Genomic DNA, 56486 nt, shown 5'->3' with positions numbered 1-56486 from the left:
GACCAGCCTGCTGATCTTCTCGGCCGTGTTCGGCATGGGCGGCTCGTTCATTTCGCTGGCCATGTCGAAGTGGATGGCCAAGCGTTCGACCGGCGCCGTGGTCATCGAGCAGCCGAAGAGCGCCGCCGAAGCCTGGCTGCTGGCTACCGTCGAACGGCAGGCCCGTGCTGCCGGCATCGGCATGCCGGAAGTCGCCGTCTACGACGCGCCGGAGATCAACGCCTTCGCCACCGGCATGTCGAAGAACAGCGCGCTGGTGGCGGTGTCGACCGGCCTGCTGCGCTCGATGAGCCAGGACGAGACCGAAGCCGTGCTCGGCCACGAGATCGCCCACGTCGCCAATGGCGACATGGTCACCCTGACCCTGATTCAGGGCGTGCTCAACACCTTCGTGATCTTCCTGTCGAAGGTCATCGGCTACGCGGTCGACTCCGCGCTCAAGCGCAGCGACGACCGCAGCGGCCCGGGCATCGGCTATTACGTGACCTCGATGGTCATGCAGATCGTGCTCGGCTTCGCTGCCTCGATCGTCGTCGCCTGGTTCAGCCGCCGCCGCGAATTCGCCGCCGATGCCGGCGGTGCCCACCTGGCCGGCAAGCGAAAGATGATCGCCGCGCTGGCCAAGCTGAAGGCCCAGCACGAACCGTCCAGCCTGCCGCAGGGCATGCAGGCGATGGGCATCGCAGGCGGCGTCAAGAGCCTGTTCATGACGCACCCTCCGCTTGAAGAGCGCATCGCGCGTCTTCAGGCTTCGGCCTGACGCGGGGGGCGCTGCTCCCGACCGCCTTGCCGTCGATCCCCGATGAACCGCCATCGGGGCCCCTCGCCGGGTGGCGGTCGTGCGCACCCCCCGCTGGAAGACCGCATCGCGCGTCTTCAGGCTTCGGCCTGATTCGAGGGGGGCCGCTCCCGATCTTCGTCGAGCAGCACGTAGAAAAGGCGACCCTCGGGTCGCCTTTTTGTGGCTCAGTGCTTCGCCGCCAGCGGATCGTCGCTGAGCAGCACCACTTCCGGCTCCTGCACGTGGTAGCCGGAGATGTAGTTGACGCCCATCTGCCAGAGCCGCGCCATCACGTTGGCGTCTTCGACGTGGCTGACGATGGTCTTGATCCGGTGCTGCTTGGCGGCTTCGACCAGTTCGCTCAGGCGGGCGATCGTCGCCCGCTCGCCGAAGGACTGCGTGAATGAGGCGTGGAACTTGAGGAAATGCACCGGCAGATGATCGAGCATCTGCGCCGAGCTCGGGCCGATGCCGAAATGCTCGATCGCGAAGCCGGCCCCCAGTTCCACCAGCTCGCGGGCCAGTTGGCGTGCCTTGCGGATGTGGTTCTGCAGCACCCGCTCCTGCGCTTCGAACACGATCTCGTCGCGCGTCAGCCGGCGTCCGCCCAGCAGTTCGCGCAGCCAGCCGAGAAAGGCGTCGGCATCGCGGATGCTGTCCTCGGAAATCTTCACGAACAGCGTCGCGGCGTCCTGCGGTCGGCTGCGGCGGCTGATCAGTTCCAGCGCGCTGCCGATCACCCAGCGGTCGATCGAGCGCATCAGATTGAATTTCTGCGCCGCCGGCAGGAATTCCGAAGCCGTCCACTCGCGGCCGGTGTCGTCGCTCATCCGCACCAGCAGGTCGTAGTGGTGACGGGTTTCGCCTTCCAGGCTGGCGATCGACTGCCAGGCCAGCCGCAGCCGGTCCTCGGCGAGCGCCCGCCGGGTCAGCGCCGCGACGCGCGCTTCCTCCCGCTCGGCCTGCGCCGTGCGGGTCGCCGAGCCGACGATCACCACGCGGTTGCCGTCCTTCGCCGAGGCGCCGCGCGCCTCGTCGACCAGCTGCCGGATCACCCGCTCGGCCGCTTCGCCGGGACCGGGCTGCAGCAGCGCGATGCTCAGGCTCAGCTGCGCTTCGCAGTCACCGAGGTTGAAGATTTCCTCGCGCAGTTCGCGGCGCAGCGTTTCGGCCAGCGTTTCGATCGTCGCCAGTTCCGGGCGCTCGACCAGCAGCGCCCGCTCGTCGACCGAGAAGCCGAACACGCGGTCTTCCGGAGCGAGGCGCGCGGCGATGGCGGCGCTGGCAAGCCCGGCCAGCGTCTCGGCATCGACGACGCCGAGGCGCGTTTCCAGACCGGCGAAATCGTCGAAGCAGATCAGCAGCGCCGCGCGGGTATGGCCGGGGGCGACGGCTTCGCCGAGTGCTGCGCGGAACGCCGCGCGGGCGCCGCCGCGCTGGGCGGCCGGCGGTGGCAGCGTCGCCGGTGCTGCGCGGCCTGGCGGTGCGCCGGCTGCGCGGATCAGCAGTTCGATGACCTGCTCGCCATCCTGCTGGCCGAGGATCATCTGCGCTTCGACGGTCACCACGCCGTGGCGGCCGGCCAGCTGCAGTGGCAGCGGCTCGCTGGATGCCGCGCCCTTGAGCACGGCCCGCAGCCGCGCCTTGATGTCGGCCTGCTGGCTGGCGGCCACCAGATCGATCAGCGGCTGGCCGGTCAGGGCGGCTGGGTCATCGACACCGAGCCGTTCGGCCAGCGCGGCATTGGCGCGTACCACGATGCCTTCCTGGATGCAGGCCACGGCGTCGCCGGTGGAATCGGTGAGCTTCTCGTGGCGGGCTTCGAAATCGGCGAGCCGGCTGCGTGCCTGGCGCAGCTGGCGGCGGCACTCCTGGCTCGCCAGCTCGCGCAGCACCACCTGTTCCAGATGGCGCAGCTGCGCGGGGCTGTCGCAGCCGACGCAGTCGTCGGCGCCGGCCGCGCGGGCCGCCAGCAGCGTGTCGAGCGACAGCGGCGGATCGAGCAGCAGCAGGGGCCGCTCCGGCAGCAGTCGCCGGCAGGTTTCGAACAGCTGCTCGCGGGCGGCAGACGGGCCGTCGCCGCGATCGATGATGACCAGATCCGGCGGGTTGTTGCGCAGCTGATCCTCGAAGGCATCGGCCTGCGCTACCCAGCGCAGCCGCAGCGGGTGGCCGGCATTGCGCAGCGCGGTTTCGATGCTGCGGGCCGGATCTTCGGTCGGGCTGATCAGCAGCAGCGTGCCGCCGGCCGGCGCTGTCACCACGGCAGCGGCGTCTTCGACGCGCGACCGGCGATCTCGCGGACCAGGCGCGGCACCAGGTAACCCGGCAGCCGCGCGGCCAGCGCCTGCATCAATGCGGTTGCCTGGGAATCACTCACGTCGAAATGTGCGGCGCCTGCCACCCGGTCGAGAACGAACAGATAGTAGGGAAGCACGCCGGCCGCGAAGCAGCGTTCGGACAAGCGGGCCTGCGCGTCCGCCGAATCATTGATGCCGCGCAGCAACACCGCCTGGTTGAGCAGCGTCGCGCCCGCGTCGCGCAGCTGCGCGCAGGCCCGGATCACGGCGTCGTCGATCTCGCGCTCGTGGTTGATGTGCAGCACCACCACCTTCTGCAGCCGGGTGGCGGCCAGCCAGCCGAGCAGGCGCGCGTCGACCCGCTCCGGCAGCACCACCGGAATCCGCGTGTGCAGCCGCAGGCGCCGGATCCACGGCCGTGCGTCGAGCGCAGCGACCAGCTCGGCGAGCTTGTCGTCGGTGACCGCCAGCGGATCGCCGCCGGACAGGATCACTTCCTCGATGCTGGGATCGGCGTCCAGCGCATCCAGCGTGGCGCGCCAGTGGCCGCGCGACGCCAGCGCATCGCCGTACGGGAAATGCCGGCGGAAGCAGTAGCGGCAGTTGATCGCGCAGGCGCCGGTGGTGATCGCCAGCGCCCGGCCGGCGTACTTGTGGATCAGGCCGCCGCCCTTGAGCTTGTCGAGATCGCCCACGGCATCTGTGCTGTAGCCGGGCACGACCTCGGCCTCCCGGGTCGACGGCCAGACCTGCAGGAACAGCGGATCGGCGGGATCGCCCGGGCGCATCCGGGCGACGAAACCGCGCGGCACGCGGATCGGGAAATCGCGCAGCCGTTCGGCATCGAGCGCCGGCAGCGCCGGGTCAAGGCCGAGCGCTGTCAGCAGGTCCGCCGGGCGGGTGATCGCCTCGGCCATCAGCCGCTGCCACAGCGGGCGGCTGGCGGGCAGCGCGGAAGTCAGGCCATCGTCCATCGCGGAGGCGTCCAGGGCAGGGGCGGATTCAGCGGGCGGCGGTCTTGCGCGCCGTCTTCAGCGCCGGCCGGCTGATCGCCTTGCCGGCCGTCTTGCCGGCTTTCCGGGCAGCCGCCTTGCGCGCTACTGGCTTGCCCTTCAGCGGTTTCGACGGCGCCTCGCCGGCTGCCGGCGTCTTCGGCTTGTATTTGCAGAACTCGACGATCGAGCAGCGCCAGCACTCCGGCGACCGCGCCTTGCACAGGTAGCGGCCGTGCAGGATCAGCCAGTGATGGGCGTTCAGCAGGTATTCCTTCGGCGTCACCTTCTCGAGCTTGGCGGCGACCTTGTCGGCGGTCTTCTCCGGCGCCAGCCCGGTGCGGTTGGCGACCCGGAAGATGTGGGTGTCCACCGCAATGGTCGGCACGCCGAAGGCAACGTTCAGCACCACGCTGGCGGTCTTCGAGCCGACGCCGGGCAGCGCTTCCAGCGCCTTGCGATCGTTCGGCACGCGGCCGTCGTGCAGCGCGATCAGCTGCTCGCAGAGCTTGATGACGTTCTTGGCCTTGGTCTGGTACAGGCCGATGGTCTTGATGTAGTCGCGCAGCCGCGCTTCGCCGAGCGCCAGGATCGCCTGCGGCGTGTTGGCCACTGGCCAGAGCCTGGCGGTGGCCTTGTTGACGCTGACATCGGTGGCCTGCGCCGACAGCACGACGGCGACCAGCAGCTCGAAATCATTCGAGTACTGCAGATCGCTGCGCGGGTTCGGATTGACGGCGGCGAGGCGGCGATAGAGTTCCGTGCGCTGGGCGAGGTTCATGGCGGCGAGGTGGATTTGCGGGATCGGGCGCGGGCAATCGCGGCGGCGATGTCGTAGCCCTGTGCCTGGACAGCGAGCAGTTCGCCACGCCGCTGGCGGCGCGCCTCGTCACGGCTTTCGCGCTCGCGGGCCAGGCGTGTCTTGCGGGCCTGATGCAGGCTGCGCCAGCGGCTGGCCATCGCGCTGGCCGGCGTCTGCGCGGCGCTGCGCGGCACCATCGTGATGCAGTCGACCGGGCAGGGCGGCAGGCACAGCTCGCAGCCGGAACAGTCGTCGGTCAGCACCGTATGCAGGTATTTCGGCGCGCCGATGATGGCGTCGACCGGGCAGGCGAGCACGCACTTGAAGCAGCCGATGCAGACGTTTTCATCGATCACCGCCACCGTCGGCAGCAGCGCCTGATCGGCGTCCAGCGGCAGCGCCGGATCATCCGGCCAGACCGCCGGATCGGGCGCCGGCACCGGCTGGCCCAGCGCCTCGGCGAGCGCGGCGAGCGTGGTCAGCCCGCCCGGCGGGCAGCGGTTCGGTGCGCTGCGGCCGGCCGCCAGCGCCTCGGCGTAGGGCAGGCAGCCGTCAAAGCCGCAGCGGCGGCACTGGGTCTGCGGCAGCAGCGCGTCGAGCTGCGCGACGCGCGCATCGGCAGGCGGCGGCGCGATCACGGCAGCTGCCGGTACATCCGGCGCGCCAGCTGCGTGGCCAGCAGCGCTGCGCCGAGCTTCACGCCCAGCACGCCAAGCTGCTGCCAGGTCGGCACGGCCAGCGCCAGCACCAGAAAGCCAAGGCCGGAGATGAACGCGCCACCGGTCAGCAGGGCGCAGATCGACAGCATCGACACCAGCCGCGACGGCCGGCCGAACGTGCCGGCGACCAGGAACAGGCCGCTGCCGGCGAGCAAGGCTCCGATCATCGGATTGCCGTGGTCGGCATCCCAGGCGGCAAGGCCGAGGGCGATCAGGGTCGCGCCGGCGACCGCGCAGTACAGCCGCGCCGCGAAGGTCGCGTCGCCGGCCGCCAGCACCTCACTTCACCTTCATGCCGGGCTGCGCGCCGTCGTCCGGTGCCAGCAGAAACGGCCCGCCCTCGTCGTTGCTGGCCGCCAGCACCATGCCCTCGGACAGGCCGAAGCGCATCTTGCGTGGCGCCAGATTGGCGACCATCACGGTCAGCCGGCCCACCAGCTTGTCCGGCGGATACGCGCTCTTGATGCCGGCAAACACCTGCCGCTTGCCGAGCGGCCCGAGATCGAGCTGCAGGCGCAGCAGCTTGTCGGCACCTTCGACGCCTTCGGCCTGTTCGATGCGGGCGATGCGCAGGTCGATCTTGCCGAAGTCTTCGATGCTGGCCTGCCCATCGCCGGCCGCTGTCGGCGCCGCAGCAGCCGGTGCCGGCGCGGCCTTTGCGGGCTTGGCTTTCGGGGCTTCGGTTGGCGCCAGGCTTTCAGTCGAAGCGGCGATCATGGCCTTGATCTGGGCTGGGTCGATGCGGGTGGCCAGCGGTTCGAAGGCGCGCAGCGTGTAGCCGAGCTGTGGCACTGCCGTGTCGCGGCCGGCGGCGTCGCCGAGGAAGCGGGCTGCGCTGGCAGCGAGGTTCGGCAATACCGGCGTCAGCAGCACGGTCAGCAGCCGGAAGATCTCGACGAAGGCGGTGGTTGCCTCGCGCAGCGCGGCGCGCACCTCTTCTGCCGATGCGAACGCGACCTCGCGGCCGGTCTTGGTGCGGAACGGGCCGAGGCTGCCCTGTTCGATCAGCTTGGCCAGCGACCACGGCTCGATGTCCTGGATCCACTGGTTGGCGGCATCGGCCAGCGCCATCGTCTGGCGCAGCGCTTCGGCGTAGTCGCGACGGGCGTAGGCGGCGAACACTGCGGCCGGCTTGGCGCCGAAGTAGCCGCCGAGCGTGTCGGCCATCGCCGGCGACAGCGTCGCCGACAGCTGACCGGCGAAATACTTGTCCAGGAACGGCGCGCAGCGGCTGGCGATGTTCACATACTTGCCGACGATGTCGCTGTTCACCCGTGCCACGAAATCGTCGAGGTTCAGGTCGAGGTCGTCGACGCCGTCGGACAGCTTGGCGGCGAAGTAGTAGCGCAGGTATTCCGGGTTCAGACCGGCGTCGAGATAGGTGCGGGCCTTGATGAAGGTGCCGCGGCTCTTCGACATCTTGGCGCCGTTGACGGTCAGGTAGCCGTTGACCGACAGCCCGGTCGGCTGGCGATGGCCGGCGCCTTTCAACATCGCCGGCCAGAACAGGCCGTGGAAATTGATGATGTCCTTGCCGATGAAGTGCCACATCTCGGCCGTGGAGTCGGCGCCGATGAAGCTGTCGAGCCTGGCTTCATCGTTGCCGAGCAGCGCGCTCAGGCTTGCGAAGTAGCCGATCGGCGCGTCGAGCCAGACGTAGAAGTACTTGCCCGGCGCGCCTGGAATCTCGAAGCCGAAGTAGGGCGCGTCGCGGGAGATGTCCCAGTCGCGCAGGCCGCCGTCCAGCCATTCCTTGAGCTTGGACTTGACGCTGGAATGGACATCCGCCGCCGCCAGCCACTGCTCGACCTCCGCCTGCAGCTTCGACAGCTCGAAGAAGTAGTGCTCGGAATCCTTCAGCACCGGCGTCGCTCCGGACACCACCGACTTCGGGTTCTTCAGGTCGGTGGGCCCGTAGGTGGCGCCGCAGTGCTCGCAGTTGTCGCCGTACTGGTCGGCCGTGCCGCACTTCGGGCACTCGCCCTTGATGTAGCGATCCGGCAGGAACATCTGCTTGACCGGATCGAAGGCCTGCTCGATCGAGCGGCTGGCGATGTAGCCGGCGGCCTTCAGCTTCGAGTAGATCGACTCCGACAACCGCCGGTTCTCGTCCGAATGGGTCGAGTGGTAGTGGTCGAAAGCCACGCCGAAGGCCGCGAAATCGGCCGCGTGCGAGGCCTGCATGCCGGCGATGAAGGCCTCTGGCGATACGCCGGCCTTCTCCGCTGCCAGCATGATCGGCGTGCCGTGGGCATCGTCGGCGCAGACGTAGGTCACGTCATGGCCGCACATGCGCTGGAAGCGCACCCAGATGTCCGCCTGGATGTAGCCGACCATGTGGCCGAGATGCAGCGGGCCATTGGCGTAGGGCAGGGCGTTGGTGACCAGGATGCGGCGGGACATGGCGGTGCGGAAGGCGTCGAAGCGGGCCGGAATTATGGCATGGGGGTTCGGGCCGGCCGCGGCTCGCCCGGACCTGCCGATCAGCCCCGCAGCAGCCGCTCCAGCCCCGATTCCTCCGGCCAGACTGCCAGCTGCGCCAGCACCCGCAGGCGGGCCGGATCGCGTTCGCGTTCGGCGAGCATGGCCACCCGTTCGCGGTAGTCGTTCAGGGTCAGGCTGGCGAGGCCGCTGTCGTAGCGCAGCTTGCCGGCGACGAAATCCTGCCAGCGGGCGCGTTCGTCCTCGTCCAGCGTGTCCGGGTAGTGGCGGGCGCGGTAGCGGAACAGCAGTTCGTCGTAGCGCGGGTCGCTGAAGCTGCCGTGCAGGCGGGCGATCGAATCCGGGCCGGCATTGCGGACCTTGGCCAGCCGCGCCTTGTCGCCGTCCGGCAGGAAGCCACCGTACAGCGACAACTCCGGATCTGCCCAGTCGCGCGGTTCCTGGGTGAAGACTTCGCGGACTTTCTCGCGCAGCGCGTCACCCGCCGCCAGCAGCCGGACGTGGTTGGCGTGGCAGGCGGCGAGATCGATGCCCCAGCGTTCGGCGTCCGGGCCGCGCAGCGTGGCGATCGGCGACAGCATCGGCGACTTGTTCAGATGCACGCCTTTCAGCGGCAGACGCTCGACGCCTTCCGGCAGGTCGTCGCCGGAGGCGAACACGCGGTCGCGGATGTCGTCGGCGTCCAGTTCCAGCAGTTCGTCGATATCCGCCGACAGGTCGAAGCACAGCACGCAGTTGCCATTGGCCGGATGCATCGCGATCGGCGCGATCACCGCCATGCAGCCTCGGGCGGCGGGAATCTTCGACGACACATGGACGACCGGGGCCATCGTCGTCACGTTGAGCAGGGTGGCGGCGAATTTCTTGTCGCGCAGGCGCAGCGCATGATCGAACAGCCTCGGCTGGGCAGTCTTGAGCCGGCGGGCGACGGCGATGGTGGCGTCGACATCGCTGAGCGCGTCGTGGGCCTTTTCATGGGTCAGGCCGTTGGCGGCGCTCAGGCGTTCCAGCTTGAAGGTGGTCGCGCCGTTGTCGCCGGTCGGCCACTCCAGCCCCTGCGGCCGCAGCGCGTGCCACAGGCGTACGACGTCGATCAGGTCCCAGCGTGAATTGCCGCCGCGCCACTCGCGCAGGTAGACCTCGTGGAAGTTGCGGTACAGCAGGTGCCGGGTGAACTCGTCATCGAAGCGGATCGAGTTGTAGCCGGCGACGCAGGTTTCCGGCACCGAGAACATCTCGTCGATCTGGCGGGCGAACTCGTATTCCGGCAGGCCTTCGTCGCGCGCCTGCTGCGGCGTGATGCCGGTGATCAGGCAGGCCTCGGGCGCTGGCAGCACGTCGATGACCGGCTGGCAGTAGATCACTAGCGGCTCGCCGATCGGCTCCAGATGCTCGTCGGTGCGCCGGGCGGCGAACTGGCTCGGGCGGTCGCGCGCCGGGTCGGTGCCGAAGGTTTCGTAGTCGTGCCAGACGAAGCTTGCGGCCATGGTGGGGTGACAGACGGGGACGGGGTGCGACAATACCGCAGGCCTTCCTTCCATCGCCCAGAACCGTGTCCGTCACCCGCGAATCGCTGATTGCCGCCGTCGATACCGTCATCCATCCGCTGATCGGCCGCGGCCTGGCCGAAGCCGGCTGCATTGCCGACCTGGCGACCGGTGCGCCGCCGCAGATCGTCGTCGAGCTGGGCTTCCCGGCCGCCGGCATCGCGCAGGAGCTGGTCGAGGCCGTGAAGGCGGCGGTGCGCCGCGACTGCCGCGTCGAGGCCAGCGTGCGGATCGGCTGCCGGGTGCTGCCGCAGGCCGTGCAGAAAGGCCTGAATCCGCTGCCCGGTGTCGCCAACGTGATCGCCGTGGCCTCCGGCAAGGGCGGTGTTGGCAAGTCCACCGTGGCGGTCAATCTGGCGCTGGCGCTGCAGGCCGAAGGCGCGCGGGTCGGCATCGTCGACGCCGATGTCTACGGGCCGTCGCAGCCGCTGATGCTCGGCTCCAAGGAGCGGCCGACCTCGCCGGATGGCAAGCGCATCAATCCGATCGTCGCCCACGGCCTGCAGGCGATGTCGATCGGCTTTCTGCTCAAGGACGACGCCCAGCCGGCCGTCTGGCGTGGGCCGATGGCGACCCAGGCGCTGATGCAGCTGCTGACCGAAACGGTCTGGGACGATCTCGACTATCTGGTCGTCGACATGCCGCCCGGCACGGGCGACATCCAGCTCTCCTTGAGCCAGCGGGTGCCGGTGGCCGGCAGCGTGATCGTGACCACGCCGCAGGACATTGCCCTGCTCGATGCCCGCAAGGGGCTGGAGATGTTCCGCAAGGTCGGCATTCCGGTGCTCGGCGTGATCGAGAACATGGCGACCCATGTCTGCACGAACTGCGGCCACGAGGAAGCGATCTTCGGCGCCGGCGGCGGCGAACGGCTCGCGGCCGAGGCCGGCACAGAACTGCTCGGCCGGATGCCGCTCGACATCCGCATCCGCCAGCAGGCCGATGGCGGCAATCCGACCGTCGCCGCCGACCCGCGCTCCGAACTGAGCCTGCGCTATCGCGAGATCGCCCGGCTGGCCGCCGCGCGGCTGGCCTACGGCGCGGCCGGTGCGCTGGCCTTCCCGAACATCGCGATCAGCGACGACTGAAGGCCTGCGGGATGCTGAACCGGCGCATCCCGACCGTCTGGCTGCTGCTGGTGCTGGGCCTGTGGGGCGCCTGGCAGGCCTGGCAGCAGCGCAGCGTGCCGACCTCACCCGGATCTGTCGCGCCCGATCCGCCGCTGCAGACCGCGCTCGACGGCGATGCCGATGCCAGCTTCGAGGCCCGCGGCTGGACCTTGAAGCCGCTGGCCGCGTTCACGCTGCAAGCCCGGGTGCTGAGCCGCGAGAACTACCGCTTCGATGCCATCGCCAGCCTGGTGCCCACCGATCTGGCGCTGGGCTGGGGGCGGATGTCGGATTCGGCGGTGCTCGATCAGATCGAGATCAGCCAGCGCGGCCGCTTCTTCTACTGGCGGGTCCGGCAGTTCCCGATCCCGGAACGCGAAATCATTGCGAGCGCGGCCAACATGCACCTGATTCCGGCCGATGACGCGGTGGCCGACACCCTGGCCGCGGTCCGCGTCGGGCAGGTCATCGGCCTGCGCGGACGGCTGGTCGAAGCCCGCGCCCCGAACGGCCTGACCATGCGCAGCTCGCTGCGGCGCGACGACAGCGGTGCCGGCGCCTGCGAACTGATCTGGGTCGAAGCGCTCGAAGTGCTGCAGTAAGTAAGTCGCAGGCGTTGCGGCGATAATCCGCGCTCGCACCCCGCCGCCAACCGAATCACCGCCCGCCGATGAGCATCAAGTCCGACAAGTGGATCCGCCGCATGGCCGAAAGCGCCGGCATGATCGAGCCCTTCGAGCCGGGCCAGGTGCGCATGGCCGGCGGCCAGCGGATCGTCAGCTACGGCACCTCCAGCTACGGCTACGACGTGCGCTGCGCCAACGAGTTCAAGATCTTCACCAACATCAATTCGACGATCGTCGACCCGAAGAACTTCGATGCCGGCTCCTTCGTCGACGTGAAGTCGGACGTCTGCATCATCCCGCCGAATTCCTTCGCGCTGGCCCGCACCGTCGAATATTTCCGGATTCCGCGCTCGACCCTGGTGGTCTGCCTCGGCAAGAGCACGTACGCGCGCTGCGGGATCATCGTCAACGTCACGCCGCTGGAACCCGAATGGGAAGGCCACGTGACCCTGGAGTTCTCGAACACCACGCCGCTGCCGGCGAAGATCTACGCCAACGAAGGCGTGGCGCAGATGCTGTTCTTCGAGAGCGACGAGATCTGCGAGACCTCGTATGGCGATCGGGGCGGGAAGTATCAGGGCCAGACCGGCGTGACCCTGCCGAAGACCTGAAGCACGCCGCTCGATTCCCGGCAGCGCGACCGGCGCTGCCATCCTATTTGCGGTTCGCCAGCCAGGCGCTGCCGACGCGGCGGATCGCCCAGGCGCGGTGCGCGGCCGGCGGCCGCTTGAAGTCCTCGTCCAGCGTCTTCGGCGTGATGTCCTCGACATCCAGCCCGTGCGGCTTCAGGTCGTCGAGCTTGAAGCGCTTGCGGTTGCAGGAGAAGTACAGCACGCCGTTCGGCGCCAGCAGGCGGGAGGCCAGGGTGATGATCTCGACGTGGTCGCGCTGTATGTCGAGCGTGCCGTCCATCTTCTTGGAGTTCGAGAAGGTCGGCGGGTCGCAGAAGATCAGGTCAAACTGCGGCGGCCGGGTCTTGTCGGCCTGCTCCTTGAGCCAGGCGAGGCAATCGGCGCGGTAGAAGCGGTGCGGATTTTCCTTGGCGGATCGTCGCTCGACATCGACCATGCGGATGCCGTTCAGGCGCAGGTTTTCCTGCGCCCAGTCGAGATAGGTGTTCGACAGATCCACCGATACGCTCTCGACCGCGCCGCCAACCGCCGCCTGCGCGGTCGCCGAGCCGGTGTAGCAGAACAGGTTCAGGAAGCGTTTGCCGGCCGCTTCCTTGCGAATCCTGAGACGCATCGGCCGGTGATCGAGGAACAGGCCGGTGTCGAGATAATCGGTGAAGTTCACCTGCAGCTTGCAGCCGTGCTCGTCGACCACGTGCAGCGCCCCACTCTGGCCCTGACGCCCGTACTGCGAGTCGCCTTTCTGCTGGCGGCGCACCTTCAGGTGGATGTTCGAGATCGGCACTTCCAGCACCTGCTGGATCGCGTTCAGGCCTTCGCGCAGGCGGCGCTCGGCGTGCACCGGGTCGATGGTCTTCGGCGGCGCGTATTCCTGCACGTGGACGTGCAGGCCGTTGGCTTCGTAGAGATCGACGGCCAGCGCGTAGTCCGGCAGATCGGCGTCGTACAGGCGGTAATTGGCGACGCCCGTACGCTTGGCCCACTTGCCCAGATGCTTCAGGTTCTTGCGCAGGCGGTTGGCGAAATCGCCGTCGACGATTGCCACCGGCGCTGCGGCTTCCGGATCGCGGGCGGCGATGTCGAAGGTCAGCAGCTTGCAGGGCAGGTCGCCGTTGTAGAACGCGTACAGGCGTTCGGCGCGCAGGCCGAGGCGCGGGCCGAGGTCGGGACGGCCGGTGAACACGCCGGCGCGCCAGCCGGGGAAGTGCTGCTTCAGCAGTGCGCCGAGCAGGCTGTACAGCTTGACCATCTCGGCCTCGCTGCCCATGCGTTCGCCGTACGGCGGGTTGGTGCAGACCAGGCCCGGTATGGTGGTCGGCGGCCGCATGGTCGAGACATCGGCCTCGCTCAGGCGGATCTTCCAGACCAGTCCGGCGCGCTCGACATTGCCGCGCGCGGCCTTGATCGCCGCCGGATCGAGATCGGCGCCGTAGAGCATCGGAATGCGTTCTGCGCCGGCTTCGCGGCGGGCCTTGGCCTCGTCCATCAGCGCTCGCCAATGGTCGACTTCGCAGGTCGTCAGCGCCAGAAAGCCGTGCCGGGTCCGCAGCAGGCCCGGCGCGACATCGCCGGCCATCAGCGCCGCTTCGAGCAGCAGGGTGCCGGAACCGCACATCGGATCAAACAGGCTGCCGCCACGCGCGAACACCGCCGGCCAGCCGCTGCGGATCAGGATCGCGGCGGCCAGGTTTTCCTTCAGCGGCGCGCCGCCGGTGGCCAGGCGGTAGCCGCGCCGGTGCAGGCTTTCGCCGGACAGGTCGAGGCTGATCGTCGCCTGTGCGCCATGCAGGTGCACGTGAATCGAGACGTCCGGATCTTCGGCGTCGACATTGGGGCGGCGGCCGTGCACTTCGCGGAAGCGATCGGCGAGCGCGTCCTTGACCTTCAACGCCGCGAAATGGGTATGGGTGACGGTATTCGAGCGGCCGGCGACGTCGATCGCGAACGTGGAATCGACATCGAACCAGGCCGGCCAGTCGATCCGCAGAGCGCCCTGATAGAGCGCCTCGGCGTCGGCGATCTCGAGGTGATCCAGCGGCAGCAGCACGCGGCTTGCCAGCCGCGACCACAGGCAGGCGCGATAGGCATCGACCCAGCGGCCCTGGGCGGTGACGCCGCCGCCGCGTTCGGCGACGTCGCTCAGCCCCAGCGATCGCAGTTCGTCGACCAGCAGCGGCTCCAGACCGCGCGCGCAGGTGACGAACAGCGGCCCGGGCAGGGGGGCGGACGGCAGCGCTTCGGAGATGGAACGGGAGGCTTCTTCAGTCACGGTGGCGGGGCAGGTCCGGAGAGTAGGGCAGCGGACAGTGCCGCACGTCATCAGAGTGTCGCGACAATGGCACGATAGTCGCTTTCCTCATTGCAGTGACCATTTTACCGGTGAACGTCATCGACCATCTGCCGCCCGCCGCGTTGACCCGTCGTCGTCTGCTGATGGCGGCCGGCGCCCTTGGACTGAGCGGCTGCGCCAGCGACTCCTTGAGCCTGCTGGGCGCCGCGATGCCGAGCTTCCGGTCCACGGCGCGCGGTAACGCGTATCCGATCAGCGACGCCCAGATCAAGGCCATTCCGTACGCCAGCATGGGCGTGCAGATCGGCAGTGCGCCGCCGGTGGTGACGATCCTGGCCAGCGCCGACGGCCGGCGGCTCAGCTGGGCGTCGGCCGATCGTGTCGTGCTGATCACCGAGCGCGGCCGGCTGGTCAAGACCATCGGCCTGCCGCGCGATCTGCTGACCACCCGGTTCACCGAGTTCGATCCACTGGAGCGCGTCCGCCAGGGCGAGAAGGTGCCCGACAGCGGCGTCACGCGGATCGTCGATCTGCGTCCGCGCGATGACTTCGGCGTGCCGGTGAACAGCCAGTTCAGTGCGCAGGGCGAGGAGTCGCTGACCATGCTCGGCGAGACACGCATGCTGCTGCGCGTCCGGGAACGGGTGGTGGTCGCCAAGTGGCGCTGGTCGACCGACAACCTGTACTGGATCGATCCGGCCAGCGGGCAGATCTGGCGTTCGCGCCAGCAGTTCTGCCCCGAGGTGCCCGCCATCACCATGGAGGTGCTGCGGCCCTCGGCTCGCGCCTGACCGGTGCGGCGCGCCCAACGAAAAAGGCCGCTCCAGAGGAGCGGCCTTGGTGCGGCGTGACGGCGCTTACGGAGCGGTAGAGGTCGCCGTCGAGGTCGACGTCCCGTTGCCGCCACCTTCCGCGCCGATGACCAGCACGGCGATGGCGGTACCGGCGCCGAGGCCGACGGCGATGACGGTCGAGATGTCACCGACGGCGAAGCCGGAAGCCTTCTCGATGCTGCCAGCGGCATCAGCCGGTTCAGCGTCTGCAGCGCGGGCGGCGGTCGACGTCGCGGCAAGCGCGGCGAGGGTCAGGGCAATGACGGCATGCTTCACGTTGATGTCTCCTGGAAGGATCGGAATGCAACGGCGCTGCCGGAACCGGCGGGGCGGGCTGCATCAAATGCAGGCGGAGGATATAAGGCCAGCCCGGCAACGTCTAGCGCCAGCCATCCGGACGAACCCGCCGCAGCCGCCGGGCAAGTCGGTATCCTTGGCGCCGCCGCCCGGTGCGCCGGCGTCTTTTATCTCAATGGACTGCGAATCAACGTGAGCAAGCGGATTTTCCGGATCGTTTCGGCCGTCGGTGTCGGCTTGTTGCTGGGCTTGGCGGTCGGCCGACCGGCGCTGGCCCAGTTGCCGTTCGATCCGTCGATGATCGATCAGCTGACCCCCGAACAGCGGCAGAAGGCGCTGGAATCGATCGGCGGCAGCAGCAGCGGCGGGCCGGTGGCCTCGCCCGACGGCCGCTTCCGCGATCAGCAGTTGTCGACGCCGACGACCGGCAGCACGCAGGGGGGCACCCAGACGCGGCCGGGCGATGCGGCCCGCTCGCAGTACCCGGCGGCAGGCGCGGGCGGTACAGGAACCGGCACCGGCACCGGCGCAGGGGCCGGCATCGGTGCCGGGGCATCGACGTTGCAGGGGACCTCGGGACGCAATCGGAAGCCGGGCCTGTCCTCTCTGCCCGAGGACGGCAGCCTGACGGCTGCGCCGGGTGCGCAGACCAAGCCCGGGCCGGAGGCGCTGCCGCTGGAGTTCGGCGACATCGCCGACGCGCCGCTGGAGCCGTTCGGCTACGCGCTGTTCACCGCAGGCGCGACCACCTTTGCACCGGCGACCGACATCCCGGTGCCGGCCGACTACGTCGTCGGGCCCGGCGATTCGGTGCGCGTGCAACTGTTCGGCAACGACAACGGCAATTACAGCCTGCTGGTCGGGCGCGATGGCCAGATCAACTTCCCGAAGCTCGGCCCCGTCGCGGTCGCCGGCCAGCGCTTTGACGATGTCCGGAAACTGCTGACCGACCGGGTCAATCGCGAGCTGATCGGCGTGCAGGCCAGCATCTCGCTCGGCGAACTGCGCTCGGTGCGCGTGTTCCTGACCGGCGACGTTCGCCAGCCGGGCTCGTACACGGTCAGCTCGCTGGCCACCATCACCAACCTGCTGTTCGTCGGCGGCGGCGTCACCGAAGTCGGTTCGCTGCGCCGTATCCAGCTCAAGCGCAATGGCCGGCTGGTGCAGCGGCTCGATCTGTATGCCCTGCTGCTGCATGGCGATTCCAGCGGCGATGCCCGGCTGCTGCCCGGCGACGTGGTGTTCGTGCCGCCGGTCGGTCCGCAGGTGTCGGCGGCCGGCGCCGTCAAGCGGCCGGCGATCTACGAGCTGGACAACGAGGAAAGCGTCGACGAGGTGATCGCGCTGGCCGGTGGCCTGCTGGCCTCGGTGAACACCGGCACCGCGCAGATCGAACGCTACGTCGGCAACAAGCGGACCATCGTGCAGCTCGATCTCGCCCGCGACGCCGATCTGCTCTCGGTCGTGCAGGACGGCGATTTCCTGCGGGTCGGCCCGGTGGCCGGCGGCATCGACGACAAGGTGCGGGTCATCGGCCATGTCCGCTATCCCGGTCCCTACCAGTGGCGTGCCGGCTACGACCTGCGCAGCCTGCTCGGCACTGCCCAGGTCAAGCCCTCCGATGCCCGGGCCGAGGCCTATCTGCCGCTCGGCCTGATCGAGCGCACCGATCCGGCGACCGGCGTGCGCGGCTGGATCAGCTTCAATGTCAGCGCCGTACTGGACCCGGCGACGCCGCCGTTGCCGCTGAACCGCGATGACCGGGTGGTGATCCTGACCCGCGACGACGTGTCCTACCTCGACTCGAAGGAAGTCCGCAGCGTGGTCGGCGGCGACCTGCAGGCGGCGTCCAGCTGTCCGGCCTTGCAGCAGCTGGCCGAACTGGCCAACAGCGAGCGTGCCTCGCGCTTCCTGAAGGCCTACAGCGCCGAAAGCAGCAAGTCGACGGTCAGCGCGCGCACCGATGCCGACGTCGAACGCTGCCCGCCGCTGTTCAAGGCGGCGCCGCGGGCGCTGCAATACCTGCTGGAAGAGTCGACGGCGGTCTACGGCGAAGTGCGCCGCCCGGGCCTGTACCCGATTGCCCACGGCACCCATCTGCAGACCCTGATCGACTCCGCCGGCGGGCTCAGCAACGAGTCGGATCGCAGCAACATCGAGTTCGTGTCCTACGGCGAAGCGCTGCAGACCGGCAAGCCGAGCTACCGGACGCTGAATCTCGGCGAGGCCGGCATGGCCGATTTCGCGGTCAATCCGGGCGACCTGTTCAACTTCAAGCCGCGCTATGTCGGCCAGGAAGTCGGCACCGCGCGGATCATGGGCGAGGTCCGTTTCCCGGGTTCCTACGGCATCCTGCGCGGTGAGCGCCTGAGCCAGCTGGTCAAGCGCGCTGGCGGCGTCACCGCCGACGCCTATCCGTACGGCGCGGTGTTCACCCGCGTGCAGGCGCGCACCGCCGAGCGTGAGTCCTACCAGCGGGCGGCGACCGACCTGCAGGAAGCCATGGTCACGGCGGTCACCAGCGGCGCGCTCGGCAAGGATGCGTCGAACTCTGCGCAGTTCCTCGGCACCGTGATCAATCGCCTGCAGAGCGCCGAGGCGGTCGGCCGGGTGGTCATCGAGGCCGATCCGGCGATTCTCGAGGCCCGGCCGGAGCTGGACCCGGTTGTCGAACCGGGTGACCTGCTGGTGATGCCGAAGCGGCCGATCTCGGTCACCGTCATCGGCCAGGTGCTGAATCCGGGCAGCCAGGCCTTCGTGCCGGGCTCGACGATGAAGGATTACGTCGAGCGTGCCGGTGGCTACGCGCAGGCCGCCGACGACGACCGCGTGTTCGTGATCCTGCCGAACGGCACCGCGCAAAAGCTGAAGGCCAGCTTCTGGAACTACAAGCCGCAGGACATTCCGCCTGGCAGCGTCGTGGTGGTGCCGCGCGATGCCGCGCCGTTCAACCTGGTGGCGTTCTCGGAGCGCATCTTCGGCCTGCTGTCGAACCTCGCGGTCACGGCGGCGGCGCTGTCGACGATCAGTCGCAACTGATCGGCGACGCCGCAGGCCGCCATTGCGCCAGACGCCGCCGATGGGCTGCCGGTTTCCGCTGCTCGCCCGCCTGGCGGCGCTCGGGCTGGCCGCCGTGTCGACCGCCCGCGCCGATGACGGCCTGAACCTGAACGACTTCGGCGGCGTCGGCCTGCTGCAGACGCCGAGCGCGCGCTTCGCCGACGAAGGCACCTTCGGCGGCGGCCTGTCCAGCATCAAGCCGTACAACCAGATCCAGATCTTCGCCACGCCGCTGCCGTGGCTGGAAGCGGTGTTCCGCTATACCGATGTCATCGATCGTCCTTACGGGCCGGAATCGTTCAGCGGCTTCCAGTCGTACAAGGACCGCAGCTTCGGCTTCAAGCTGCGGCTGGTCGAGGAAAGCGCGCTGTGGCCGCAGCTGGCGATCGGCATCCAGGATTTCGGCGGCACCGGCGTGTTCGGCGGCGAATACCTGGTCGCCAGCCGGCGCTGGTACGACTGGGATTTCAGCTTCGGCCTCGGCTGGGGGCGTCTCGGCGAGGGCGGCGACCTGCGCAATCCGCTGACCCAGATCGCCGGGCGTTTCGACCGCGACCGCACCGGCACCGGCACGTCGACTTCCACGCCGGGCGGCAGCGGCGTCGGCCGGCTGTTCACCGGCGGCACCATCGGTCCGTTCGGCGGCGTGCAGTGGCGCACGCCGATCGACGGCCTGCGGCTGCAGCTGGAGTACGACGGCAACGACTACAGCAACGAGCGCGGCACCGGCTCGTCGGTCCGTCAGCGCATTCCCGTCAACATCGGTGCCGACTATGCCGTCAGCGACGGCATTCACCTGGGCCTCGGCTACGAACGTGGCGAGCGGCTGAGCTTCCGGCTGTCACTGCGCACCAACCTGGAAACCGGACGCGGGCCGGTCAAGGTGCTCGACCCGCTGCCGCCGGCCATCCTGACGCGCGCGCCCGAAAGCCTCGGCAGCCCGGCGCCGGAAGCGGTCGCGCCGGCCGAACTGCAGGCCCTGACCGGACGGCTGGCCACCGCGCTGTCGCAGCAGTCGTTCGCGCTGTCGGCGTTCGATCTGCAGCCGGCCGGCCGCGCAGCGACCATCTGGCTGGAACAGCAGCGCTTCCGCAGCGCCACCCGGGTGGCGGGCCGAGCCGTGCGGTCGGCGACCGGTGTGCTGCCGCCCTGGGTCGACCGGATCACCGTCGTCGGTATCGACGGCGGCGTGGAAACCTGGCGCATCACCATCAACCGGCGCGAATTCGAGAAGTTCGGCCAGTTCCGCGGCAGCCCCGAGGAGATCCGCCGCACGGCCGACCTCGACCCGGTGCAACCCGATCCGGGCACGGCGGACGTCCAGGGCCTGATCAAGCTGCCGACCTGGAGCTGGGACACCGGCCCTGGCTTCCGTCAGCAGATCGGCGGACCGGACGGCTTCTACTTCGGCCAGCTGCTCTGGCGGCTGACCGGCGATGTCCGGCCGACCGAACACCTGACGTTCAGCGCGGCGCTGTCGTTCAACCTGCTGAACAACTTCGACGACATCACGCTCGAATCGAACAGCCAGCTGCCGCGTGTGCGCAGCGACATCGTCGACTACCTGCAGCAGGGCCAGCAGGCGGTGTCCCGGCTGGAAACCAATTACATCTGGTCGCCGGCCTCAGGGGTCTATGCGCGGCTGTCGGCCGGCCTGTTCGAGGACATGTACGGCGGTGTGGCCGGCGAGCTGCTGTGGCGGCCGCACTTCCAGCGCTGGGCCGTCGGCCTCGATGCCAATGTCGTGCAGCAGCGCGACTACGCGGTGCGCTTCAACTTTCGCGACTACCGGGTGGCCACCGGGCACTTGAATCTCTATTACGACTTCCCGTGGTATGGCCTGAAGGCCAAGCTCAGCGCCGGGCGCTACCTGGCGCGCGACTGGGGCTCGACGATCGAAGTCGCGCGCGAGTTCAGGAGCGGCGCGACGCTCGGCGTGTTCGCCACCTTCACCGACGTGCCGGCCAAGGTGTTCGGCGAGGGCTCGTTCGACAAGGGCTTCTTCCTCAACCTGCCGTTCGATCTGGTGTTCCCGCGCTCCACCCGGCGCAGCGTGAACTTCCTGTTCCGGCCGCTGACCCGCGACGGCGGCCAGAAGGTGCGTGACGGCATCGACCTGTACAACGCCACCGACGCCGGCAACGGCGGCCGCATCGTCTCTGACTGGGCCGACGTGGTGCGATAGATGGCGGCGTTGTCGCCCGACTACGGCTTTGGCAAGACCTCGGCCTCGAAGCCGCCATCGGCGAGCCGCACGGTGACGCGATCGCCGGCCGCCAGTTCGTCGGCGCTGTGCAGCACGCGGCCATCGGCCGCCATCGCCAGCGCATAGCCGCGTTGCAGCACCGCCGATGGATTGAGGCTGTTGAGCAGTGCTTCGGCTTGCCGCAGCTGCGCGGCGCGCTCGGCCAGCAGGCGGTGGCTGCCGCGCTGCAGGCGATCCGCCAGCAGCCGCAGGCGCTCCTGCCATTGCAGCACCCGCGCCAGCGGGGCCGCCGATTCGAAGCGCCGGCTGTGCAGGCTCAGCGCTTCGCGCTTGGCCTGGAGCCGCATCTGCATCGCATGGCGCAGGCGCTGGTCCAGTTCGTCGAGCCGCTGCGCCCGTTCCTGCAACCGCCGGCCGGGATGCAGACGCTGCAGGCGTCCGGCCTGCTGCAGCAGCTGTTCGCGCGCCAGCTGGATGCGGCGCTGGACCAGGCCGATCAGCTGGATGTCCAACGAGTCAATGCGGCCGTAGCGTTCGGCGATGTCCGGCGTCACCAGTTCGGCGGCGGCGGTCGGCGTGGCGGCCCGGACGTCGGCGGCGAAGTCGGCGATCGTGAAGTCGATCTCGTGGCCGACACCCGACACCACCGGCACCGGACAGGCGCGGATCGCCCGCGCCACCGCTTCATCGTTGAATGCCCACAGGTCTTCCAGCGAGCCGCCGCCCCGCGCCAGCAGGATGACGTCGGCGGGCGCGCGCTCGGGCAGTTCGCGCAGCGCGCGGACGATCGCCGGCGGCGCCTGGCTGCCCTGCACCGGCACTGGGTACAGCGCCACCGCAGCCAGCGGCCAGCGGCGGGCGAGGGCGTTGAGAATGTCCTGCAGCGCGGCGCCGGTGCCGGAGGTGATCACGCCGATCACGCGCGGCACGGCGGGCAGCGGCCGCTTGAGGGCTGCGTCGAACAAGCCTTCCGCCGCCAGCTTCGCTTTCAGCTGCTCGAAGGCGCGCAGCAGCGCACCGGTGCCGGCTGCTTCGAGGTGCTCGACGATCATCTGCAGCTCGCCGCGCGCCGGATAGATGCCGACCTTGGCGCGCACCAGCACCGCGTCGCCGTCCTTCGGCTGCGGTCGCACGTAGTAGTTGGTGTTCTTGAACATCGCGCAGCGCAGCTGGGCGCGATCGTCCTTCAAGGTGAAGTACCAGTGGCCGGATGCCGGCCGCGAGAAATTCGAGATCTCGCCGGACACCCAGACGCTGGGCAGGCTGTCTTCGATCAGGCCGCGCAGGATGTCGGCCAGTTCCGACACGGCGTAGACGGTGCGGGCTGCGCCCGGGACGGGACGATTCATGCCGGCGAGCAGAACAACGATGCGAGCCGTTCGGGGGCTTCGTGAAGCGGCGACGCGCCCGGCGATTGCGGCATGGTGATGACGTCGGTCGAAGGCGTGTGCGTTGCGTATAATATCGCTTTGACGGAGCCGTAAATGCCTCGCCTCTCCGCTGACTCGCGCATCGACCTCGAAGCCCTGACGTTCGATGACGTTCTGCTGCAACCCGCCTACTCCGAAGTGCTGCCGCGTCAGGTCGACCTGCGCACGCCGCTGACCGCCCGCATCACGCTGAACATTCCGCTGCTGTCGGCGGCGATGGACACGGTGACCGAATCCGGCCTGGCGATTGCGCTGGCCCAGGAAGGCGGCATCGGCATCATCCACAAGAACATGACGCCGGCCCGGCAAGCCGCCGAAGTGCGGGCGGTGAAGAAGTACGAAAGCGGCATCATCGCCGACCCGATCACCGTGCCGCCGGCGATGACCATCGCCGACGTGCTGGCGCTGACCCGTGCCAACCATATCTCCGGTGTGCCGGTCGTCGACGGCGACCAGCTGGTCGGCATCGTTACCAGCCGCGACCTGCGCTTCGAGACGCGCATGGATCAGCCGGTGTCGAAGATCATGACGCCGCAGCCGCGTCTGGTGACGGTCAAGGAAGGCGCGCCGCGCACCGAGGTCATCGAGCTGCTGCACGAGCACCGCATCGAGAAGGTGCTGGTGGTCAACGAGGCCTTCCAGCTCAGAGGCATGATCACCGTCAAGGACATCCAGAAGTCCACCGAACATCCGCTGGCCTGCAAGGACGATCGCGGCCGGCTGCGGGTCGGTGCGGCGGTTGGCACCGGCGGTGATACCGATGAAAGAGTCGCGGCCCTGGTCGAAGCTGGCGTCGACGTCATCGTCGTCGATACCGCGCATGGCCACTCCAAGGGCGTGATCGACCGCGTCCGGCAGATCAAGCAGCAGTACGGCGACCGCGTGCAGATCATCGGCGGCAACATCGCCACCGGTGCGGCCGCGCTGGCGCTGGTCGAGGCAGGTGCCGATGCGGTCAAGGTCGGCATCGGCCCGGGTTCGATCTGCACCACGCGCATCGTCGCCGGTGTCGGCGTGCCGCAGATCAGCGCTGTAATGGCCGTCGCTGAAGCGCTGAAGGACAAGGGCATTCCGCTGATTGCCGATGGCGGCGTGCGCTACTCCGGCGACTTCGCCAAGGCGCTGGCTGCCGGCGCTTATGCGGTCATGGTCGGCTCGATGCTGGCCGGGACCGAGGAAGCGCCGGGCGACGTCGAGCTGTACCAGGGCCGCTCGTACAAGAGCTATCGCGGCATGGGCTCGCTCGGCGCGATGTCGCAGGGCTCGAAAGATCGCTACTTCCAGGACACGACTGCTGAAGTCGAAAAGCTGGTGCCGGAAGGTATCGAAGGCCGCGTGCCGTACAAGGGGCCGATGGCAGCGATCGTCCACCAGCTGATCGGCGGCCTGCGCGCCAGCATGGGCTACACCGGCTGCCAGAACACCGAGGAACTGCGCACCCAGACGCGCTTCGTGAAGATCACCTCGGCCGGCATGCGCGAAAGCCATGTCCACGACGTGACCATCACCAAGGAAGCGCCGAATTACCGTACCCAGAGCTGATTCTCCGATGACCGCCGCTGCCGTGAAGCCGTCCCCGACGCAGGCCCCGACACCTGACATCCACGCCGACCGCATCCTGATTCTCGACTTCGGCTCGCAGTACACGCAGCTGATCGCCCGCCGGGTCCGCGAGCTGGGCGTCTACTGCGAACTGCACCCCTGGGACATCTCCGACGACGACATCAAGGCCTTCGCGCCGAAAGGCGTGATCCTGTCCGGCGGCCCGGAATCGGTGACCCAGCTGAAGGCACCGCGCGTTCGCGAAGCGGTCTGGGGCCTGAACGTGCCGGTGCTCGGCATCTGCTATGGCCTGCAGGCGATGGCGCATCAGCTCGGTGGTCGGGTCGAGGCACATGATTCCAAGGAATTCGGCTACGCCGAAATCCGCGCCCGCGGCCACTCCGAACTGCTGCGGGGCATCGAAGACCGGGTCAGCGAGGAAGGTCACGGCTTGCTCGATGTCTGGATGAGCCACGGCGACCGCGTGGTCGAGATGCCGCCCGGCTTCAAGCTGATTGCCTCGACGCGCGACGTGCCGATCGCCGGCGTTGCCGACGAACAACGCCGCTACTACGGTCTGCAGTTCCACCCAGAAGTCACCCACACCACGCAGGGCACGCGCATCTATTCGCGCTTCGTGCACGAGATCTGCGGCTGTGGCCGGGCCTGGACGCCGGACAACATCATCAGCGACGCGATCGACAAGGTCCGCGCCCAGGTCGGCTCCGGCCGCGTGCTGCTGGGCCTGTCCGGCGGTGTTGATTCCTCGGTGGTCGCGGCGATGCTGCACAAGGCGATCGGCAACCAGCTGACCTGCGTGTTCGTCGATCACGGCCTGCTACGCCACCAGGAAGGCGATCAGGTGATGCAGATCTTCTCGAAGAACCTTGGCGTCAAGGTGATCCGCGTCGATGCCGAAGCCCGCTTCCTCGGCGAACTCAAAGGCGTCACCGACCCGGAAGCCAAGCGCAAGATCATCGGCCGGCTGTTCGTCGAGGTGTTCGACGAGGAAGCCCAGGAAATTACCGGGGTCGATTTCCTGGCCCAGGGCACGATCTACCCGGACGTCATCGAGAGCGCTGGTGCCAAGTCCGGCAAGGCGCATCTGATCAAGAGTCATCACAACGTCGGCGGCCTGCCCGAGCACATGAAGCTCAAGCTGGTCGAACCGCTGCGCGAGCTGTTCAAGGACGAAGTCCGGCAGATCGGTGTCGAACTCGGCCTGCCACGCGAGATGGTCTACCGCCATCCGTTCCCGGGCCCGGGTCTGGGCGTGCGCATCCTCGGCGAAGTGACCAAGGAAGCAGCCGACACGCTGCGCCTTGCCGACCACATCTTCATCGAGGAACTGCGCGCGGCCGGCTGGTACGACAAGACCAGCCAGGCGTTTGCGGTGTTCCTGCCGGTGAAGTCGGTCGGCGTCACCGGCGACGGTCGCCGCTACGCGCCGGTGATCGCGATCCGCGCCGTCGAGACCATCGATTTCATGACCGCCCGCTGGGCACGGCTGCCGTACGAGCTGCTGGAAAAGGTCAGCTTGCGGATCGTCAACGAGATTGCCGGCGTGTCGCGCGTGGTCTACGACATCTCCGGCAAGCCGCCGGCGACCATCGAGTGGGAATGATCCGGTCGGGCTCGAAATCTTGAGTTGCGACGAGGCCCGGATGCGCGCATCCGGGCCTCTGTCGTTTCGGCGTCGTGTGAATTGCCGGGCGGTCAGGCGCGCGTGTAGACGATCTTTTTCGTGCCGCCCTCGCAGCGTCCGACCTCCCGGCTGTTGCTCGCGGCATCGGCCGGCACGATCTCCAGCGAGTAGGCCTTGACGCCCTTGGCATCGAGCTTGGCGGCGATTTCGGACTTCAGCGCCTCGCAGGACTTGCCGCCGGCCTGGGTCACGACAGGGATCGACAGCAAGGTCAGCGAAACGGCGAGCAGGCAATATGGATGGCGCATGGCAGCGGTCCCCTCGGGTGACGAAGCGCCGGGTGGCAGGGCAGGCGGCCCGAGACCATCGCCGCAAGCGCTTCAGTGCCGATGCTGCGCAGCCGCCGAATTCAAAAGCAAGTCTCGGAGTGTTCGGCTGGCGGCGGACGCCGACACTATCGACATCGCTCGAGATGATCCTTGGAGAGTCGCCGTGAACCCGTCGAAGCTGCTGCAAGACCGCGCTGCCGCCACCGTCAACGATCCCCGCTGGGCACGGGTGCTGGCCCGCGATCCTTCGGCCGACGGCCTGTTCTTCTATTCGGTGAAGACCACCGGCGTCTATTGCCGGCCTTCCTGCAGCGCGCGGCCGGCGCGGCCGGAGAACGTCGACTTCCATGCCAGCGCAGCGGCGGCAGCGGCAGCCGGCTTCCGGCCCTGCAAGCGCTGCAAGCCGGATCAGCCGCCGCTGGCCGAGCAGCACGCCGGGCTGGTGGCGACGCTGTGCCGGCGCATCGAACAGGCCGATGCCGCGCCGACGCTCGATGCCCTGGCCACCGCCGCCGGCATGAGCCCGTTCCACCTGCACCGGGTCTTCAAGGCGGTCACCGGGCTGACGCCGCGCGCTTATGCCGCCGCTCACCGCGCTCGGCGCGTGCGCAGCGAACTGCATCGTGCCGATTCGGTGACCGATGCCATCTACGAGGCCGGCTACAACTCCAACGGCCGCTTCTATGCCGAGGCCGACCAACTGCTCGGCATGACGCCGTCCGACTTCCGCGCCGGTGGCACCAACACCGAGATCCGCTTCGCGATCGGCCAATGCTCGCTGGGCGCGATCCTGGTCGCGGCCAGCCCGCGCGGCATCTGCGCGATCCTGCTTGGCGATGATCCCGACGCGCTGGCCCGCGATCTTCAGGACCGCTTCCCGAAGGCCAGCCTGATCGGTGCCGATGCCGCTTTCGAAGCGACCGTGGCCCGGGTTGTCGGCCTCGTCGAAGCCCCGAGGCTCGGCCACGATCTGCCGCTGGATGTGCGAGGCACGGCGTTCCAGCAACGGGTCTGGCAGGCGCTGCGCGAGATCCCGGCCGGGCAGACGGCCAGCTACGCCGAGGTGGCCCAGCGGATCGGCGCACCGACCTCGATGCGCGCCGTCGCCCAGGCCTGCGGCGCCAATGCGCTGGCGGTGGCGATTCCCTGCCACCGCGTGGTCAGGAGCGACGGCGCGCTGTCCGGTTACCGCTGGGGCGTGGAACGCAAGCGCAGCCTGCTCGACCGCGAGGCGCAGGCTTGAACGGGCTGGCGCAGGTCGACTGGCCGCGCGTGCTCGCCGATCTCGACAGCCATGGGGCGGCAGTGATTCCCGGCCTGCTCGACGCCGACCGCTGTCGGGCGATGGCGGCGCGCTACCAGGACGCACAGGGCTTCCGCAGCCGGGTGGTGATGCAGCGCCACGGCTACGGCCAGGGCGAGTACCGCTACTTCGACTACCCGCTGCCGGACATCGTCCAGACGCTGCGCACGGCGATCTACCCGCAGCTGGTGCCGCTCGCGCATCGCTGGCACGAACGGATGAATGTCGAGGTCCGCTACCCGGCCACGCACGCCGAATACCAGGCGCGCTGCCAGGCCGCCGGCCAGATCCGGCCGACGCCGCTGCTGCTGCAGTACCGCGCCGGTGACTACAACTGCCTGCATCAGGATCTCTACGGCGACGAAGTGTTTCCGCTGCAGGTCGCGGTGCTGCTGTCGCAGCCGGGTGTCGATTTCACCGGCGGCGAGTTCGTGTTGACCGAGCAGCGGCCGCGCATGCAGTCGCGGGCGGAAGTGGTACCGCTGGCGCAGGGCGATGCCGTGGTGTTCGCCGTCCATCACCGGCCGGTGCAGGGAAGCCGCGGCAGCTATCGGGTCAACCTGCGCCATGGTGTCAGTCGCATCCGCTCCGGCCATCGCCACACGCTCGGCATCATCTTTCACGACGCGGCCTGAGCCCGGTGGCGACCCTGGCGTTGTTCGACGATAGCTCGCCGCCGCAGCCGATCGCCGACGGCGCGGTCTGGCTGCCCGGCTTCGCGCTGGCCCAGGATCGCGCGCTGCTGGCGGCGATCGAGGCGATCACCGCCGTCGCCCCGTTCCGGCACTGGGAAACACCGGGTGGCCTGCGGATGTCGGTGGCGATGAGCAATGCCGGCGACTGCGGCTGGGTTTCCGACCGGCGCGGCTACCGCTACGACACTTGCGATCCGCTCAGCGGCCAGCCGTGGCCGGCGCTGCCGCCGCTGCTGCGCGAGCTGGCCCGCGATGCCGCCGCCGCTGCCGGATTCCCCGCTTTCGCGCCCGATGCCTGCCTGGTCAACCGCTACCTGCCCGGTGCCAAGCTGAGCCTGCATCAGGATCGCGACGAGAGGGATTTCACTGCTCCGATCGTCTCGGTGTCGCTCGGCCTGCCGGCGGTGTTCCAGTTCGGCGGCCTGAAACGGGCCGATCCGGTGCTGCGTCTGCCGCTGACGCACGGCGATGTCGTGGTCTGGGGCGGGGCCAGCCGGCTGCGCTTTCATGGTGTGTTGGCGCTCAAAGCTGGACACCATCCGCTGCTCGGTGCGCAGCGGCTGAACCTGACGTTCCGTCGCGCCCGCTGATCAGGGGCGGCGCAGGTCGAGCACCGCCTGCGCGAGCGCCTCGATCGACAGCGGAGCCGAGCCCTCGGCCTTGTTGTTCAGGGTCACGTAGGCCAGCACGCCATGGGCCGCCGTGCCGGCAATGACCCGCGCCAGCTGCTGGCGGGTTTCCGGATCGGGGTCGACCAGACGGTCGAACGGCGCATATTCCTCGCGCGCGGACTCGTAGCCGAACGCGCCATGTTTCATGTGCAGGTTCCAGCGGCAGACCAGCGGGCTCGGCCACAGTGCGCGCAGGATCGGCAGCTGCTCGGCGATCGGCGGCATCTTCGCGTGCAGGCCCAGGCAGTAGCTCACCCCGTGTTGCTTGAGCATCGCGGTGAAGGCCGGCGTCAGCCATTCGGCGTCGCGCACCTCCACGGCCACCACGGCGTCCGGCGCGACGGCGCGCAGATCGGGCAGGGCAGCCAGCAGCCGGTCGAGCTTCTCGATCTGCTGGCCGATCGTCGCCAGCATCAGCCCCGGCAGCGGGCTGAGCTGGAACACCAGCGCGCCCAGCTTGTGGCTGAGGCCTTCGAGCGCCGGCCGCACGAACTCGCGGAGCGCAGTGTCGGCATCGAGAAACAGCACGTTGTGGTTGAGGCTCCTGCCATCGTCGCCCCGGATGCTGGCGTCGGCGATCAGGCTCGGCGCCTTGACCACGAAGCGGAAGTCATCCGGGACTTGCGCCGCATAGGCCGCGTACTGGCCTGCGCTCAGCGGCCGGTAGAACGCGCGATCGAGGCTGACCGTGCGCAGTAGCGGATGCTTCGCATAGGCGGCCAGGCCTTCCTTCGAAAGCCGGGCCTGCTCGTACTCGCCGTCCCAGACCAGCCCGTTCCAGCCCGGGAAGAACCAGGACGAGGTGCCGAAGCGCAGCGTTGCCGGCAGCGCCGCCGCCAGGGCGAGGTGGTCCGGCTTCGGCGCCGCTGGCAGCACCGCCGAGCTGCGCTTGCGCGGCGGCTTCGACGGCCGATCGGCAGGCGGTTCGGCATCGGGGAACAGGGAATCCTGCATGGCGCGTCGGGGCCGGGTCGGGCCGCTCAGCCCGGCCCCAGACCCAGCGGTTCGCGCTGCACGGTGGCGGCGTAGAAATCGGCCAGCGCGCCGAGATAGCGCAGATGGGCGTCGATCTCGCGCACCCGGGCGTTGGCGGCAGCTTCCTCGCGCAGGTTGACGACGAAGAAGTCGCTGGCGCCTTCGGCGAAACGTTCGCGTTCGGCGCGCGACAGCACGTCGGCCTGCTCGGTTTCCTGGGTCGCCAGTTCGACGAAGCGGTAGGCCGCCGACAGGTCGTTGGCAAGCGTGCGGATTTCCACGCCGATGCGTTCTTCGAGCAGGCGGCGGTCGAGATCCAGCCGCGACAGATTGGCCTGGGCGGCGTCGATCTGGCCGCGCGCCTTGCGGGTCTCGATCGGAATGGTGACGTCGAGCCGCACGATGGTGTCGGTGCCGGTACGGCTCTTCTGGCCGCTCCCGAAATCGCGGGCCGCTTCCAGGTTGAGATCGACGCGCGGCATCAGGTTGTTCCTGCCCAGCGCGAGGTTCAGGCGCTCGCGCTCGATGTCGGCGGCCAGCACGCCGATTTCCGGCCGCGCGGCCAGTGCGGCGCGGATCGCGGCGTCGACGGTGGTCGGGTCGATCAGCGACGGCGGGTTCGGCCAGCGGCGCGGCAGTTCGGCTTCGGCCGGCAGACGCGGCGTGCCATCGGTGTGACGCAGGTACAGCGACAGCTTGTTGGCCGCCGCCACCAGCTTGCGTTCGGCTTCTACGACGAAGCCGCGCCGGCGCAGGATGTACTGGCGGTTCTCGTTCAGATAGATGTTGGCGAGATCGCCTTCCTGCACCCGGGTGTCGAGGCCGTCGTTGCGGGCTTCGGCCAGCTGCAGCAGGTCCCGGTAGACGGCCAGCGCCTCGCCGGCGCCGATCCAGTCGACGTAGGCGGTCATCGCGTCGTGCTGCACGCGCACCCGGGTCAGCAGGGCGTCGAGTTCGGTCTGATCGAGCGCCAGCCGGCTGTCGCGCAGGCCGGCGCGACGGCTGTCGATGTCGCGGTCGCGCAGCAGCGAGAACACCGCGCCGACCTTGAACTCGCCGGCGTCGAGCGTGAAGGCCTCGTCCTCGTAGATCGGGAAATCGCCACCCGACACCCGATAGCCGCCGTAGACGTTGGTGTTGAAGTCGCTCAGCGGCTGGACCAGCTTGGTGCTGGAGTAGCGGCCGTCGTAGTAGCCGCTCAGCCGGCTCTTGTTGGTCTGCTCGGCGTAGAGATCGAAGGCGCCTTCGCTGGACAGCAGCTTGCCGGCCTGGGCGCGGATCTTCTCGCGCGCCGCCAGCACCTGCGGGTAGCGTTCGCGGCTGCTGTCGAGCACCGCGTCGAGCGTCAGCGGCACGGCTGTTGCCACTGGCGCGGCTGCAGGCGGCGATGCCGGCTGGGCGAGGGCGCCGTCGACGAGGCTAGCCAGCAGCAGCGCCGCCAGTGGCCAGCGGCGCGTCATTTGGCGGCTCCGCTGCCGTTGCTGCCGCCGTTGGCGACGGCTGGCGTCGGTTCCGGCGGGAAGTAGTTCAGCTGCCGCCAGATCTCGTAGCCGAGCTTGACCTCGTTCAGCAGCACCCAGCCCTGGGCGCGGCCGCCGAGGCGCAGGAAGCGCTCGTCCGGCCACGGCTCGCCGGGCTTCTCGGCGACCACCACGCGATAGCGGCCGTTGGCGGATACCGCCGGGTCGACGAACTGGACGACGCCGGGAAAGGTGCCGACGGCCACCGACGGCCAGCCGCTGAACTGCACGGCCGGCCAGCCCTCGAAGCTCAGCCGCACGTCACGGCCGGGTGCCACCAGCACGGCATCGAGGCCATTGACGAACAGTTCGGTGGCGCGCTGGGTGGCCACCGGCGCGAAGCTGACCAGCACCTCGCCTTCCTTGACGAAGGTCGAGGTGTCGCCACCGAAGATCTTCAGGATCGTGCCGTCGCGCGGCGCGGTGACCAACTGCGTGGCCTGGCGCGACACGGCGGTCTGCGCCTTCACCAGTTCGGCAATGGCGCTGGCCTCGGCCGCCTTCAGCTCGCGCCAGCGGATGTTCGCCGCCTCGACGTCGCGTTTGGCGGCCAGGCCCTTGTCGAACAGGCGCTTGCGGCGGTCGACGTCGATCAGTGCGATCTCGCTGGCAATGCGCCGGGCCTCCAGCCTTGCCTTGGCGGCGTCGACTTCCGCCTGCAGCCGCTCGGTGTAGTTCGGGTCGTTGTCGATCAGCTCGACCAGCGGGTCGCCCAGCTTCACGCGGCTGCCTTCCTGCACATGCCAGCGCTTGATCCGGCCGCTCAGCGAGGCGGTGACCGACTGCACGCGGTTGGTCGGGTCCAGCGCGATGATCTGGCCGTAGCCGGCCGCGGTCTGGATCCACGGCGCCGCGCTCAGCACCACAGCCAGCAGCACCAGCAGCACCAGGATCAGCCGCGCGAAGCTGCGCGTCGGCTTCGGCGGCACCAGCGTTTCCAGGGTGCGGAACGGGGCGACGTACTCGGCCTCGTACTTCGGCGTCGGCAGGTCGCTCATCGGGCGTCTCCGGCGGCGGTGTGCGGCAAGGCCTTCGGTGGCGGCGTCGGCGGCGGCAGGCTGCGGACATCATCGAACCAGCGCTGCGCGCGGGCGGTGATGTCGAGCGCGGCGTCGAAGCCGGCGATGTCCGCCCGGCGACTGAACTGCAGGAAAGTCAGCTCCGGCTGCTGGCGCACGGCGTCGAGCACTGCCTGCCGCGAGGCCAGCGACAGCCGATCGGCGACCGGCGTGATGATCAGCAGGCGCGGCCGGTCGAGCAGCGCGGAGGCGATGCGCAGCAGCAGCATCTGTTCCGGCGTCAGCGGATCGCCGCAGCGGGCCAGCACCGAATCGAGACCGTCGGGCAGGCGGTCGATGGCCGGCGACAGGCCGAGCACGTCAAGCACTTCGCGCATCGCGCTGCGGCTCACGGCCGGATCGCCCAGGCCGAGGTTTTCGGCGATCGAGCGTTCCAGCGGCTCGGTGGAATCGACCACCAGCACCGCTTCGCGCAGCCGGTGCAGGTGGATGTCGCCCAGTTCGGCGGGCCCGAGCCGGGCGCGACCGGACAGCAGCGGGCGGTGGCGGCGGACCACGGCCAGGAGCGCTTCGCGCAGTGCGTCGTCCTCGCAGTTGACGAACACCTTGCGGCCGGCCGGCACCGTGAAGTCGAAGCGCGCCTCCGCACCGTTGACCGCCAGTGTTGCTGCCTCCAGGCCCAGGCCGGCAGCGCCGGTCGGGACCGGTTCGCCGCGGGTCGCGTTCTCCAGTTCCAGGTCAAGGAACTCGCCGAGCTTGTCGACCGCCGCGCACAGCTCGTAGTAGTTGTCGAGCAGCGCCGGCAGCCGGGTCAGCGAATAGAACACGGCGGCGAAGATCAGCTCGGCCGCCACCAGCTGGCCCAGGGTCAGCTCGTTGATGATCACCAGCCAGCCGCCAACGCCGAGCAGCGATGCGCTGGCCACGGCATACAGCCCGAAGTAGCCGATCGTCTGCGCCAGCTTGTAGCCGAAGTGGCTGCGGTGGGCCTGGGCGTAGCCCGCGATCAGCGCTTCGGCCTCATGGGTGGCGTAGCGGATCGTGCGTGTCGACTGGAACGAGGGGTGCACGCGGGCCAGTTCTTCCAGCCAGCGCGCCACCTTGAACTTGGCCTTGGAGGCGTAGACCTTGCTGTTGATCGCGCGATGGGCCCAGATCTGCCAGATCAGCCAGGCCATCAGGATCAGCACCAGGCTGAACACCATGAACGCCGGGTGGTAGGCCGAGACCACGATGATGCCGACGATCGCCTGCATCAGGATCGCCGAGCCGTTCAGCACGATGGTCGGCACGTTGCGCTGCACGCTGACGATCTCGAAGAAGCGGTTGGCCAGTTCCTCGCGGTTCATCCGCCGGCCCGGCGCGACGGCGCTGTGCACGCTGCGCAGCACGATCTCCTGCGTGTAGCGGGCGAAGAAGCGGCGTTCGAAACGATCCATCAGATGCGCCTGCACCACGTACAGCGCGCCGTACATGCCGAGCAGGCCGAACAGGATCAGCGCCAGCACCACCACCGGCTGCAGCAGCGCGGTGTTGGAGACGGTGGCGATCAGCACCTGCACCGACAGCGGCACGGCGAGGCCGAGGACCGAGGTGGCGATGCTGTAGACCGCAGCCAGCCAGTAGAAGGATTTTTCGGGGCCGAGGATGGCCTTGAACAGGGCGGATCGGCGCGCGCTGGCGGTCGATGAGTCGGTCACGGCGTCAGTGGCTTTAAGGCGATGACGGGAGATTGGGGCCTGCACGGCGCCGGCTCAAGGCCCTGCTGCGGAAACCTGCCAGCAGAAGCCCTGCCGGCGAAGTTTCGCCGAGCCGGTAGCGGCTCCGGCCGGCGCACGCGGCCCATCGGCAACGGAGCCGATGTCATGCTGTGCGGCCGCTGCCTGCGCTCCAGACGATGAACTGCGCCCATTTCGATACCCACCGCTGCCGCTCCTGCACCGAGTTGGGGCAGCCCTACGCGGCGCAGCTGGCGGCCAAGCTGCGCCACTGCCAGGACCTGCTCGGCGGGCCGGATCGGTTGCACTGGCTGGCGCCGGTGGAAAGCCCGCCGGCCGGCTTCCGCAACAAAGCCAAGATGGTGGTCAGCGGCAGCAGCGACGCGCCGGTGCTCGGCATCCGCGATGCGGCCGGGCAGGGTGTGGATCTCGGCGACTGTCCGCTGTATCCGCCCTCGCTGCAGGCCTGCTTCCCGGCGATCCGCGCGTTCATCACCGCTGCTGCGCTGCCGCCCTATGCGCTCGACAGCCGTCGCGGCGAGCTGAAGTTCGTGCTGCTGACCGAAGCGCCGGATGGCCAACTGCTGCTGCGCTTCGTGCTGCGCTCGGAGGCGACCGTCGCCCGCATCCGCAAGCACCTGCCGTCGCTGCTGGCGGCGCTGCCGCAGCTGCAGGTGGTGTCGGTGAACCTGCAGCCGGAGCACAAGGCGGTGCTCGAAGGCGCCCGTGAAATTCTGCTCAGCCCGGCGGACCGGCTCGGCATCGCGGTCAATGACATCCGCCTTCAACTGCGTCCGCAAAGCTTCTTCCAGACCAATACCGCGGTCGCCGCCGCGCTGTACGCGCAGGCGCGGGCCTGGATCGAAGCGCTGCAGCCGGCCCGGGTCTGGGATCTCTACTGCGGTGTCGGCGGCTTTGCGCTGCACGCGGCGGCCGCCGGCCGCGAAGTCACCGGCGTGGAGTTGGAAGCCGAAGCGATCGCCAGCGCCGTGCAGAGCCTGGAGGCGCTGGCGGCCGGCGGCCGCGAGGTCGGCGAGGTCCACTTCATCAGCGCCGATGCCACCGACTGGGCGCTGCGCCAGCCGGCAGCGGCCGACTTGGTGATCGTCAATCCGCCCCGGCGCGGCATCGGCGAGCGACTCAGCCGGTACCTGGAGGCGGCAGTCGACACGCGCTGGCTGATCTATTCGAGCTGCAACGCCGAATCGCTGGCCCGCGACCTGGCGCTGATGCCGTCGTTCCGCGCCCGCCAGGCCCGCCTGCTCGACATGTTTCCGCAGACCCGGCACCACGAAGTGATCGTGCTGCTGGAGCGCGCCTGAGCCGGTCGACGACAATACGGCGATGGACGCACCCTTACTCGCACTGACCGAAGCCGATAGCCGCCAGACCGAGGCCGACGCGCACTGGATGCGCCACGCCCGGCAGCTGGCCGAAAGGGCGGCCGCCGAAGGCGAGGTGCCGGTCGGCGCGGTGCTGCTGGCCGCCGATGGCGCATTGCTCGCCGAGGGCTGGAACCGGCCGATCGCCCTGCACGATCCCACCGCCCACGCCGAGATCATGGCGATGCGGGCGGGCGCCGTGGCGCTTGGCAACTATCGGCTCACCGGCACCACGCTGTACGTGACCCTGGAGCCCTGCGCGATGTGCGCCGGCGCGATCATCCATGCCCGCGTGCGCCGGCTGGTGTTCGGCGCCCGGGACCCGAAGGCGGGCGCGGTCCATTCGGTCTACGACCTGATCGGCCGGCCGCAGCTGAACCACGCGGTGGCCTGGGTCGGCGGCGTGCAGGAAGCCGACTGCGCCGAGCAGCTGCGGGCCTTTTTCCGGGCCCGGCGCAAGCTGGCGGCGAATTGACGACGGATTGTTGACGCTGCCGGGCGATTCGGCGATACCACGCCGACGCCACCGCAGGCCCGCCGATCCGGCCGGCCGCTCTGAGGGGACCCCGCATGTCCAGCCCGCTCGCACCGATCCTTCCCGCCGTTCCGGCTCGCCGCCAGCGCGGCGGCGCCCGCCCGGCTCAGCTGGCGCTGCTCGCCCTCGCCAGTGCGCTGCTGATCGCCGCCGGCGGTGTTGCCGCACTGGGCATCGGCGAACCACGCCAGCTGTCGCCGCTGTTCGAGCCGCTGCGGGTCGATGTGCCGGTCGATGCGGCCGGGGTCGAGCCGGCGGCGGTCAAGGTCGGCGTCAGTTTCGGCGGCGTCGATCCGGCGGTTGCCACCGAGCTGGACCGGCGGCTGCGGCGCGAATGGCGGCTCGATCCGCGCGGCCAGTACGTATTGCGGATCAGCGCCGACACCGCCATCCACGAACCGCTGCTGCAGATGCGTGTGGAAGTCGGTGATGGCCGCATCCAGGCGGTCCGCGAACTGACCCTGCTGTTCGATCCCGCGCCGGCTGCGCCGCTTCCGGAGGCGACGGCGCCGCCCGCTGTTCCCGCGCCAGCGCGGGTGCCACCCGCTGCGTTTCCCGCGGCCGCGCCGCAGCCCGTCGTGCCGATCCGGCCGGGCGCAGCCGCAGCGCCGCCGGCACCGGTAGCGGCGGTGCAGCCGCCGCCGGCAAAAGCCGTGTTGCCCACCGTGGCGGCACCGCCACCGGAAGCCGCCGGACCTGCCGCTGCGTCGGCGCAAGCGCAGCAGGACCGCATCGTCTCGACCCGGCTGCGCGAGCAGGCGCTGTCCAGCGCCGATCGCTGGCAGCGGCTGCCGATCGCCGCCGGCGACACGCTGGCCTCGCTGGCCGAGCGTGCGCGCGGCGGGCAGACGGCGATCCCGCTGTCGCTGGTCGAGATGCTGCTGCGCTGGTTGAATCCGCGCGCCTTCGACGGCGTGGCCGGCCAGCCACTGGCCGGTGCCGAGCTGCGCTTCCCGCGCCCTGAAAGTCTGGCGGCGCAGCTGGCGGCGAGCGACGGTCGCTGGCTGACCGAGGCAGCGGCCAGCTCGGCTGCTGTCGCTGTGCCGGTTGCGGCGCTGGCCGGTTCACCGGCGACGGATGCGTTCCCGATGACCGAACCGGGCGCGCGGCTGCTGCCGGCAGCAGCCGCGCTCGGCGCGGTGGCGATGCCGGCTGCTGCCCCGAATGCTGCGGCTTCAGGTACGCCGGCCGGCGGCGCGGCCGGCCTGTTCGGTTCGTTGTCGATGTGGATCGGCAGCGTGCTGCTGACCAGCGCGCTGGGTGTGCTGCTGTCGCTGAAGCTGCTGGGCCGGCTGCCGGCCAGCACCTCGGCAGAGCCGCTGCCGGGCGTGGTGGTGGCGCGCAGCCTGTCGGCGACAGCCTCGGCGTCCGCTTCGTCCGAGGCGCTGTCGCCAGGGCCGCAGGCGCTGGCCGAAGCGCCTGCCACGTTCACTCGGCTCGACTTTGCCGAGCCGGTGGCGGTCGAGCGGCGCGACCGCGAGGGGCGCGGCCGGACCTGAAAGCCGCTGCCGATCGCGAAGGCCGGCAACCGGACCTTCGCGATCGGCGCCCGCTTCAGCCGTGGTTGAACACCAGCCCGGACGGGCCGGCATCGACCAGCACGGTGTCGCCGGCGGCGAACGAGCCGTTCAGGATCAGGTTCGCCAGCGGGTTCTCGACCCGCGTCTGGATCGCCCGCTTCAGCGGCCGGGCACCGTAGACCGGGTCGTAGCCGGCTTCGGCGAGCTTCTCCAGCGCCGCATCGGTGAACCGGATGCCGATCTGCCGCTCGGCCAGCCGCTTGTTCAGATACGCGGTCTGGATGCCGGCAATCGCGCGGATCTGCGCTGCCGCCAGCGGCTTGAACACCACGGCCTCGTCGATGCGGTTGATGAACTCCGGCCGGAAATGCTGGCCGACGACATTCATCACGCCTTCCTTGATCGCCGCGTAGTCGTCGCGCGTCGCGGCATTGCCCATCAGCTCCTGGATCAGCTGGGAGCCGAGGTTCGAGGTCATCACCACGACGGTGTTGCGGAAGTCCACGGTGCGGCCCTGGCCATCGGTCAGGCGGCCGTCGTCGAGCACCTGCAGCAGCACGTTGAAGACGTCCGGGTGGGCCTTCTCGACTTCATCGAGCAGCACCAGCGAATACGGCCGGCGGCGCACGGCTTCGGTCAGGTAGCCGCCCTCGTCGTAGCCGACATAGCCCGGAGGCGCGCCGATCAGCCGCGCCACGGAGTGCTTCTCCATGAACTCGCTCATGTCGAGGCGGACCATCGCTTCCTCGGTGTCGAACAGGAAGCCGGCCAGCGACTTGCACAGCTCGGTCTTGCCGACGCCGGTGGGGCCGAGGAACAGGAACGAGCCGATCGGACGGTTCGGGTCCGACAGGCCGGCGCGCGAGCGACGGATCGCGTTGGCGACCGAGGTCAGCGCTTCTTCCTGGCCGACCACGCGCTGGCGCAGTGTGTCTTCGAGGCGCAGCAGCTTGTCGCGCTCACCTTCGAGCAGCTTCGAGACCGGGATGCCGGTCCAGCGGCCGACCACCTCGGCAATCTCTTCCTCGGAAACCTTGGTGCGCAGCAGCTCGAACTTCGCCTGCGTGGTCGTGCTGGCGGCGGCCAGCTGCTTCTCCAGCTCCGGAATGCGGCCGTACTGCAGCTCGGCCATGCGGGCGAGATCGCCCGAGCGGCGCGCCGCTTCGAGATCAACCTTGACCCGCTCCAGCTCCTCGCGGACACCGGCGCTGCCGGCCACGCTTGCCTTTTCGGCCTTCCACTTTTCCTCGAGGTCGGAGTACTCGCGCTCCAGTTTGGCGATCTCGGCATCGAGCGTTTCCAGCGAGCGCTTGGCGCCCTCGTCGGTCTCGCTCTTCAGCGCTTCGCGCTGGATCTTCAAGCTGATCAGCCGGCGTTCCAGCCGATCCATCGACTCCGGCTTGGAATCGCTTTCGATGCGCACGCGCGAGGCGGCTTCATCGACGAGGTCGATCGCCTTGTCCGGCAGGTTGCGGTCGGTGATGTAGCGGTGGCTGAGCTTGGCGGCCGCGATCAGCGCGCCGTCGGTGATCTCGACGTTGTGGTGGGTTTCGTAGCGATCCTTCAGGCCCCGGAGGATGCCGACCGTGTCCTCGACGCTCGGCTCGCCGACCAGCACCTTCTGGAAGCGGCGCTCCAGTGCCGCGTCCTTCTCGACGTACTTGCGGTACTCGTCGAGCGTGGTCGCGCCGATGCAGTGCAGCTCGCCGCGCGCGAGCGCGGGCTTCAGCATGTTGCCGGCGTCCATCGAGCCTTCGGCCTTGCCGGCGCCGACCAGGGTATGGATCTCGTCGATGAACAGGATCACCGTGCCGTCGGTCTTGCCGAGGTCGTTGAGCAGCGCCTTCAGGCGTTCCTCGAACTCGCCGCGGAACTTGGCACCGGCAATCAGCGCGCCGAGATCGAGCGACAGCAGGCGGCGGTTCTTCAGGCCCTCCGGCACTTCGCCGTTGACGATGCGCTGGGCTAGGCCTTCGACGATCGCGGTCTTGCCGACGCCGGGCTCGCCGATGATCACCGGGTTGTTCTTGGTGCGACGTGACAGCACCTGGATGACGCGACGGATTTCCTCGTCGCGGCCGATCACCGGATCGAGCTTGCCGCTCATGGCGCGCGCCGTGAGGTCGATCGTGTACTTCTCCAGCGCCTGGCGCTGGTCCTCGGCACCGGCCGAATCCACCTTTGCACCGCCGCGCATCGCGGTGATCGCCCGCTCGATGCCGGCCTTGCTGGCGCCGGTATCGCGCAGCGCCTTGCCAAGCGCGGACTTGTCGTCGACCAGCGCCAGCACGAACAGCTCGGTGGAAATGAACTGATCCTTGCGCTGCTGCGCGAGCTTGTCGGTCAGGTTCAGCAGGCGCGCCAGATCGGCGCCGACGTTGACCTCGCCGGTCGGGTGGCCGACCTTGGCCAGATTGTCGAGCAGTGCGGCGAGCTTCGGTTTCAGCGCGTCGATGTTGACGCCGCTCTGCGCCAGCAGCGGCAAGGTCGAGCCGCCGTCCTGGTCGAGCAGCGCCTGCAGCACGTGCGCCGGATCGATCTGGTTGTGGTCGCGGCCGACCGCCAGGCTCTGCGCATCGGCAAGCGCCTGCTGGAAACGGCTGGTGAATTTTTCCATTCGCATGGAGGAACCTCGGTGAGATCAGGGGCGCCATCGCGCCGGGATGCTGGCAAGCTGCGGACGCGGTACCTCCTTTCAAGCCGCATTGAAACCTTCGGCGACCGTCCCACTATCCACTGATCCGGCGCAGCAGTAACGGCGTGGCCCCGCCGTACAATCCGGTCCCGATCCGAGCTCCGACCCAGCCGATGAACCTGCATCTCGATCCCGCGACGCCGGCCGATGCCGCGTTCCCGAACCGCATCCCGGTGAGCCGCGATGCGATCGCCGCGTATGTCGCCGATTCGATCGCGGTCAAGCAGGCGCTGCTCGCCGACACCGCGCTGCTCGACGCGATCGGCGCGGTGGTCCGGCTATGCATCGAGGTGTTCCGGCGCGGCAACAAGGTGCTGGTCGGCGGCAACGGCGGTTCGGCGGCCGATGCCCAGCATCTGGCGGCGGAACTGGTGGCGCGCTTCGAATACGACCGGCCTGGCCTGCCGGCGATCTCGCTGTCCACCGATACCTCGGGCATGACGGCGATCGGCAACGATTACGGCTACGAGCACCTGTTCGCCCGCCAGATCGAGGCACTGGGCCAGCCCGGCGACCTGTTCATCGGCATCACCACCTCGGGCAACTCGAAGAACGTGCTGAAGGCTTTCGAGTCGGCGGCGCGGCGCGGCATCACCCGCATCGCGCTGTGCGGTGCCGGCGGCCGTGCCCGCGACATCGCCGAACACGCGCTGTGCGTGCCGTCGACGCACACGCCGCGCATCCAGGAATGCCACATCCTGATCATCCACATCCTGTGCGCACTGCTCGAGGAAAACCTGTTCCCCGAGCACAAGGCGCCGAAGCCGGCGCTGCCCTGAAGCCAGGCCGGCTTGCCACGGCGTCCCGCCCAGCTTTTTGGGTATCGTTGCCGGCGTTGCCGACTCGCAGACCACCCAGGACCCCCGACGCATGACCAAGGCCTACACCAACCAGGATTTCCTGCTCGGCGACGAGGCGCGCAGCGTGCGCATCCTCTGCGAATACCTGGAGCCGAAGACGCGCCTGGAAGCGGCAGGCGTCAAGCGGGCGATCATCATGTTCGGCTCCGCGCGCACCCGCCGGCTGCAGCCGGCGCCGGGCAAGACTTCGACGCCGGACTACTACGCGCTGGCGGCCGACCTGGCCGAGCGCTTCGCCCGCTGGACGCTCGACAGCCACGCGCCGGACGAGCGCTATTTCCTGTGCACTGGCGGCGGCCCGGGGATCATGGAAGCCGCGCACGAGGGCGGCGCCCGGGTCGACCGCAACCTGAACATCGGCTTCAACATCTCGCTGCCGTTCGAGCAGCACCTCAACCCGTTCGTGAAGGAGGATCACTCGTTCGAGTTCCACTACTTCTTCATGCGCAAGTTCTGGTTCATGAACGTGGCGGAAGCCTTCGTGGTGTTCCCCGGCGGCTTCGGCACGCTCGATGAGCTGTTCGAGGCGCTGACCCTGACCCAGACCGGCAAGGCCCGGCCGATGCCGGTGGTGCTGTTCGGCCGCGAGTTCTGGGACGGGCTGGTGAACTTCGACCGGCTGGTCGAGCGCGGTCTGATTTCCCGGGCCGATGCCGATGCGCTGCTGATGGTCGATACCGTCGACCAGGCCTTCGAGGCGATCACCCAGGGGCTTGCGGCGCCGAAGCGGCCTCGGCGGACCTAGCGCCGGGCGGGTCGAGACCTGCCTTACGGCTGGCGCAGCGCAGCCACTTCCTCGGCGGTCAGATCGCGCCAGGCGCCCTTGGCCAGCGTGCCCAGCGCCAGTCGGCCGATCGACACCCGCAGCAGCCGCAGGGTGTCGTAACCGAGCGCGTCGAGCAGGCGGCGGATATGGCGGTTGCGGCCTTCGTCGAGCACCACTTCCAGCCAGGCGTTCTTGTCGCCGCTGCGCAGCAGGGTCGCGCGGCGGGCAGCCAGCCGCTCGCCCTGATCGACGATGCCGGCTTCCATCGCCGCCAGCGCGGCGGCATCGGGAATACCGGCCACCTGCACGTGATAGGTCTTTTCGAGCGCGCCGGCAGGCTCGGTGATGCCGGCCGCCCAGACCGTGTCGTTGGATAGCAGCAGCAGGCCTTCGCTGGCCTTGTCGAGCCGGCCGACCGGGCCGAGCCACGGCAGCCCGGCGTCGGCCAGCAGCGCGTAGATGGTGTCGCGGCCGCGCTCGTCGGCTGCCGTCACGACGATGCCGCGCGGCTTGTTGACGGCGATGTAGCGCTTCGCGGCCGCAGCCACCGGCTGGCCGTCGAGCGTGATCCGCTCGCGGCCGGCATCACTCGGCCGTTCGGGGTTGCGCTCGACGCGGCCGTTGACCGCCACCCGGCCGTCGCGGATCGCGCTTTCGGCCTGGCTGCGCGAGCAGACGCCGAGTTTCGACAGCACCCGCGCCAGTCCGTGACGGGGCGGGGCGGTGTCGGCACGCTGGGGCGGTCGTCGCGCGGGCGGTTTCATCGGCCAAGCCTAGCAAGGCGCCGTTGCGAGTTCGGCGGGCCAACAATAAATCGCTGCCGATCAGGGGCTTGGCGGAAAGCACGAGAAAATCTCGCGACCGCTGTCGATTTCGCGCCCTCTGATTCGTCGTCCCTGTACAGCGCCCACTTCCGGCGTTGCCCGACCCCACAGGAGCTTGGACATGCGATTCATGGTGATCATCAAGGCCGATGCCGATTCGGAAGCCGGCGTCATGCCGAGCGAGCAGTTGCTGACCGAGATGGGCCGCTACAACGAGGAACTGGTCAAGGCCGGCGTGATGCTGGCTGGCGAGGGCCTGCACCCCAGTGCCAAGGGCGCGCGCGTGCGCTTCAACGGCTCGGCGCGAACGGTGATCGACGGCCCGTTCGCGGAAACCCGGGAGCTGATCGCCGGCTTCTGGCTCTGGCAGGTGCGCTCGAAGGAGGAAGCGATCGAGTGGCTGAAGCGCTGTCCGACGCCGATGGCCGATGGCTGCGAAGTCGAACTGCGGCAGGTCTTCGAGGCGGCCGATTTCGGCGCCGAACTCACGCCGGAGCTGCAGGCCCAGGAAGACCGGCTGCGCGAGCAGATGGCCCGCCCGTCGCAGGCCGGCACGGCCTGATCCGTCCCCATCACCCTCCAGGAGCCGTTCGACATGCAACTCCATCCCTACCTCGGCTTTCAGGGCCAGTGCCGCGAAGCCTTCACGTTCTACGCCGAGCTGTTCGGCGGCCGGATCGTGGCGATGATGACCCAGGCCGATGCGCCGATCGCCGATCAACTGCCGCCCGAGTCGCGCCACTGGGTCATGCACGCCCATCTGGTATTTGGCGAGCAGTCGCTGATGGGCGGCGATGCGCCGCCGGGCAGTCCGAAGCCGACCGGCTTCAGCCTCAACCTGCAGGTCGACAGCATTGCCGAGGCCGAGCGGCTCTACGCGGCGCTGGCCGAAGGCGGCACGCCGGTGATGCCGATCGCGGAAACCTTCTGGGCGCAGCGCTTCGGTATCGTCCACGATCGCTACGGCACGCCGTGGATGATCAACTGCCTGAAGCCGATGCCCTGATGAACGCCGCCGGCAACCGTCGACGACAAACCTCGTCACCCCCGGAGCTGCAGCAATGACGACGCTGGAAGGATCGCGCCGCTGGCTGGCGCTGTACGTGCTGTGCATCGGCGTGCTGATGATCGTGCTCGACACCACCATCGTCACGGTGGCGCTGCCGTCGATGAAGACCGATCTCGGCTTTTCCAACACCGCGCTGGTCTGGGTGGTCAATGCCTACATGCTGACCTTCGGCGGCTTCCTGCTGCTGGGCGGCAGGCTCGGTGACCTGTACGGCCACCGGCGGCTGTTTCTGGCCGGACTGGTGCTGTTCACTGCCGCCTCGCTGGCCTGCGGACTGGCGGCGACCCAGGCGCTGCTGGTCACGGCCCGGGCCGTGCAGGGGGTCGGCGGGGCGGTGGTCACTGCGGTGGCGCTGTCGCTGATCATGAACCTGTTCACCGAGGAGGCCGACCGCGCCCGGGCGATGGGCGTCTACGGTTTCATCTGCGCGGCGGGCGGCAGCATCGGCGGCTTTCTCGGCGGCGTGCTGACCTCGGCGTTCAGCTGGCACTGGGTGTTCCTGGTCAATCTGCCGATCGGCGTGCTGGTCTATTTCGGCTGCCTGCGGCTGCTGCCGGGCGGCACCGGGCAGACCCAGCCGGGACGGCTCGACTGGGCCGGCGCACTGACCATCACCAGCGCGCTGATGCTGGCCGTCTACGCGGTGGTCGGCGGCAACGAGCAGGGCTGGGCCTCGCTGCAGACGCTCGGCCTGCTGGCGCTGGCGCTGCTGCTGTTCGTCGCCTTCCTGGTCATCGAGGCGCGGGTCGCTTCGCCGCTGATGCCGCTGGGCCTGTTCCGCCATCGCAACATCGCCGTGGCCAATGTCGTCGGCGTGCTGTGGTCGGCGGCGATGTTCGCCTGGTTCGTGATCACCGCGCTGTACCTGCAGCTGGTGCTCGGCTACGACGCGCTCGCGGTCGGGCTGGCCTTCGTGCCGGCCGACCTGATCATGGCGGCGTTCTCGCTGGGCTTGTCGGCGCGCATCGTGGTGCGTTACGGCCTGCGCACGCCGATGTGGCTGGGCCTGCTGATCGCCGCGATCGGGCTGGCGCTGTTCGCCCGCGTGCCGCTGGATGGCCGCTATCTGGTCGACGTGCTGCCCGGCATGCTGCTGCTCGGTCTCGGCGCCGGGCTGGCGTTCAACCCGGTGCTGCTGGCGGCGATGAACGATGTCGATCCGGCCGAAGCGGGGCTGGCCTCCGGCGTCGTCAATACCGCTTTCATGATGGGCGGCGCGCTGGGGCTGGCGGTACTCGCCAGCGTCGCCGATGCCGAAACCCGCACGCTGCGGGCGGGCGGCGCCGTCGACACCGTGGCGTTGGCCGGCGGCCACCAGCTGGCCTTCGTCTGGGGCACCGGCTTCGCGCTGCTGGCGGCGTTCCTAGGCGCACTACTGCTGAAGCCGAAGCCGGCAGCCGACGGCGCGCCTGCGGTGGCGACGCCGTGATCGCGCCATGACTGCCGGCGGGCCGCCGGATGCCGCCATCGGCGCCCGCATCGCGGCGATCTGGCGCATCGAGGCCGCCACGCTGATCGCAGCGCTGCTGCGCCGGGTGCGCGATGTCGGCCTTGCCGAGGAACTGGCGCAGGACGCGCTGCTGGCGGCGCTCGAACGCTGGCCGACCGACGGCGTCCCGGATCGACCCGGCGCCTGGCTGATGACCACCGCGACGCATCGCGCGATCGACCGCCTGCGGCACGAGCGCCTGCATCGCGTGCACGAGGATGCGCTGGTGTACGACGTCGAAACCCGGCTGCGCGAGGCCCAGGCGGCCCCCGACGAGATCGACGACAACCCGGTCGGCGACGATCTGCTGCGGCTGATGTTCATCGCCTGCCATCCGCGCCTGTCCGCCGAGGCGCAGGCGGCGCTGACCCTGCGCCTGCTCGGCGGCCTGAGTACCGACGAGATCGCCCGCGCCTTCCTGGTGCCGGAAGCGACCATTGCCCAGCGCATCGTCCGCGCCAAGCGCACGCTCGGCGAGGCCGGCGTGCCGTTCGAGCTGCCGCAGGGCGCGGCGCTGAGCGCCCGGCTCGGCGCCGTGCTCGGGGTGATCTACCTGATCTTCAACGAGGGCTACGCCGCCACCGCCGGCGATCACTGGACGCGGCCGGCGCTCTGCGACGAAGCGCTGCGGCTGGGCCGCATCCTCGCCGGTCTGGCGCCCAACGAAGCGGAAGTCTGCGGGCTGGTGGCGCTGATGGAGCTGCAGGCCTCGCGGCTGCGGGCGCGGACGGCGGCCGACGGCACGCCGATCCTGCTGCCGGACCAGGACCGCAGCCGCTGGGATCGTCTGCTGATCCAGCGCGGGCTGGCGGCGCTGGCGCGGGCCGAAGCGCTGTCGCCAATGCGCGGCGCCTACACGCTGCAGGCGGGGCTGGCGGCCGTGCATGCCCGGGCGGCCAGCGCCGCCGACACCGACTGGCCGGCGATGGTGGCGACCTACGACGCGCTGCTGGCCCTCACCCCGTCGCCGGTGGTGGCACTGAACCGAGCGGTGGCGATGTCGATGCGCGACGGCCCGGCGGCGGCGCTGCCGCTGGTCGACGCCCTCGGCTCGCAAGCGGGCCTGTCCGGCTACCACTGGCTGCCCAGCGTGCGCGCCGATCTGCTGATGAGGCTCGGCCGGCATGGCGAGGCGGCCGTCGAGTTCGAACGGGCGGCAGCCCTGGCCCGCAATGCCCGCGAGCGCGACCTGCTGCAGGCGCGCGCCGTCGCCTGCCGGGCGGCGGACGGGCCATCGGCCGCTTGACTACCATCGGGCTTCCCTCCGCATCGATCCGTTCCGACATGGCCTTTGCACTGCTGATCCACGAAGACCGCGGCCGCCGCCGCCAGCGCAGCCCTGCCGAGGCGCAGAACGAGTACCAGGCCATGCTCCGCTACGGCGCCAGCCTGGCCGACCGGGGCCTGCTGCGCGCCGCCGAAGCCTTGAAGCCCGATGCCGAGGCGACGACGCTGCGCCTGCGCGACGGCCAGCCGCAGCTGCTGGACGGGCCGTTCGCCGAAACCAAGGAGATGCTCGGCGGCTTCTTCCTGCTGGCGGTCGACCGTCGCGCCGATGCCATCGCGCTGGCCGCCGAATGTCCGGCGGCGGCCTGGGCCAGCATCGAGATCCGCGAGGTCGGCACCTGCATCGACGCCTGAGCCGCGCGCCGGCCACCAGAACGGAAAAGGCCGCCCGAAGGCGGCCTTTTCGTTCAGCGTAGGCGTGGATCAGGTCGACCGGCACAGGCCGAGGAAGCCGAGCAGGCAGCCGCTACCCGAGCCGCCACCGCCGATGCCACCGGTACCGCCGCCGACGATGCCGAGCAGCGAACCGAGCAGCGTCTGCACCTGGCCGAGCGCAGCGGCCAGCGGCGTCAGTCCGGCGGTGCCGGTCAGCGCGGTCGGCAGCGAAGTGACCAGCTGGTTGATGACGCCGGTCAGGCCGTCAAAGCCGGCGCCGCTCAGCGGGTTGGCCGGCAGCGGCGTCGTCGGGCTGGTGCCGAGGCCGGCGGTCAGCGTGGCGACTGCGCCCTGCAGCGTGGCCAGCAGGTCGGTCGGCGCACCGACGCCGGCCAGCGACTGCAGGTTGGTCACCGGCACCACCTGGGTCAGCAGGTTGCCGATCACGCTTTCCGCCAGCGTCTGCAGCGAGGCGGCCAGCGCCTGCGGCGTGCCGCCGGAGGAGGCGAGGCTGGTCAGCGAGGCCAGCTGCGACAGCGCGTCATCGACGGTCACCAGCGAGCCGCCGAGGATCGGCGCGGTCAGCACGTCGGGCGGCAGCGCGGCCAGACCGGTGCTGAAAGCATTGCTCAGCTGTTCGACGATGCCGGCCAGCTGCACGGCGCTGAGCGGCGAGGACACGCCGCCGGCACCCGGTGCCAGCTGCTGCGAAGCCGACAGCAGCACCGGCAGCAGCTGATCGCCGAGCGCGGCCAGCGGTGTGCCCGCCAGCGGGTTGGTGGTCGGGATGCCGGCGGTCGGCGCGGTGCTGCCGCCAAGGCAGCTCTGGGTGCCGTTCAGCGCGGTCAGCAGGCCGGACAGGTTGCCGACCAGCGCGGCCGCCGCCAGCTGCGCCTGCTGCGGCGCGGTGGTCAGCAGCGTCGACGGACTGGCCAGGCCGTTGGCAAAGGCGTCGGCGACGTCGAGCAGATTGCGCGTGGCGATGCCGTTGGCGCACAGCAGCACCGGCTGCAGCGGCGTGCCGGCGGTGGCCGACACCAGCGGCACGAACACGGTCGAAGTGACGGCGGTCTGCACGGTGTCGAGCGGGCCGGCCACGGTCAGCGACTGCGGCGTCGGCGTGGTGCCGCCACCGGAGGGATTGTCATTGCTGTTGCTGCCGCCGCCTCCGCCGCCGCAGGCTGCGGCCAGCATGGCGGTGGAAAGGGCCAGGGCGTAACCGGCTTTCTTGTGGATCATTGCTGCTGTCTCCTCGGTGCACTTGCGTTTGGAAGGCCCTGGCCGACGACGGGCGGTGTCGCAGGGGTGGGCGGATTCTGGGAACGCGCCGAGCGCGATCAGCGCCGTGCGGATGGACGGTGCGAACCATCGCCATCAACGGATTTCAGGCCGTTTGGAGCGCCGATCAACGGTCGGAAATGGCGCATGAACGCAAGGCCGCCGCAGGCCGCGCGCAAGACCGCACCCGGCAGCAGGCTGTCGGGAAGGTTGGCGGGTGGGGCCTGCGGAGCAGGATGCCGGGCGATGATTCGCACCGGGGCGCCGGTCGTTGCGGCGGAAGCGGACCGGCGGAGCACCCGCCGGCAGCGGCCGGCGGGTGAGATTCAGCAGGATGACGGGAAGTCGAGGTGCGGCGCGCGTTCAGCCCTTCTTGTCCGGCGCGTCGCCGTCCTTGCTCTTCTTCTGGTCACCGAGGATGCCGGTGGCGGGGCAGATCTTGAAAGCGGGGCACTTCTTGCAACCAACAGCAAGGGCAATCGGGCAGAGCGTCATCTGGCTTCTCCGGACGAAGTGGCTGGACGGGGAACAACCCCGGCAGCGTAGCGGCCGCCGCCGCTGCCCGCCATGCGGTGCGGCCCGCCTCAGTCGCGGAAATTCTCGAACTGCAGCGGCAGCTCCAGATCGGCCTTCTTCAGGAAGGCGATGGTCAGCTGCAGGTCGTCGCGCTTCTTGCCGTTGATGCGCAGCTTCTCGCCGTTGATCTGGCAGTCGACCTTGAGCTTGGCTTCCTTGATGCGGGCAATGATCTTCTTCGCCTGCGCCTGCTCGATGCCCTGCTTGATGGTGATCTTGCGGCGTGCGCCGGCGAGATTGGTCTCGACATCGCCCAGCTCGATGCAGCGCAGATCGATATGCCGGCCGGCGAGCCGCAGGCGCAGCATTTCCAGCAGCTGGTCGAGCTGGTATTCGGTCGGCGCGAACTGGGTGATGACGTTCTCGTCGTGCTCGAAGCGGGCATCGGTGCCGCGCAGGTCATAGCGGTTGCCGAGATCCCGGCGCGCCTGGTCGACGGCGTTGGTCAGTTCGTGCTTGTCGACTTCGGAGACAACGTCGAAGGAAGGCATGGCGACTCCGGTGAGCGGGTGGGGCAACGGCTGCCGGCGCACAGGTGCCGGCAGCCGGATCGGGATCAGACGTTGAAGCGGAAGTGCATGACATCGCCCTCGGCGACGATGTAGTCCTTGCCTTCCAGGCGCCAGCGGCCGGCTTCCTTGGCGCCGGCCTCGCCCTTGTAGGCAATGTAGTCGTCGTAGGCGATCACTTCGGCGCGGATGAAACCGCGCTCGAAATCGGTATGGATGACGCCAGCCGCCTGCGGGCCGGTGGCGCCGACCTTGACCGTCCAGGCGCGCACTTCCTGCACGCCGGCAGTGAAGTAGGTTTGCAGGCCGAGCAGGTTGTAGGCGCTGCGGATCACCCGGTTCAGGCCCGGTTCCTCCAGCCCCAGCGAGTCGAGGAAGTCCTTCTTGTCGGCCTCGTCGAGCTGAGCGATCTCGGCCTCGATCTGGGCGCAGACCACCACCACCTGCGCGCCTTCCTTGGCCGCCAGCGCCTGCACGCGCGCGACGTACTCGTTGCCGCCCAGGCCCGCTTCATCGACGTTGGCGATGTACAGACCCGGCTTGGCGGTGATCAGCTGCAGTTCCTTGACGATGGCGCGCTCGTCGGCGTCCAGACTCATGCCGCGCACGGCTTCGGCGTTGTTCAGATGCGCCTGCACGCGGCTCAGGCAGGCGCTGCGGGCGATCGCCTCGGCATTGCCGCTCTTGGCCAGCTTGTTCGAGCGCTCCAGCGCCTTGGTCACGCGCTCGAGATCGGCCAGCGCCAGTTCGGTGCCGATCACCTCGATGTCGCGGATCGGGTCGACGTGGTCCATCACGTGGATCACGTCGTCGTTCTTGAAGCAGCGCACCACGTGGGCGATCGCGTCGGTATCGCGGATGTGCGACAGGAAGGCGTTGCCCTTGCCCTTGCCTTCGGCGGCACCTTCGACCAGGCCGGCGATGTCGACGAACTCGACGGTGGCCGGCAGGATCTTCTGCGGCTTGACGATCTTGGCCAGCGCCTCGAGGCGCGGGTCCGGCACGCCGACCACGCCGACGTTCGGGTCAATGGTGCAGAACGGATAGTTCTCGGCGGCGATCTGCGCCTTGGTCAGCGCGTTGAACAGGGTCGACTTGCCGACGTTCGGGAGACCGACGATGCCGCATTGAATGCCCATGGTTTCGAAATCCTTGCGTGCTGCGTTACTGCTGCGTTTTGGGTAGGGGAGTGCTGTGCAACTGCTGCATGGCCTTTTCCAGCGTCTGGTCGAGCCACAGCGGCATCACGTTCATCGCGTCGATCAGGCCGTCGCGGATCCGCTTGTCGTCATCGCCGTTCGGCCGGCCGAGCACGTAGCCGAGCACCTGGTCCTTGGTGCCAGGATGGCCGATGCCGATCCTGAGCCGCAGGTAATCCGGGCCGAGCTGCTGATGCACGCTGCGCAAGCCATTGTGGCCGCCGTGGCCGCCGGCGCGCTTGAGCTTCATGGTGCCGACCGGCAGGTCGAGTTCGTCGTGCGCCACCAGGATGTCGGCCGGCGCCAGCTTGTAGAACGCCGCCAGCGGCTGGATCGCGTCACCGCTCTTGTTCATGTAGGTCTGCGGCTTCAGCAGCAGGACTTCATGGCTGCCGATGCGGATGCGGGCCAGGTCGCCCTTAAACTTGGCCTCGAAGCGGAAGCTGCCGCGATGCGCTTCGGCCAGCTGGTCGACGAACCAGAATCCGGTGTTGTGGCGCGTCCGCTCGTACTCGGGCCCGGGGTTGCCAAGGCCGACGATGGCGCGCAGGCGGCTGTCCGACATCGGTCACGCGCTCCGCTTCGCATCATGAAAAACCCGCCCGTTCGGCTGGCGAACGGACGGGTCGTGTGCTGCCGGGACGCGAGGTCCGCGTCCGGGAGCCTTACTTCTTCTTCGCAGGCGCAGCCTTGGCCGCCGGCGCCGCCTTCGCGGCCGGGGCCGCCTTGGCAGCCGGCTTGGCCTTGGCATCTGCGGCCGGCGCGGCTTCGGCTTCCGCCTCGGCAGCCGACTGGCGCGGCAGGTGGATCGCGGCGACCGACACGTCGTTGCCGTGCTTCAGCTCATAGAAGCTGACGCCTTCCGGCAGCGACAGCTGCGACAGGTGCACGGCTTCGTTGACGTTGAGGTTCGACAGGTCGACCTCGATGTATTCCGGCAGGTCCTTCGGCAGGCACTCGACCTCGACCTGGATCTGCTGGTGCTCAACCACGCCACCGCCGACCTTCACGCCCGGGGCGACGTCGCCGCCCTTGAAGTGCAGCGGGATGTGCATGCGCAGCACCACGTCCGCGAGGATGCGCTGCAGGTCCATGTGCATGACCTCGTTGCGCACCGGGTGGCGGTGCAGGTCCTTCAGCACGGCCTGTTCGGTCTTGCCGTCGATGCTGACGTTCAGGATCGCCGAGTAGAAGGCCTCGAACTTCAGGCTCTTCATCAGCTCGTTATGGCTGACCTGGATCGACTGCGGGTTTTCCTTGCCACCGTAGATGATGGCGGGCACCTTGCCCTCATGGCGCAGGCGGCGGCTCGCACCCTTCCCGTGCACCGTGCGGACTTCGGCACTGATGACGAATGACTGTTTCATGTGTTTCTCCGGGATGTACAGCAAAAAGCCGCGTCCGCGACCAGACGCAGCGAGCCGCGCACTATACAGAGGCCGCTTCGCAGCTGCCAGACCACGCGCGAGCCTCGGACAGGCTGGATTTCGCGGCCCGCAAGGCCCGTTCCCGGCTGGCTGGCACCGGTCATTTCAGGCACCATCCGCGTCGTCCGATGCGCCCGTAGCTCAGTCGGATAGAGCATCGGCCTTCTAAGCAAGCCGGGCCACCTCCGCAACATCCTGAAAACGCTGCAACTATTTGAAAGCGCTCAGGATGCAAAGTGACGCTCAGTGACCCTGAATGGGGTCTCGGTGAGGGGAAGTGACCCTCGCAGTGCGGATATAGTGCGGATAAAAATAGGTCATTGACGCACATGCGTCGCCGACCTACTCTGCTGGCATGAAACAAGCAACATTCAACCAGCTCATGACCAGCGTGAAGCAGGCTGATCGCATCATCAATAGAAGCAGACGGCCGCCCCGCAAACCCGCTGCAGAAGCCCCGGCTGACGTGAAAGGTGTACGGGCGGTAACTAAGTTAAGCCAAGTCAGGTTCGCAGCCGTTCTGCAGGTCGATGTGGGTACGCTTCGGAATTGGGAACAGGGTCGCCGCACGCCAACGGGTCCAGCTCGGGCGCTGCTGAGGGCGATCTACGCCGATCCGGTGAACGTAATGAAGGCCCTGCAAGCTGCTGCGTAATCGCGTCGGCTGCGGGTAAAAAAACAAGCGGAGACGCCATTTCTGGCGAGGGGAGCTGACTGGGTGCGCCAGCAGAAAAAAATTGATAGCTGGGTAGACGATGCGTCCGACCCACTAACCCGGTATCACGCCTGTAAGGCGATGGCGCGCGGGTATGCAGAAGCCAGGAAAACTGACCGTGTGCGAGTGCAGCAGGCGCGTGCCTTCTGCGCACACGCTATCGAGTCATTCTGGAAGACTTTGTGCGAGAGACAAGGCACGAGCATCAAGATAAAGCCCCTATCGCTATCGATGCCCGTCGTCGCACTCGATGCACGGCGCGTCGCAGAGGACGCTGGTCGGTTGGTGGCCTCTTTCCCTGTTGAAGATGCTGGGTACCTCATCGGCTCGATTTATACGGTGATGCTACCGGCGTCACTCCGGTCCTCTTTGGGTGCGTACTACACGCCGCCCCCGCTTGTGTCTCGCCTGCTCGATCTGGCCGCGTCGGCCGGGTTCGACTTTGCTAATGGCTCTGCGATCGATCCAGCGTGTGGTGGTGGTGCCTTCCTAGCTCCGCTTGCGATGCGGATGGTGCGTCATGCCGGCAGCAGCTCTCCAGAATTGACCCTGCGACGACTGAGCAAACGGCTCAAGGGCATCGAACTCGATCCCTTCGCAGCTTGGATGTCTAGCGTCTTGCTTGAGGCGGCAGTCCTTCCGCTCTGCGTAGCATCGAAGCGCAGGATGGCGGATGTAGTCACCGTTGCAGACGCCCTCGGACAGCGCGAAATCGGGCAGTTCGACCTTGTGATTGGCAATCCGCCTTACGGTAGGGTCACTCTGGATCAGCAACGTCGCGCGGACTATGCGCGCTCCCTCTACGGCCACGCGAATCTTTACGGGCTTTTCACGGATCTAGCGCTCCACCTGGCCAAACCTGGCGGAGTGGTTGCTTACCTCACCCCGACCTCGTTCCTCGGCGGCCAGTATTTCAAGGCTCTTCGCGAGCTGCTGACAGATCAAGCCACTCCGGTCGCCTTCGATTTTGTGTCCGACCGGGAGGGCGTCTTCGATGACGTGCTGCAGGAGACCCTGCTTACGACGTTCACAAAGGATCGTCGCAAAGCGCCCTCGTCGATCTCGGTGATCGTTCCCAAGGGACTGAACGCGGCGCGCGTGGAACAGATTGGACACATGTCGGTCGCAGCGGCTGGCCGCCCTTGGCTGCTTCCCCGGAAGCCATCAGATGCCGCGTTCCTGGACGCCGTCTCCAAGATGCCAACGCGTCTCTCCGACCTCGGCTTCGTGGTTTCCACGGGACAGTTGGTCTGGAACCGACATCGTGACCAGCTCCGCACCTCATCCGAGCGCGGTGCCTTGCCATTGATCTGGGCCGAGTCCGTGACGCAATCCGGATTCTCGTTCGCTGCCAACAAGCGTAGCCACGTCCCGTTTCTTGCCGTGCGCGAAGGCCAGCCTCACCTCGTAACTAAACGCGCGAGCGTTCTCGTACAGCGCACCACGTCCAAGGAACAGACCCGAAGGCTCCTTGCAGCGGTTATCCCCCAAGCGTTCCTCGATAAGCATGGCGGGGCCGTGGTCGAGAATCACCTGAACTTGGTGTACGTGCCCGAGTCCTGCAAAGGAATGGTGTCGGCAAGTACCATCGCAGAGCTGCTCAACACGGAGGCTGTTGACCGCGTGTTTCGTTGCATCAGCGGCAGTGTTGCCGTGTCTGCTTACGAGTTACAGGCGCTGCCACTGCCGACGGCCGTCCAGCTCGCGGAGCTGGAGCGCTTCATCTCATTTGGAGCCGGGAAGCCGGCCATTGAAAAGAAGGTCGCATCCTTCTACGGGGTGTTGTCGTGATGGCCTCGCTGCCCCTCGTGCCTTCCGTTCAATTGATCGCCGCCAGGCTGCCGGAAATATTTCCTGAGGGCACTGAAAACCGGAACTATGTTGTCCGCGAGATGGCGGCGCGGACAGTGTTCGTGATGTTCTACGTCGGCGCCGTCCAAGGAGCTGACCGCTGGATTCGTCCGAGCCAGGTTACCGACATGTCTGATGAGCAGGCTGCTCAGGCCGACGACGAAGCTCGCAAGGCTTGGACCGCGCAGTCGCTTTCAAGCAAAAAGGATCGGCCAGCAAAACCATGGTACGCACCGAACAGTCGCGAACCTGTGCGGGACGAAACCCTTCGCAGCGGTCTGATCGTGTGCCGTGCAGTGATTGAACGCGAGGGGATCCCTACTACTTCTTCGCTGCCCAAGTACGCCCTTGAGGCAGAATTTGCGGCGCTGTTTGACCCGAGCTTGTCAGGCGCAGACCTCGGTGTCGCCATAGCTGCATGGCGCGATTCACACCTCTCGAAGGCTGCGCTATCGAGGGCCAGACTGGTTAAGCAGGGAGCAGCCGTCGCCCGTGACGCCGTGGTCGTCACTTTCCCGAACGGGGAGAAGAGAAGCCTTGCACCTGGACCCTCAAGTTCAATCGCGAAAGCTGTTATCGAAGTCTTTGCGCCGAAATTCCTGAAGCAACCCGCCGTCCTGTGGCTTTCTGAGTCCGGCAACAAAGTGGTCGCGCGTGACGAGGGATTGGCTACCGCTCTCGGGTTGAAGATTGACCCATCTAAAGCGCTGCCAGACATCATCCTGGTTGACCTAGGAGAGGACGTTAGCGGGTCGGACATGCTCGTCGTTTTCGCCGAAGTCGTCGCGTCAGACGGACCCGTTAGCCGCGAGCGGAAGGTGGTGCTGACCACGCTCGCGTTGGAGGCCGGCTTCGACGAGCGGCATCTCGCGTTCCTCACCGCATTCATGGACCGGGGCTCGTCGCAGTTCAAGAAGAGCGTTACCGAAATCGCATGGGGATCGTTCGCATGGTTCGCGTCGGAACCAGACCACATCATCGAGCTTCGTGAGGGACAGCCGACCAAGCTCTCACGGCTGCTGCCTCCGAAATAGGAGCCGTCCGAGCCCCTGGCCACAGGTTTATCTCGGGCATTCAATGCGCCTCCGACAGCGGCGCTGGCATCATATTTGTGGGCGCGACGCATCGGTATCGACCGCTCGGTCACAGATCTGTTTGAAGGCTGGACGAGCGAGTCTGCGTACCTTGTCATCGAGATTCTTCAGCGCCGCTGCCCGGCGGCGTTCCTCGATGCCTTTGTCCTGTGTATCTACGGGAGCACCTTCGACAGGAGCGCTCCCCTTAGGAGAACTACCCTTGCTGGTGGCGGCAGCATCATTGGCAGTCAACCGCTCGTAAACCAAAGAGACAAGGGTGGCGTCTGCCGCCATTTCACGCTGGTAGAGCAGAGCCTCCAGTTGGAGGTTCAGGATTTCCTTCGCCAGTCGCCCGACCTGGTTCACGTCCATATCGTTCGCGCCTGCCTTGGCCTCTTCCGACGACGCACGCAGACCTAGGCGTATGAGCTGGTGGATGGCGTCCATCTCTCCCAGGCCCCACCGGGCGGCCCGCTCGCGAACCTGTGGCGCAACGCTCTTGCCCAAGTGTAGAAAGCGCCTGATCGGCTTCGTGTTGGTTTCGTCCATATTGCAATCTCCAGATTTCGTGTCGAACCGCGCGTGCCGCGCTAAGTCCATGATCCGGATCGTTTGCTATCAGGTGATATAGTTTTTTGTACGTGGCGGAAATTATTTTCCGTCAGTCACTTAGGCCCGATCTGGTCCGCATCACACGGTGCGAGGTGTGTGAATCTTCATCCCCTTCGCCCAAGGCGGAGGGTGCTTTCCCTGATCGTCAGCAACTTTGCATGCAGCTTTTCGGGGTCCACGTCTTCACGGCGTCAACAACCTTGTCGTCAAGAATGTTGAGGGACCGCGTGCAGTTTGAATCGTCATCCCCTTCGCAACAGACGGACGGGGCGTTCACTGATTGTTTGCGACTTTGTGTGCATCTTGGCGGGGTTCACGCAATCACGGCGTCAACAGCCTTGTCGTCAAAACTGTTGACGGAACGTGTGCAGGTATTCATTCGGCCCGACCGTGGATGGTCTACAACTCTGTAGACCGCAGCAGGCAAGAAGTCCGCTGACAACTCGTCACTGAACCGCCCCGGTTTTCCCGGAGGCCATTTCGATTGAGTCACGCCGCGATGGCGAGCTCTTGGGTTTGTGAATAGTAGGCAGCTTCCGCTTCGGCGGGCGGGATGTTGCCGATGGGTTCGAGCAGTCGGCGGTGGTTGAACCAGTCGACCCAGTTCAGCGTGGCCCACTCGACGTCGTCATGGCGCGGCCAGGACGTCCGGCGGTGAATGACCTCGGCCTTGTAGAGGCCGATGATCGACTCGGCCAGGGCGTTGTCGTAGGAGTCGCCGACGCTACCGACAGAAGGCTCCAGGCCAGCCTCCGCAAGCCGCTCGGTGTACCGAATCCCAACATATTGCGAACCGCGGTCGCTGTGGTGAATCAGCCGGTCGCCGCCGAAAGGCTTGCGGGCATACAGCGCCTGCTCCAGCGCATCGAGCACGAAGTCGGTTCGGGCCGAGGTCGAGGACCGCCAGCCGACGATCCGGCGGGCATAGACATCGATGACGAAGGCGACGTAGGCAAAG

The 56486-nt window shown here is 68.4% G+C and carries 49 protein-coding genes and 1 pseudogene (1 of these 50 running past the window's edge); 25 read left to right on the top strand and 25 right to left on the bottom strand.

The window, feature by feature from the left end:
• Positions 1-760: the 3' portion of a protease HtpX gene (gene htpX / locus ACTIGJ_RS00250; protein ID WP_439638268.1), read on the top strand. Its footprint begins 113 nt before the window's first position; only the last 760 of its 873 coding nucleotides appear in the window; its start codon lies off the left edge, out of view; it ends in the stop codon at positions 758-760.
• A gap of 206 nt (positions 761-966) precedes the next feature.
• Here the strand turns inward: htpX and ACTIGJ_RS00245 are convergent, their stop codons facing one another.
• The 7 genes and pseudogenes from ACTIGJ_RS00245 to sbcB all read right to left on the bottom strand — a co-directional run bounded on the left by ACTIGJ_RS00245 (position 967) and on the right by sbcB (position 9523).
• Positions 967-3045, bottom strand: coding sequence for an EAL domain-containing protein (locus ACTIGJ_RS00245; RefSeq protein WP_439638267.1), 2079 nt, complete (start codon positions 3043-3045; stop codon positions 967-969).
• Entirely contained in the window at positions 3039-4055 is a 1017-nt protein-coding gene (gene epmB, locus ACTIGJ_RS00240) for an EF-P beta-lysylation protein EpmB (RefSeq protein WP_439638266.1), read from the bottom strand. Before epmB ends, ACTIGJ_RS00245 begins: the two co-directional genes overlap by 7 nt.
• Positions 4056-4224: 169 nt before the next feature.
• Positions 4225-4854: pseudogene (nth, locus tag ACTIGJ_RS00235) on the bottom strand (endonuclease III); the annotation flags it as partial.
• A complete protein-coding gene (locus ACTIGJ_RS00230; protein WP_439638265.1) occupies positions 4851-5513 on the bottom strand; it encodes an RnfABCDGE type electron transport complex subunit B in 663 nt (220 codons plus the stop codon). The pseudogene nth and the gene ACTIGJ_RS00230, both read right to left, overlap by 4 nt.
• The gene (locus ACTIGJ_RS00225; RefSeq protein ID WP_439638264.1) at positions 5510-5872 is read right to left on the bottom strand and encodes a hypothetical protein; all 363 of its coding nucleotides are present in this window, start codon (positions 5870-5872) and stop codon (positions 5510-5512) included. Before ACTIGJ_RS00225 ends, ACTIGJ_RS00230 begins: the two co-directional genes overlap by 4 nt.
• 1 nt (position 5873) lies before the next feature.
• Positions 5874-7997, bottom strand: coding sequence for a methionine--tRNA ligase (metG, locus tag ACTIGJ_RS00220; RefSeq protein ID WP_439638263.1), 2124 nt, complete (start codon positions 7995-7997; stop codon positions 5874-5876).
• A gap of 80 nt (positions 7998-8077) precedes the next feature.
• Positions 8078-9523: an exodeoxyribonuclease I gene (sbcB, locus tag ACTIGJ_RS00215; RefSeq protein WP_439638262.1), complete on the bottom strand. Its 1446-nt coding sequence runs from the start codon at positions 9521-9523 to the stop codon at positions 8078-8080.
• Between the two features lie 65 nt (positions 9524-9588).
• Between sbcB and apbC the strand changes: the two genes are divergently transcribed.
• The 3 genes from apbC to dcd all read left to right on the top strand — a co-directional run bounded on the left by apbC (position 9589) and on the right by dcd (position 11929).
• Complete coding sequence (gene apbC / locus ACTIGJ_RS00210) at positions 9589-10671, top strand: iron-sulfur cluster carrier protein ApbC (protein WP_439638261.1); 1083 nt, start codon at positions 9589-9591, stop codon at positions 10669-10671.
• 11 nt (positions 10672-10682) lie between these two features.
• Positions 10683-11294, top strand: a complete 612-nt coding sequence (locus tag ACTIGJ_RS00205; RefSeq protein ID WP_439638260.1) for a hypothetical protein — start codon at positions 10683-10685, stop codon at positions 11292-11294.
• A gap of 68 nt (positions 11295-11362) precedes the next feature.
• Entirely contained in the window at positions 11363-11929 is a 567-nt protein-coding gene (gene dcd / locus ACTIGJ_RS00200) for a dCTP deaminase (protein ID WP_439638259.1), read from the top strand.
• A 43-nt stretch (positions 11930-11972) separates the two neighbouring features.
• Here dcd and rlmKL read toward each other — a convergent pair whose 3' ends face one another.
• Positions 11973-14168 (bottom strand): bifunctional 23S rRNA (guanine(2069)-N(7))-methyltransferase RlmK/23S rRNA (guanine(2445)-N(2))-methyltransferase RlmL, encoded by a 2196-nt coding sequence (gene rlmKL, locus ACTIGJ_RS00195; protein ID WP_439638638.1) that lies wholly within the window; start codon positions 14166-14168, stop codon positions 11973-11975.
• A gap of 161 nt (positions 14169-14329) precedes the next feature.
• Between rlmKL and ACTIGJ_RS00190 the strand changes: the two genes are divergently transcribed.
• Entirely contained in the window at positions 14330-15031 is a 702-nt protein-coding gene (locus ACTIGJ_RS00190; protein WP_439638258.1) for a YjbF family lipoprotein, read from the top strand.
• A 66-nt stretch (positions 15032-15097) separates the two neighbouring features.
• Here ACTIGJ_RS00190 and ACTIGJ_RS00185 read toward each other — a convergent pair whose 3' ends face one another.
• On the bottom strand, positions 15098-15349 hold the full coding sequence (locus ACTIGJ_RS00185) for a hypothetical protein (RefSeq protein WP_439638257.1): 252 nt from the start codon (positions 15347-15349) through the stop codon (positions 15098-15100).
• A gap of 213 nt (positions 15350-15562) precedes the next feature.
• Between ACTIGJ_RS00185 and ACTIGJ_RS00180 the strand changes: the two genes are divergently transcribed.
• Together ACTIGJ_RS00180 and ACTIGJ_RS00175 are read left to right on the top strand one after the other, a co-directional pair.
• Positions 15563-18409, top strand: coding sequence for an SLBB domain-containing protein (locus tag ACTIGJ_RS00180; protein ID WP_439638256.1), 2847 nt, complete (start codon positions 15563-15565; stop codon positions 18407-18409).
• Between the two features lie 40 nt (positions 18410-18449).
• Entirely contained in the window at positions 18450-20615 is a 2166-nt protein-coding gene (locus ACTIGJ_RS00175; protein ID WP_439638255.1) for a YjbH domain-containing protein, read from the top strand.
• Positions 20616-20635: 20 nt separating this feature from the next.
• Here the strand turns inward: ACTIGJ_RS00175 and xseA are convergent, their stop codons facing one another.
• Entirely contained in the window at positions 20636-21985 is a 1350-nt protein-coding gene (gene xseA, locus ACTIGJ_RS00170) for an exodeoxyribonuclease VII large subunit (protein ID WP_439638254.1), read from the bottom strand.
• Positions 21986-22120: 135 nt separating this feature from the next.
• On the opposite strand from xseA, the gene guaB reads away from it, so the two are divergent.
• Both guaB and guaA read left to right on the top strand, forming a co-directional pair.
• Entirely contained in the window at positions 22121-23608 is a 1488-nt protein-coding gene (gene guaB, locus ACTIGJ_RS00165) for an IMP dehydrogenase (RefSeq protein ID WP_439638253.1), read from the top strand.
• Positions 23609-23615: 7 nt separating this feature from the next.
• Positions 23616-25232, top strand: a complete 1617-nt coding sequence (guaA, locus tag ACTIGJ_RS00160) for a glutamine-hydrolyzing GMP synthase (protein WP_439638252.1) — start codon at positions 23616-23618, stop codon at positions 25230-25232.
• Between the two features lie 92 nt (positions 25233-25324).
• Here guaA and ACTIGJ_RS00155 read toward each other — a convergent pair whose 3' ends face one another.
• Positions 25325-25561 (bottom strand): DUF1161 domain-containing protein, encoded by a 237-nt coding sequence (locus ACTIGJ_RS00155; protein ID WP_439638251.1) that lies wholly within the window; start codon positions 25559-25561, stop codon positions 25325-25327.
• A gap of 184 nt (positions 25562-25745) precedes the next feature.
• On the opposite strand from ACTIGJ_RS00155, the gene ada reads away from it, so the two are divergent.
• From ada to alkB, 3 genes are read left to right on the top strand one after another with little or no spacing between them, the layout of a single operon-like run.
• A complete protein-coding gene (gene ada, locus ACTIGJ_RS00150) occupies positions 25746-26825 on the top strand; it encodes a bifunctional DNA-binding transcriptional regulator/O6-methylguanine-DNA methyltransferase Ada (protein WP_439638250.1) in 1080 nt (359 codons plus the stop codon).
• Positions 26822-27520: a 2OG-Fe(II) oxygenase gene (locus ACTIGJ_RS00145; protein WP_439638249.1), complete on the top strand. Its 699-nt coding sequence runs from the start codon at positions 26822-26824 to the stop codon at positions 27518-27520. Before ada ends, ACTIGJ_RS00145 begins: the two co-directional genes overlap by 4 nt.
• Before the next feature lie 5 nt (positions 27521-27525).
• Positions 27526-28170, top strand: coding sequence for a DNA oxidative demethylase AlkB (alkB, locus tag ACTIGJ_RS00140; protein WP_439638248.1), 645 nt, complete (start codon positions 27526-27528; stop codon positions 28168-28170).
• On the opposite strand, the gene ACTIGJ_RS00135 is transcribed toward alkB, so the two are convergent.
• Genes ACTIGJ_RS00135 through ACTIGJ_RS00120 form a run of 4 tightly spaced genes read right to left on the bottom strand, consistent with a single transcriptional unit; the run spans position 28171 to position 33465 of the window.
• A complete protein-coding gene (locus ACTIGJ_RS00135; RefSeq protein ID WP_439638247.1) occupies positions 28171-29205 on the bottom strand; it encodes a DUF72 domain-containing protein in 1035 nt (344 codons plus the stop codon). It abuts the gene before it with no gap.
• A gap of 26 nt (positions 29206-29231) precedes the next feature.
• Positions 29232-30686 (bottom strand): TolC family protein, encoded by a 1455-nt coding sequence (locus ACTIGJ_RS00130; protein WP_439638246.1) that lies wholly within the window; start codon positions 30684-30686, stop codon positions 29232-29234.
• On the bottom strand, positions 30683-31744 hold the full coding sequence (locus ACTIGJ_RS00125; RefSeq protein ID WP_439638245.1) for an efflux RND transporter periplasmic adaptor subunit: 1062 nt from the start codon (positions 31742-31744) through the stop codon (positions 30683-30685). Before ACTIGJ_RS00125 ends, ACTIGJ_RS00130 begins: the two co-directional genes overlap by 4 nt.
• Positions 31741-33465 carry a hypothetical protein gene (locus ACTIGJ_RS00120; RefSeq protein ID WP_439638244.1) on the bottom strand — a complete coding sequence of 575 codons (1725 nt, stop codon included), beginning with the start codon at positions 33463-33465 and terminating at the stop codon, positions 31741-31743. Before ACTIGJ_RS00120 ends, ACTIGJ_RS00125 begins: the two co-directional genes overlap by 4 nt.
• 197 nt (positions 33466-33662) lie before the next feature.
• Here ACTIGJ_RS00120 and rlmC point away from each other — a divergent pair, with 197 nt between their 5' ends.
• From rlmC to ACTIGJ_RS00105, 3 genes are all read left to right on the top strand, one after another.
• Positions 33663-34805, top strand: a complete 1143-nt coding sequence (gene rlmC, locus ACTIGJ_RS00115) for a 23S rRNA (uracil(747)-C(5))-methyltransferase RlmC (protein WP_439638243.1) — start codon at positions 33663-33665, stop codon at positions 34803-34805.
• Between the two features lie 22 nt (positions 34806-34827).
• Positions 34828-35340, top strand: a complete 513-nt coding sequence (gene tadA, locus ACTIGJ_RS00110) for a tRNA adenosine(34) deaminase TadA (RefSeq protein WP_439638242.1) — start codon at positions 34828-34830, stop codon at positions 35338-35340.
• 95 nt (positions 35341-35435) lie between these two features.
• Entirely contained in the window at positions 35436-36899 is a 1464-nt protein-coding gene (locus ACTIGJ_RS00105; protein ID WP_439638241.1) for a type IV pilus assembly protein FimV, read from the top strand.
• Positions 36900-36954: 55 nt separating this feature from the next.
• Here ACTIGJ_RS00105 and clpB read toward each other — a convergent pair whose 3' ends face one another.
• On the bottom strand, positions 36955-39543 hold the full coding sequence (gene clpB, locus ACTIGJ_RS00100; protein ID WP_439638240.1) for an ATP-dependent chaperone ClpB: 2589 nt from the start codon (positions 39541-39543) through the stop codon (positions 36955-36957).
• Positions 39544-39728: 185 nt separating this feature from the next.
• Here clpB and ACTIGJ_RS00095 point away from each other — a divergent pair, with 185 nt between their 5' ends.
• Together ACTIGJ_RS00095 and ACTIGJ_RS00090 are read left to right on the top strand one after the other, a co-directional pair.
• Complete coding sequence (locus ACTIGJ_RS00095) at positions 39729-40394, top strand: D-sedoheptulose-7-phosphate isomerase (RefSeq protein WP_439638239.1); 666 nt, start codon at positions 39729-39731, stop codon at positions 40392-40394.
• Positions 40395-40485: 91 nt separating this feature from the next.
• Positions 40486-41220, top strand: coding sequence for an LOG family protein (locus ACTIGJ_RS00090; protein WP_439638238.1), 735 nt, complete (start codon positions 40486-40488; stop codon positions 41218-41220).
• Between the two features lie 23 nt (positions 41221-41243).
• Here the strand turns inward: ACTIGJ_RS00090 and ACTIGJ_RS00085 are convergent, their stop codons facing one another.
• A complete protein-coding gene (locus ACTIGJ_RS00085; RefSeq protein ID WP_439638237.1) occupies positions 41244-42005 on the bottom strand; it encodes a pseudouridine synthase in 762 nt (253 codons plus the stop codon).
• 181 nt (positions 42006-42186) lie between these two features.
• Between ACTIGJ_RS00085 and ACTIGJ_RS00080 the strand changes: the two genes are divergently transcribed.
• Genes ACTIGJ_RS00080 through ACTIGJ_RS00060 form a run of 5 tightly spaced genes read left to right on the top strand, consistent with a single transcriptional unit; the run spans position 42187 to position 46264 of the window.
• A complete protein-coding gene (locus ACTIGJ_RS00080; RefSeq protein ID WP_439638236.1) occupies positions 42187-42627 on the top strand; it encodes a YciI family protein in 441 nt (146 codons plus the stop codon).
• Positions 42628-42660: 33 nt separating this feature from the next.
• Positions 42661-43071 carry a VOC family protein gene (locus ACTIGJ_RS00075; protein ID WP_439638235.1) on the top strand — a complete coding sequence of 137 codons (411 nt, stop codon included), beginning with the start codon at positions 42661-42663 and terminating at the stop codon, positions 43069-43071.
• Positions 43072-43126: 55 nt separating this feature from the next.
• Positions 43127-44563 carry a DHA2 family efflux MFS transporter permease subunit gene (locus ACTIGJ_RS00070; RefSeq protein ID WP_439638234.1) on the top strand — a complete coding sequence of 479 codons (1437 nt, stop codon included), beginning with the start codon at positions 43127-43129 and terminating at the stop codon, positions 44561-44563.
• 7 nt (positions 44564-44570) lie between these two features.
• Entirely contained in the window at positions 44571-45869 is a 1299-nt protein-coding gene (locus ACTIGJ_RS00065) for an RNA polymerase sigma factor (RefSeq protein ID WP_439638233.1), read from the top strand.
• A 38-nt stretch (positions 45870-45907) separates the two neighbouring features.
• Positions 45908-46264, top strand: coding sequence for a YciI family protein (locus ACTIGJ_RS00060; RefSeq protein WP_439638232.1), 357 nt, complete (start codon positions 45908-45910; stop codon positions 46262-46264).
• 69 nt (positions 46265-46333) lie between these two features.
• Here ACTIGJ_RS00060 and ACTIGJ_RS00055 read toward each other — a convergent pair whose 3' ends face one another.
• The 6 genes from ACTIGJ_RS00055 to ACTIGJ_RS00030 form a co-directional block, all read right to left on the bottom strand.
• On the bottom strand, positions 46334-47524 hold the full coding sequence (locus tag ACTIGJ_RS00055; RefSeq protein ID WP_439638231.1) for a hypothetical protein: 1191 nt from the start codon (positions 47522-47524) through the stop codon (positions 46334-46336).
• A gap of 402 nt (positions 47525-47926) precedes the next feature.
• Positions 47927-48058 (bottom strand): hypothetical protein, encoded by a 132-nt coding sequence (locus ACTIGJ_RS00050; RefSeq protein ID WP_439638230.1) that lies wholly within the window; start codon positions 48056-48058, stop codon positions 47927-47929.
• An 89-nt stretch (positions 48059-48147) separates the two neighbouring features.
• Positions 48148-48630 (bottom strand): YajQ family cyclic di-GMP-binding protein, encoded by a 483-nt coding sequence (locus tag ACTIGJ_RS00045; RefSeq protein WP_439638229.1) that lies wholly within the window; start codon positions 48628-48630, stop codon positions 48148-48150.
• A 65-nt stretch (positions 48631-48695) separates the two neighbouring features.
• Positions 48696-49787, bottom strand: coding sequence for a redox-regulated ATPase YchF (gene ychF / locus ACTIGJ_RS00040; RefSeq protein ID WP_439638228.1), 1092 nt, complete (start codon positions 49785-49787; stop codon positions 48696-48698).
• A 25-nt stretch (positions 49788-49812) separates the two neighbouring features.
• Complete coding sequence (pth, locus tag ACTIGJ_RS00035) at positions 49813-50412, bottom strand: aminoacyl-tRNA hydrolase (protein WP_439638227.1); 600 nt, start codon at positions 50410-50412, stop codon at positions 49813-49815.
• A 100-nt stretch (positions 50413-50512) separates the two neighbouring features.
• Complete coding sequence (locus tag ACTIGJ_RS00030) at positions 50513-51214, bottom strand: 50S ribosomal protein L25/general stress protein Ctc (protein WP_439638226.1); 702 nt, start codon at positions 51212-51214, stop codon at positions 50513-50515.
• Positions 51215-51629: 415 nt separating this feature from the next.
• On the opposite strand from ACTIGJ_RS00030, the gene ACTIGJ_RS00025 reads away from it, so the two are divergent.
• The 3 genes from ACTIGJ_RS00025 to ACTIGJ_RS00015 all read left to right on the top strand — a co-directional run bounded on the left by ACTIGJ_RS00025 (position 51630) and on the right by ACTIGJ_RS00015 (position 54874).
• The gene (locus ACTIGJ_RS00025) at positions 51630-51929 is read left to right on the top strand and encodes a helix-turn-helix domain-containing protein (RefSeq protein WP_439638225.1); all 300 of its coding nucleotides are present in this window, start codon (positions 51630-51632) and stop codon (positions 51927-51929) included.
• Positions 51930-51992: 63 nt separating this feature from the next.
• The gene (locus ACTIGJ_RS00020) at positions 51993-53780 is read left to right on the top strand and encodes an HsdM family class I SAM-dependent methyltransferase (protein ID WP_439638224.1); all 1788 of its coding nucleotides are present in this window, start codon (positions 51993-51995) and stop codon (positions 53778-53780) included.
• Positions 53780-54874, top strand: coding sequence for a BsuBI/PstI family type II restriction endonuclease (locus ACTIGJ_RS00015; RefSeq protein WP_439638637.1), 1095 nt, complete (start codon positions 53780-53782; stop codon positions 54872-54874). Before ACTIGJ_RS00020 ends, ACTIGJ_RS00015 begins: the two co-directional genes overlap by 1 nt.
• Positions 54875-54943: 69 nt before the next feature.
• Here ACTIGJ_RS00015 and ACTIGJ_RS00010 read toward each other — a convergent pair whose 3' ends face one another.
• Both ACTIGJ_RS00010 and ACTIGJ_RS00005 read right to left on the bottom strand, forming a co-directional pair.
• Positions 54944-55465 carry a hypothetical protein gene (locus ACTIGJ_RS00010; RefSeq protein ID WP_439638223.1) on the bottom strand — a complete coding sequence of 174 codons (522 nt, stop codon included), beginning with the start codon at positions 55463-55465 and terminating at the stop codon, positions 54944-54946.
• A gap of 552 nt (positions 55466-56017) precedes the next feature.
• Positions 56018-56486: DDE-type integrase/transposase/recombinase (locus ACTIGJ_RS00005; protein WP_439638222.1), on the bottom strand; the 469-nt coding region annotated here is incomplete at its 5' end.

The organism is Nevskia sp. (assembly GCF_051860985.1).
GTDB lineage: Bacteria > Pseudomonadota > Gammaproteobacteria > Nevskiales > Nevskiaceae > Nevskia.
The sequence above is the reverse complement of the archived record's forward strand: the minus strand, read 5'-3'. Positions and strand labels throughout refer to the sequence as shown.

Coding starts and splice junctions, on each gene's coding strand:
- dcd (WP_439638259.1), top strand. CDS start 11,363: ATGAGCATCAAGTCCGACAAGTGGATCCGCCGCATGGCCGAAAGCGCC.
- ychF (WP_439638228.1), bottom strand. CDS start 49,787: ATGGGCATTCAATGCGGCATCGTCGGTCTCCCGAACGTCGGCAAGTCG.
- ACTIGJ_RS00050 (WP_439638230.1), bottom strand. CDS start 48,058: ATGACGCTCTGCCCGATTGCCCTTGCTGTTGGTTGCAAGAAGTGCCCC.
- metG (WP_439638263.1), bottom strand. CDS start 7,997: ATGTCCCGCCGCATCCTGGTCACCAACGCCCTGCCCTACGCCAATGGC.
- ACTIGJ_RS00015 (WP_439638637.1), top strand. CDS start 53,780: ATGGCCTCGCTGCCCCTCGTGCCTTCCGTTCAATTGATCGCCGCCAGG.
- ACTIGJ_RS00080 (WP_439638236.1), top strand. CDS start 42,187: ATGCGATTCATGGTGATCATCAAGGCCGATGCCGATTCGGAAGCCGGC.
- epmB (WP_439638266.1), bottom strand. CDS start 4,055: ATGGACGATGGCCTGACTTCCGCGCTGCCCGCCAGCCGCCCGCTGTGG.
- ACTIGJ_RS00175 (WP_439638255.1), top strand. CDS start 18,450: ATGGGCTGCCGGTTTCCGCTGCTCGCCCGCCTGGCGGCGCTCGGGCTG.
- ACTIGJ_RS00045 (WP_439638229.1), bottom strand. CDS start 48,630: ATGCCTTCCTTCGACGTTGTCTCCGAAGTCGACAAGCACGAACTGACC.
- ACTIGJ_RS00070 (WP_439638234.1), top strand. CDS start 43,127: ATGACGACGCTGGAAGGATCGCGCCGCTGGCTGGCGCTGTACGTGCTG.
- ACTIGJ_RS00095 (WP_439638239.1), top strand. CDS start 39,729: ATGAACCTGCATCTCGATCCCGCGACGCCGGCCGATGCCGCGTTCCCG.
- guaB (WP_439638253.1), top strand. CDS start 22,121: ATGCCTCGCCTCTCCGCTGACTCGCGCATCGACCTCGAAGCCCTGACG.
- ACTIGJ_RS00085 (WP_439638237.1), bottom strand. CDS start 42,005: ATGAAACCGCCCGCGCGACGACCGCCCCAGCGTGCCGACACCGCCCCG.
- ACTIGJ_RS00075 (WP_439638235.1), top strand. CDS start 42,661: ATGCAACTCCATCCCTACCTCGGCTTTCAGGGCCAGTGCCGCGAAGCC.
- ACTIGJ_RS00065 (WP_439638233.1), top strand. CDS start 44,571: ATGACTGCCGGCGGGCCGCCGGATGCCGCCATCGGCGCCCGCATCGCG.
- ACTIGJ_RS00125 (WP_439638245.1), bottom strand. CDS start 31,744: ATGAGCGACCTGCCGACGCCGAAGTACGAGGCCGAGTACGTCGCCCCG.
- ACTIGJ_RS00030 (WP_439638226.1), bottom strand. CDS start 51,214: ATGAAACAGTCATTCGTCATCAGTGCCGAAGTCCGCACGGTGCACGGG.
- sbcB (WP_439638262.1), bottom strand. CDS start 9,523: ATGGCCGCAAGCTTCGTCTGGCACGACTACGAAACCTTCGGCACCGAC.
- ACTIGJ_RS00130 (WP_439638246.1), bottom strand. CDS start 30,686: ATGACGCGCCGCTGGCCACTGGCGGCGCTGCTGCTGGCTAGCCTCGTC.
- ACTIGJ_RS00105 (WP_439638241.1), top strand. CDS start 35,436: ATGTCCAGCCCGCTCGCACCGATCCTTCCCGCCGTTCCGGCTCGCCGC.
- xseA (WP_439638254.1), bottom strand. CDS start 21,985: ATGAATCGTCCCGTCCCGGGCGCAGCCCGCACCGTCTACGCCGTGTCG.
- clpB (WP_439638240.1), bottom strand. CDS start 39,543: ATGCGAATGGAAAAATTCACCAGCCGTTTCCAGCAGGCGCTTGCCGAT.
- ACTIGJ_RS00090 (WP_439638238.1), top strand. CDS start 40,486: ATGACCAAGGCCTACACCAACCAGGATTTCCTGCTCGGCGACGAGGCG.
- tadA (WP_439638242.1), top strand. CDS start 34,828: ATGGACGCACCCTTACTCGCACTGACCGAAGCCGATAGCCGCCAGACC.
- rlmC (WP_439638243.1), top strand. CDS start 33,663: ATGAACTGCGCCCATTTCGATACCCACCGCTGCCGCTCCTGCACCGAG.
- ACTIGJ_RS00135 (WP_439638247.1), bottom strand. CDS start 29,205: ATGCAGGATTCCCTGTTCCCCGATGCCGAACCGCCTGCCGATCGGCCG.
- ACTIGJ_RS00025 (WP_439638225.1), top strand. CDS start 51,630: ATGAAACAAGCAACATTCAACCAGCTCATGACCAGCGTGAAGCAGGCT.
- ACTIGJ_RS00010 (WP_439638223.1), bottom strand. CDS start 55,465: ATGGACGAAACCAACACGAAGCCGATCAGGCGCTTTCTACACTTGGGC.
- ACTIGJ_RS00060 (WP_439638232.1), top strand. CDS start 45,908: ATGGCCTTTGCACTGCTGATCCACGAAGACCGCGGCCGCCGCCGCCAG.
- ACTIGJ_RS00055 (WP_439638231.1), bottom strand. CDS start 47,524: ATGATCCACAAGAAAGCCGGTTACGCCCTGGCCCTTTCCACCGCCATG.
- guaA (WP_439638252.1), top strand. CDS start 23,616: ATGACCGCCGCTGCCGTGAAGCCGTCCCCGACGCAGGCCCCGACACCT.
- ACTIGJ_RS00205 (WP_439638260.1), top strand. CDS start 10,683: ATGCTGAACCGGCGCATCCCGACCGTCTGGCTGCTGCTGGTGCTGGGC.
- pth (WP_439638227.1), bottom strand. CDS start 50,412: ATGTCGGACAGCCGCCTGCGCGCCATCGTCGGCCTTGGCAACCCCGGG.
- ACTIGJ_RS00155 (WP_439638251.1), bottom strand. CDS start 25,561: ATGCGCCATCCATATTGCCTGCTCGCCGTTTCGCTGACCTTGCTGTCG.